Consider the following 51,189-nt stretch of genomic DNA (forward strand, 5'->3'; position numbering starts at 1 on the left):
ACAGGTCCAGCGCATCGCCGGAGTCCTGCCCGAGAATCAGCGAGACCTTGCGGCCGAATTGCGGCGTGCTCATGCGTCCGTCACCCAGTAGAGATGCGAGCCGATGCCCAGATCCTCGTATGTCGGCACATCGTCCGGATTGGCCGCGCCTTGGACCCAAAGCCGGCCGGCGAAGCCGAGGTACCGATACTGCGCCAGCAGATCCGTGCCGGTCACCAGCGGGATGCCGGACACCAGCGGCGTATTATTCGCATCGGCAATGTCCAGCACCCAGCCGGCGCCGCCGGCCTTCCGGTACTGGACCGTCAGGCGGTAATCCACGGCGCCCAGCGTGATCGTGAAGCGCTGCGGCACCGGCGACAGCGGGATCTCGAAGAAATTGGGCATCACATGCTCGTCGGTGGTACTGAGCCACCCGGCGCCGGCGTGGCAGGGGTCGCGGCCTTGACGCCGGTGTTCTGGGTCTCGGCCGTGGCCGCCGGGTCGGCCTGGTTCTCGCGCGGCGGTAGCGTAGTCGCCTGCGTCTGGACGATGCGGATTTCCTTCAGCGTGGCCGTCACGGACAGCGCCAGGCCCGTCTTCTGGTCCTTCACCACGCCCAGCGACTTGAACAGCATGCTGTCGTACTGGCGCAGCGACGTGACCACGTCGAACGGCTCGCGCAGTTCCTGCAGCGCCAGCAGCTGCGAGTAGACGGTGCTGATGTAGTCAGCTGTCGGCAGGCTTCCGCCCACGAAGATGGCCTGCAGCGTGCCGGCCAGCGCCTTCAGGTCAGCATTGCTCCACCCGCACTTGATCACTACCTCGGGCTGGCGCTTGAAGGCGTGGTCGTTGATCTCCGCGCCCTTCTCGACCGGATGCTCGGTGATCTGCAGCTCGTCCTGGTAGGCCTCTTCGAAGGTCACTGGGATGGTGATGCTGCCGAGCCGCTTTGGCACGAAGGTGATCATGTCGACAATCACGAGAACGCTCCTTGCATGTTGCGCACCATGTCGCCGTTCACCTGGCGCTGCTGGTCGGATACTGCGCGGCCCGCAGCGGCCGGGTCGGATACACCGTAGACGTTGATGTTCGTCTGCTGCTGCAGGTCGACAGCAGTAGCCCCGCGGCGCGCGGCCTCTGCGTCGGCCTGTGCCGGCCTCTCGTAGTACCGCGACACGATCTCGCCCGACTGCTGCGCATTCTGTGCCGCGCGCAACAGCTGGCCTGCGCGGCGCTCGGCGCCCTGCGTCAGCTCGTAGTTCACGAACTGCAGCTGCTCCATCAGCGACGAATCGCGGATGTCCTTGCCCGACCAGGCCTTGAAGTTCGCCTGCCTATCCGGATGCCACTGCGCTACGCCATAGGCCTTGCCGCTGTCACCCACTGCACTCGGGTTCAGACCACTTTCGTGCCGTAGGTTGGCAACAATGCCAGCCGCTTGCTCGTGGTTCCATCCCATGCGCTGGAAGAAGGCCACCGCATCGAATGCCGCCTGCTTGCCGGCCTGTGGCCGTGGTCCTCCGGCGCCGTCGGAGTTTCCGGCCGGGCGCTGGCCAGCAGCTGCGCGTCGGCGATCCAGTTCCGCCTGCTCGCCTTCGTTCAGATTGCCGCTGTACAGCGCCAGCCCGGCCGCGCCCGCGATGCGGCCGACCCACGGCAGGAAGCGGGACATCCAGCCGGCAGCCGCACCAGCACCGGCCGCAGCGCCACCCGCACCCGCCGCGCCGCCAGCAGCAGCGGCTGCGGCATTGGCCGCGCCGAGCGCGCGCACCGCCGCCACCATCTTCCAGATGCCGGCAATGATCTGGAACCCGCCCAGCACCTTAAAGACGCCGACCAGCAGCAGGAGCTGCGTTGACCAGCCGTCCGTGGCCTTGTCCAGCTCGATGAACTTGTCGGCGATCCACTGCAGCGGCGGCCCCATCGCGGCGGCGGCCGACAGCACCGCGCTGGCAATGGTCGCCACGCGGTCGGCGATGGCCGGCGAGTTCTCGTCGAACCAGCGCCGGAACTTCTCCAACTGCGGGCCGATCTTGCGCAGCAGCGCGCCTTCGAGGCGGATCGCGAAGTTCTCGAACGTGGTGCCCAGATCGCGCAGGGCGATCATGAACTCGTGGGCATCCTCTGTCGCCTTGTCCAGGCCATTTGTCCGGGACATCTCCCGGTACTGCTGCATGAACTTGGCGAAATCGCCGTCGCGCATCGCGAGCAGCAGGTTCTCGTCGATGCCGAGCGTCTGGCCGTACTGGCTCGCCAACCAGGTCGGCTTCTGCGCCAGTTCCTTCCCGAGGTCGGCCAGGATGTCGACCGTGTCGCGCAGCTCGCCGTTGGCGTTGCGCGTCTGCACGCCCAGCGTGGCCAGGTAGCCCTCGCCTGCCGGATTGTTCCGCAGGAACTTTGCCAGGCTCTCCACCGCGCCAAAGGCGGTCTCGGTCGAGATGCCCAGGTTGCGCGCGGCGAAGTCGAAGGCCTTCAGGCTGCTGGCCGCGGCGCCGGTCCGCTTGGAGACGAAGTACAGGTTCTCGAGCTTCGACGCCAGTGCGGACACGCCCACGCTGATGGCCAGCGCCGACGCCGAAATGGTGGTGACCAGCTGCCTGACGCCCTTGGTCGCCTGCTCGACGCCATCGTTGAACTTCTTCAGGCCCTTCTCGTCGACCTTGAAGCCGAGGGCGACGAGGAATTCACGGATGACGGTACTTTGGGCCATTCTGCTGTTCCAAGATGCGGCGTGCGGCCGCCTGGTTGTCGGCCCGGACGGCCAGCGCGTCGTTCATCAGAGCGATGTCTTCGAGCCCCAGCGTGCCGTCAATCAGCGACTCGTACTTGCACAGGCCTTCGAGAACCGGCGCCATCAGCCAGTCCTCTCCCCCTGGCAGATGCCTTAGCCAGCTTGCCCCGGCAGATCCGGATTGCTCGGCAGGCTGGTAAGCAACCCTCGAATAAAAGGGCCGAGGTTAGCCACGATGACCTGCACCACCAGCGGCAGCATAACGCCCAGGTCCATGTCCTGGAACATCAGGGTCTTCTGCTCGAGCGACACTACTCGCGCCCAGCCGCTGTCCTGCCGACGTTGCACCGCCGACAGGCAGTTGTCGAACACGTAGTCCGCATCGGCATCGTTCAGCGCGGCCAGCGCATCGGCGAACGGCTGCAACGCCTCGCCAAGGTCCGACAGGTCACCGCCCATCAGCAGCTTCGCCGTGGCCGCGCCAGATGCTTCCGGCGCATCGACGCCGCTGGCCTTGAGCTTCTCGGCCAGCTTCAGGAACGCCGGGATCATTGGCGGGATCACCGGTGCAATGCGGCGCGAGACGTGCAACTGCTGCTTGGCCGACAGGCGTCCGATCGAATAGGTATTGCCGCCCAACTCGATTTCACGGCTCATGGTCAGTACGTCCCCAGCATTTCTTCGATCCGGCCGGCGTCGAACACCCATTCGACAGTGCCGCCCTCGGTGGCGTAGGTCAGATCCGGCACCTTCTTGAAGGCACACTGGATGCCCGTTGCGATGTCGCCGGCCACCGACTGGCCCACCGTGATGACGTTCTTGCCCCACATGCGGCTGTCGATCTTCTGGGCGTTGTAGAGCGCCATCAGAGTGCGGTTGACCGGCGCAGTCTTCAGGTAGCGCAGCGTGATCTGGCCAGAGCCGTCGGCGCGCAGGCTGTGCATCACGGCGCCGTCGGACCCGACGGTCATGGTGTTCTTGTCGTTGGCCGCGGCAATGGTAATGCCTTCGTCGGCCGTGGCCTCGCCGTAGCCCAGCGAAAACGCGCCGCCGGGCCCGACGATGGAGGCCTGCACATCGATGAACGAGTACGTTCCGGACATGGTTTCCCCTATCAGCGGTTCACGTTGACCAGGATGTCAACGCTGTGGATGGCGCCGGCTTCCTTCGCCGCGACCTGGAAGGACACCGACTTGCGCGCTTCGCGGTCGGCCTGCGACTGCAGCGCGATGGGCGGCGCGTAGACGTAATAGCCCTTGGCCAGCGTGTCGCCCTGCTTCAGCGCGCCGAAGCCGCCAGAGTTCCAGACGCCGGGTGCCAGGTAGCCGTTATTGACCGCGGCGTCGCACGCAGCTTCGATCGTCGTAGCGATCAGCGCATTGCCGGCATCGGTCTGCGGGATCTTCGTCGGGCTCTGGTACAGCAGGTTGTAGACGTCGGTCTGGATGCGGTTCTGGAACCAGATCGAGTTGTAGACCGAGTCGATGAAGATGCCGCTCGGCGTCGAGCCATACTGAATGATCGCCGTGTCATTGTTGTAGGCCACGAACACGTTGCAGCGCTTGGCCTGCAAAGTGTCGGCCTGGCTGCTGGTCAGGGTCTCCGGCACGATGCCCGGTTCCTGCTTGTACATCAGCGTGATCGTGGTGTTGTTCGCGTTGAAATCGACCGTCAGCAGGCGGCCGAACATCGACGCGGCAGCGTATGGGCTGCTGCTCGAGTACTGCACGAACGAGTACTTCAGGCTCAGCGCCTTCAGCGTCGATGCCAGATCCGCGCTGCTGGTCGAATCCAGTGCCGTCGGCTCCTGCGTGGTCGCACCGTAAATGTGGCGCTGGTCCGCCTCGATCAGGTTGGCCACCGCCGTGTGCTGTACGTTCGTCAGCGACGTGTCGGCGAACATCAGGCCGAGGAACTTGTTGGCAAAGCGGTTCAGGAACAGCGACACGCACGCGTCCGGCGTCTCGGCAACGATGCCATCGACCGGGACCGACGCGAGGCCACTGGTCAGGCCAAGCATTGCAGAAATGTCGGTGCCCGAGCCAGTGGCGCTCGCATAGCTGATCTTCGAGCTGATGCCAGTGGTCGGCGAGGTGATCACGAACTGCGAGCCGTTCCAGGTGCAGACAGCACCGGCAAGCGCCGTGGTGATGATGCTCGCCACGTTGTTCAGGTTCGTGGCGGCGGCGAAGTTGAGCGCCGACAGCGTCTTTAGCGTCGCGTCGACGGTCACCTTGAACGAGCCTGCCGTGACGGCCTGCCAGACGGTGATGTCCTTCTGCGCGGCCGAAAGCGCCGCGCCGCGGATCAGGCCAGACGTGGCAGTCTTGGCCCAGCGGCCCAGGTACAGCTGCGACGGCTGGGGCGTCTGCTGGAAGTACAGCAGCGCGGCAAGATATTCCGGCGCGCTCGTGCCGAAGTCGGCGGACACGGCGTCGATCGTGCCGTACGACCGCATACGCTCGTTGGTGTCGATCACCGCGGACGCGCCCAGGATCAGCGCCGTGTTCAGGTTGGCGCCCTGGGCCGCCAGCGGCGACATGTTGATGGAGACGTCGATCAGCCGCGAAACCGGCAATCCGTTGGACATGTGGAACCTCACTAGGAAGTCAAGTCAAGAATATGCGAGCCCGTTCAAATGTCCCCCGCTAACGTGGGGTGAAGATCACGTTCACTCGTTCGATAAGGAGTGCTCGTACACCTTGAGGACTCAGAATGTCGACCAAGAAAATCGCTGCGGCGACTTCATTGGCAATGCTTTGCTCAGTAGCGCACGCGGGCACCTTCACAACCCGCGCGCATGGCGATGGAATTCAGGACGTTGGCGCATCGATCTCGGACATAGTGACTGAGAATTTCACTCGCGCTTTTGACTCGAAGACCTATGCAATCGTGGTCTCATACCAGCACCACCAGATCGGTGACGACAATTTCTGTGCTGCTCAAGTCGGTGTGAGCCGACGTCCCGCCGCGAAGCGCTCGGTCGCCATCCCAGACTGGCGTTTTCAAACCGCGCGTGTCGAAAGGAACACCGGCTCAATGAGCTATGGCCAGAAGGAAGCGTGCATGGTGGCGGCTGTTCGTTCGGCCGTAAGGGATCTGATGCAGGCGGATCCAGAAACAATCAGAGCCAAGAGTTCAGAATCCCTATAGCCCAACCAACGGTGTACTCGTCATGCGACCACCGGAACCGTCGTCGTAGCCTCTCCTAATCCCGTGGCAACCCGACCTGAGCGGACAGAAGGTTCAGGACCGGATAGGTCCGGGTGATCTTGCGGCGCAGCTGCACGGTCAGGTCGTACCGCCGCACCCACTGCTGGTTGACGAAGTCGGGCGCCGCGCGAATCTCGCTGACGCTGACGAACTTCATGTCGTTCAGCGCCAACTGCTCGTTGTTCTGCGGGATGGCGAGACCGTCCGCCAGCCGCTGCGCATAGCCCTTGCCGGCCGGCCCGTAGAACGAGCACAGCAGCTCGATGGCCTGGTGCCGTATGTACGTGTCGCTGCCGTCTCCGTTCGGGTCGTGCTGGATGGCAGGGCTCGCGTCGTTCTGCTGCACGTCGACGCCCAACGCGCACCAGTTCACGGACGGCTCGGGCTGCTTCGGCACAGTCGGCTGCCAGCGCGGCCGCACCATGCTGCCGGGCAAACCGCTGATGCCGGCCACGAGCGCCTGCAGCAGATCGTCGAGCGCGTCATCGTCTGGCGGTACCGGCGCGGTCGGCGCCAGGTAGCCGCCGGTGGCGCTGGTATTGGCCATGGCTTATCCCGAAAGCGGTTTCAGGTCACAGGTGGCGCATACGAAGCCGCGCCCGAAGTGGCTGTAGTCGTTGACGTTGGCCACGGTGTACGTCCGGCCTTGCCAGACGATCTCGTCAGCGTCCTGGCCGGCGCTACCGTCCGATAGCCGGAACGTCGTGTGGACGGTGATCGAGCCGATGATCCGGCTGCCGTCCGCGTTGCGGTGCAGGATGTCGCCCTTGTCGCTGGTCACCACCGCGGCGAACGGTGTGGCCGTGACGGTATTGGTCGCGCGGCCGTGGTCGTCGACCGTCTGCGTCATCCGGTTGCACACCAGGCCGGTGTCCATGAAATCCGGGTCCAGCAGGACGTCGGTGACATCGAGCAGAGCCATGGCTTATTTCCGTTTTCTGATGACGTACGTCACCGCGTTCCGAAGTTGACCGGTGTCCACCAATGGCTTGGCCAGATCCGTGCCCGGCTTCTCGCCAGCCGCGCGCCGCGCCAACTCTTCCTTGGCGCCTTTGCGGCCACGCCGCGCGCGCTCGCGCAGGGTCGCCTCGCTCAGCGCCGGGGTGATGCCACTGTTGATGCGTTTGCGGACAGACGACTGCGCGACAAGACCAGCAGAGGACAGCCGACGCTGCATGCCGTCGATATCGCCATCCAATGCAGCCTCAGTCGCCTTCTGCAGCTGCGGCAGCGTCTTTCCCTGTACAGCAGCGACACCCGGCACCAGAAACGGCCGAGCCGGCAGATTGTTGGCCGGTGAGCCAGTCTCCTGGATGTACCCGATTTCGGCGTTGCTGAGTGGTTCGCCGTCGTCCTTGCGGCCGGCGGTGCTGTCAGGGATGCCGACGAGCACCTGCTTGTCGACGAGGCCAGTGATCGACTGAAGAACCTGCTTCAGCCGGTCTACCTTGATGACGCCCATGGGATGCTCCCGATGGGCGGTGCGCGCTACAGCTGAATGCCGCCAGCGCCCATCATTCTGGCGAGCGTCAGATAACGCACACCATACGTGGTCAGGTTCCACATGCCTGCATCGTCGATGGTCGCGGCGCCCGTGTCGTAGCTGGCGCTGACCTTGTCGACAGCCTTGGAAGAAAGCGGGCCGGTGACCTGGCCCGGGATGCCGCCAACGTCTGCCGTCTGCTCGTCGCGCGCGGCCAGCACCAAGTGGTGCGCCGTGCAAAGCTCGATGCCCTGATCGGTCAGGACGCCCCACCGGCACGGATTGACGAGCGATTCCGACACCGTTAGCCAGAACTCGACCGTGGCGTCGGGATACTTCGTCGTGTCGGCGAACTCCGGAAAGTCCTCGCGGAACTGGTCAGGTGTCATGGGTGATTGGTTGATGCCCCTCGCGAGGCATCATACCCCTCATTTCGCCTTCGTCGCCTTGGCAGCGTCGGCTGCGGCCTTGTCCGCCGCCTGCTCGCGCTCCGCTACCGTCGCTTCGCGCTTGGCCAGGTCGGCGTCGCGTTGCTCGGCAGCCTGCTCGCGCTCGGCGACAGCCCTTTCGCGGCCGCCCAGATCGTCCTGCAGATCCTTCAGCTGCTTGGCCCTGCCTTCCAGGAACTCGGCTGCAGAGTCCAGCACGGCGCGCTTCTCAGCGAGGTCGTCTGGCTCGCCCTCGCCGGCAGCCGGCTCTTCGCCGGTATGCGCCTTCACATACCAGTGCTCGGCCACGTCGGCCGGCACCGTGTGGTTGCCCACCGGGAAGTCGTGCCGCTCGTCCTTGTGGTGCAGCGTGAACGCCTTCTTGACGTAGATCTTCGGCATGCTTGTCTCCCTCAGATCCCGTCGCGGTAGCCGATCAGCTCGGGATACACCACCTCGACCACGCCCAGGCGGCCAAAGTAGGTAGTGAGCTGGCGGATGTCGCGGTACTCGAGCGGCGTGCGCTGCAGCGGCACCATCGGGAAGCGGACTTTGTCCTGCTCCTTGGTGTACGCCATCATGCGGTCGGCGCTGGCAGTGCCGCGCTGGTACAGCCACTTCAGCGGCTGGATGTTCAGCGGTCGGCCGTTGATCGAGTTCGAGATGGTGTTCTGCTTCACGTACTCGAGCACGCTGATGTTGCCAGCATCGCTGACCTTGCGGCTGACCAGGATGCCGAACTTGACCGGCGGCAGGCGCAGCTCGGCCGGGCAGTAGGCGTACGCCGAGGCAGCCCAGACGCTCGTCAGCAGCTCGTTGATGTCGGCGACGATCTGGTCCGGCGTGGCCGTTGCCCAGTTGCCAGTGACCGCGTTCGAGACGTTGGTCACCGCGGTGTTGTTGACCAAGCCGGTGACGCCCAGCACGGTATCGCCGATGTAGACCTGCTCATCGACGTCCATGTTGTGCTTGAGCTGCATGCCGGCGAACTTCTGCTGATCCACCGGTCGGCCGAGCTTTTGGGCGGATTCCAGCTCGGGAATCGTCCAGCCGATCTGCATGCCCCACAGGGTCAGCGGGTTGGCCGTCTTGCCGATGTCCAGCGCGATGCCGGCGATCGCGGACGCATCCTTGCCGATCCACGACTTGCCGTTCGGCGATGCGCCGCCGGCAGCAGCGAAGCTGGAGTTGGTGAACGACGAGGTCTCGTCCGCGATCGAGACGTCCTCGCGCAGGTCGATGTCGCGCGACCAGGTGACAGAAGCCAGCGGGCCGTGCAGCGTCTGGTCCAGGCGCTCCAGCTCGCCGATCAGGAAGCTGCCGGTGCTGTCGATCGTACGGCTGTCGAACGTCAGCATGTTGTCGCGCGTGCGGGCGCGGATGATCGCCGGGGCGTTGACCATGGCGATAGCGGCCGCCGCAGCCATGCGCGGGAGGATGATTTTGCTCATTCTGGGTGACCCCTTAGATGTTGTAGGCGATCTCGACGTTGCCGTCGGCATCACCAGCGTTCATGAACGTCGCACCGGCCATCACCACGGTGTTGGTGCTGTCGGCCGCAGCTTCGATGCCGCCGATCGGCTTGCCGGCGGCAGCGGCAGCCACGCGCACGTACACGGGACCGCCCAGCGCCGGGGTACCGGCGTTGTTCTTGACGGTCATGTAGCCGCGGCGCATGACGTCCGCGACGCCCTTGGTCGGCGGCGTGGCCGTGCCGAGAGGTTCCGAGCCGGCGCCGCCGGTAGTCGGGTACGGGCGCACCAGCAGGCCGTAGATCACGGTTGCGGCATCGCCGCTGGCGACGGGCACGAACTTGCCCGACACGATCTTGCCGGGCACGCCATACGACGGGAACGGCAGCGACGAGTTGAAGATCTGCGACTCGACCGTCGCTTGCGACTGGCGCGAAATGTCCCCCGGAATGCCCGAGGCCATGCGATACAGGATTGCGTTGCCCATGTGCGGGACTCCTTAGTTGGCGGACCGGTCGGCCCAGTACTTGCGGTTGGCGGCGTTGATGTCGGCGACCGTGCGGGCCTTGCCGAAATCCTTGGTCGTCGCGACGCTGTCGTGCGCGCGGCCATTGTTCTGTGCCTTGATGATCTCGCTGGCGCCCATGAATGCGGCGTGCACCAGGCCGGCAGGCAGCTTCTCGAAGTCCGCCTTCTGGCTGCCCAGCAGCGGCGCGATTGCGGCTCGGCCGGCATCGGTCTTGAACGCGATGTCGAGCGCCTTGCGCTGGCACTTGCACAACGCAGCAGCGCGGTCGGCCGTGGCCATCTTGCTGTCGAACGTCGGCAGCTTGATGCCGGGGGCCAGGATCTCGGCGCGAGATGGGATGCTGGCGGCGCTGTCGCCGGTGTACAGGTCGACCTCGGCCTGATTCAGCTTTCCGGCCGTCTCGGGCTCGATGACCGTGTCATCGGTCTTCTTCTTGTCCGGGTCTTCCTCGTCCTCGTCGTCCGTTTCCTCGCGCTCAGCGTCGCGGGCCTCGATCTTGGCCAGGCGAGAGTCCAGCGCCTTGACGGTCTTCAGAATCTGGCCGAGGGCGTCGCCGGTCTTGGCTTCCTTTTCCTTGGCTTCGCGCGCCGCGCGCTCTTCCTCGGATTCCTCGTCGTTGGCCTTGGCCTCTTCCAGCGCTTCTTCCATGGCCGCCTCGTCGCCAGCCTTGAAGGCCGTCCAGAGGCGGTCCCACACGGTGCGCTTGCCCTTGGGCTTGCTGTCGAAAGTCTTCATGTCTTCGGGTTCCTTATCGCCGATCGCGCAGCGCGGGCCGCACCGGCCGCGCTCGACGAGGGCTACGTGGTTGACAACGATGTTCCGCTGTACCCCGCGGCCGGGTGATACCTGTTCGTAGTCGGCTTCATAGCCGAGGCTGACTTCCTCGATGCCATCCTTCTGGATCGCCTCGATGGCGGCTTGGTCGGTCACCATCAGGTCGGCGATCAGCAGGTCGTCCTCGATGCCGCTGCCGCGGCGCAGGTTGAGCATGGCGCCCTTGCCGAGCGCGGCAAAGTTGGCGGGTGTAACGAAGTCGTCCGGGTGGTCCAGCGTCACAGGCTTGCCTATGCAACTGGCCAGCGTCTCGGGCCTGAAGACCTCGTCTGGTGTCCGGCTGATGCGGATGAGGCCGTCAGGGCCTGGCTCGACTGGCACCTCGCCGGGGCCATACAGCATCTCGCCGGTCCGTGCGACGGGCACTTCCTCGCACAGGAGGAAGCCCTCGGGAGTCAGCGAGCGCTTCGGGCCCAGCTTCTGCACGGTGTAGAAGCGGAGTGCCATGGATCAATCCTCGGGAATGATGGGTTCTGCCCAACAGCGGCAGTTTGGGAACTGGCCGGCGTGGCCGGTCATCTTGTCGATGGTCGGCGGATCGCTCCACGCGACTACCTTCCCGTCCATTCGTCGATGTGATTCGCGGACATCGCTGTCTTCGCTGGTGTGCCAGATGTAATGCGTGCTCCCGACATGCATCGCGCGGGCCTCGGTCAGCGTCGACGCGGTGCGCGCCACCTCCGTCCTGGCGATGAGGTCAGCGCGGCTCTTTGCCACGTCGCCTGATGCCTGGATGGCCTTGGAGATCTCCGACGCCCGGGTGCTGTCTTCCAGCCCCTCGATCGTCAGCCGGTGCACGCGCTCGGCAGCTTCCAGCGGGATGGACTTGATCAGACCGACCTGCTCGGCCATCAGCGCCTGCATGGTGGCTCCGGTGGGCGCCGTGCGAATCTCCAGACGCAGCGCGCGGGACATATCCTGCGCCTGCGCCATCCAGGCTGCCTCGTCGCGCCGGTTGACGTCAGCCAGCATGCGCGCCGCTGTGGCCTCGGCCCATGGTGTCAGGGCTTCGGCGTAGCGGCGCAGCAGCTGTTCAATCGTCGGTACCGCGGAGGGATCGCCAGGCGGAAAGCCATTGACCAATGCTCCTACCTGCTGCGCGACCTGCCGGAGCTGCGTCCTGTACACCCTTTCCGGCCCGCTGAGCTTGACCGGGTTCTTCCGGCCCTTCTTCCGGTCGGTCGTTCGGGTCATCAGCATTGGGCAAGTCCATCTCAGGCGTCGGCGGCGGCTCGTTCTCGGCTTCCGTGATCTGCTCGTCGGTGATGCTGGTGAATACGCCTGTGCTATGGCTGGACGCCCGCAGTTCCTTCATGCCGGTGGCGGTATCCACCAGGCCGGCATCGAGCGCAGTGGTCACGGCCTCGGTCACCGTCTTGGCGTTGTTCGCCTTCTCGGTGTCGGACAGCTGCCAGAGCGACGTGAACTGGTAGGCGAAGCCTTCCGGCGGCGCCTTTCCGAGCACTGAGCGCACTAGCACATCGAACAGGCGTGTCAGCGGGCTGCGCAGCCGGCGCTCCTGCTGCTGCTTGATGTTGTCGTAGTAGGTCCGCAGGTCGGACTCGCCGGTGCTGTTCAGGCCGGCCGGCGACTGGCCGAACAGGCGCACCAGCGGAATCTGCAGGGCGCCGGACAACTGCTGACCGAACTGCATCAGCACGTTGTCCAGACCGGAGAACGTGTACTGGTGCGCCTCGAACGTGTCCTTCGCGTCGATCAGCGTCAGCCCTTCGTTCGACTGAAAGCGCCGGATCATCTCGACGTGCTTCAGCAGGCCCTCCATCGCCGGACCGCCAGCGGCGATCACCTCGCGCAGCTTGTCGATGCTGAGCGTGCGCAGATGCGCCTTGTAGACCAGCTGCGCGGCGCCGATAGTCGTGCTGTCGAACGCGACCAGCCGGTCAATCAGCCGCTCGATGACCGACTGGCCCCACAGGTTCTCGCTGATCTTCTGCCAGTACGGCAGCTCTACGCCATCGATGCGCAGCACGCGGCTGTAGTGGATGCGCTGGCGACGCAGGGCAATGCTGTCGTCCACCACGTCGTAGTAGCGCGGCACGCCCATGTCCGGGCCCAGCTCCGTGACCAGGTCGTTCAAGGTCGGCTGCACCATCCAGCGGTCCAGCACGAACAGGCCTTTGAACTGGTCCTTGTGGATGCTGTCCGGCCGCAGCGGCGTGGACGGGTTCTGACCGTCGATGAGCATCACCGCCAGCGCGCCGCCATACAGCCGCGACCATTTAATGGTGTCGTTGATACGGTCCCACAGCGCCATGGCCTCGAACGCCGCCGTTAGCTTGTCGCGGTCGCCCGGGTCCATGTCGGCGTCCACATCGACGCCAGCGCGCGTCATGTCGTCAGCGACCACGTCCACGGCCTGGCCGACGATCCAGCTCGAGCGGTACATGGCCTCCATCTGCACGCGGTTGCGCGAGATGAAGTCGAAGCCGTAGGTGAACTGGCTAGCCTGGTTGTTCGTGCCGAGCCCGACGCGGGCTTCGAAGTTCTGGAAGCTATCGCCGCTGATCCAGCGCTTGGCGCCGGCGGACGCGGCCACATTGGCCCGGTGCGCCAGTTTGTGCGCCTTGCGTTGGTTTCGGTTCATTGTGCGAGCTTTGCCCAGGTTTCAATGGAGTGCTCGCCCGGCGCGTAGCACATGATCAGCGCGTCGGCGATGTTCGGCGACGGCCTCGGACCGCCGGGCCTGTTCGGCTTGGCCAGATCCTTCTTGCTCTCGACCTTCACGCGCCCGTTGTCGTCGAACTGCCGGCGCGGCGTGGCCAACTCGTCGATCAGCTTGTCCAGATGCGGGCACGCGCTGTCGAGGCTGATCAGCTGGTCCTCGGTGAACTGCATGCCGCGCTTGACCGCGTTATAGGTGTTGCGGAACCGGTCCGCCACCATCCACCAGGCCTGCGCCTTGATGTTGGCGAACTGGTCCTTGTTCGTGATGTTCGGCTGCTGGTAGATCTCGTCCGGCTCCCAGACCGCCGCGCCAGCGTTGAACTTCTCGTAGAACACGGATGCGTTGTCGCTGTCCGCGCGCCGCGCCTCGTTCAACTCGGCGAACTTGGCCCCAGCGCTGGCACCGACGCCGATGGAGTCGTACCGGATGGATGCGCTACGCTCGCGCGCCACCGCGTAGGTCCGGCTGCAGCTCTGCAGCAACTCGTCCTCCCCCGCCTTCCACTCGTCGGCCCACGACACGACAGAGCCGTGCGCGAAGACGTTGGCGCATTTGTCCGCGCCGCCGTCGGCCACGTCGAACCCGAGGCGTCGCGTGCCGGCAGGGCCGAAGCCCAGAGCCTTGTGCGCATCGATCGCGGCCAGCAGCCACGAGCGCTTGATCACCGCGCCTTCGTCATCGTCCTTGGGCACGCCCAGGTAGATGTGGGCGAACTCTTCCTCGTCCTCTTCCTTGGCCGCGTTGATCACGGCCAGCATCGTGTCCGACAGGAACTGGTTCTCGTCGTAGTTGATCTTGCGAACGATGGTGTTCGGCGGCGGGTTCAGCACGAAGCGCCGGTAGACGAAGTCGGTCGCCAGACGCGGGTTGAAGATTATCCAGATCTGCGAGCCGGCCTTCCGGATCGTCGGCTCGAGGATCTTCCACTGTTCCTCGGTCAGGTTGTGCGCTTCCTCGATCCAGAGGATGTCGATACCTTCCAGCGACTTGATTTCGTCGATCGAACGCCAGAGCCCGTAGAACAGGAACTCGCTCTCGGTCTCGCGCCCGATGATCTTGTTGTCAAGGATGCGGAACTGGCTGGTGAGCCCGAACCGGCTGATCTGCGCCTTCAGAAGCGTATAGACCGATTCCTCGATCTTGTTCTGGAACTGCCGCACGCACAGCACGCGCAGCTTGTAGTTCGACGTCAGGAACGTGGCAAAGCCGGCAGCATCCCATGACTTCGTCGACGCCCGCCCGCCGTACAGCACGCGGTTGCGTGCGGGGGCCAGCCAGAATGGCCGCAGCGCCGGATTAAGCGTCGGCCGCGCTGCTGTCGTCTGACTCGCCATAGAAGTGGTTCAGGCCGGCAGGCGCCGGCTTCTTGCCGCGGCTGGCATCTTCCAGCGCTTCCTTGTTGGCGCGCAGCAGGTTCAGACCGATCTCGCTTGCGCCGTTGGCCATCTTGGTCAGCGCCTGGACGCCGAGCAACTGCTGCATGCTCTTCGTCAGAGGCTCCGCATCATCGACCTTCTCGACCTGCTGCGCGGCGATGCCCGCGAGCCGGTGCGCCGTCATCGCGCCGTAGCGCGCGGCGCCAGCCAGGTGTTCCGAGATGTCTTTGAGCGAATCAGCCAGCGACCGGGCGGCCATTTGTTCCGAAACATTGAGTTTCGAAAGAGCGCGTTCCGTCTCAACTATCTGATTCGCAACGGTTTTGATCGTTTCGTTACGCTTAGAAAACCGGACCGATATGGCGGTCTTACTGACGCCGAACTCGCGGGCCAGCGCTGACGTGGATTCGCCTGCCAGCAGGCGTTTGCCGACCTGCTCCCATTGGGCGTCGGTCAGCTTGGATGGACGTCCCATGGTGGTATGCCTGTGAAATGGAAATGCCGCCGCCCGTCGCCATGGAGTACCCGCTGCCTAACGGGGAGGAGACTGGCTTACGTTACGTCGGCGGCTGCCGGTGTTTTACCCCACCGCCGGCCGGGGATAAATCTCAGCCAATTGGTTGACACACATGGCCATACAGCCGATTGCGCGCACGTAATGTCCGAAACTACCCTCAAAAGAGAGTGCAAAGACAAGAACGGCGCATTTTGGAGGAATGCATGCGAAACAGACGCCTGATGACCGCAGTTGGAGCGTTATGCCTTACCGCAACCCTGGTTGGATGCGCACGTACCCATTACCCGTCCACGGCAGGGCTACCGGTTGAGAAGCCCCAAACGCCCGTTGCTCACCTGGAAATCGTGAAGAAGCCAGCAACATCATCTTCGGACTGCCCCGTCACTGTCATGATCGTCAACCGAATGGCAAACGCCGCGTGGGACGGCGTCAGCTTTCAGGTAGTGATGCGGGATGCCAGGAACGAAGTTGTCGGTGAACTGCGCGAGCTCCCAATGAAATATGTCGATCCCAAGCGTGGGATGGTGTTCTCTTCAGTAGTGCGAGGGACACAATGCGACAAAATCGCCCGTATGAGTCTCACCTACTTTGGTTACTACCCGACCGGACAAGGCCAGGTCAGGGTTTCAGAGGCCTTGGTCACGACGGGGCTAAAGTAGCCAGCGAGGTAACGGCACAGCACCAAAACAAAAAGCCCGCGCAGCACTAACTGGGCGGGCTTTCGGGTTACATCCGTTATCAGGGCAAGCGCCTCAGTGACTTTTGCACGATCTCAAGCAGCATCATTGCTACCCAACCCCGTACGTCTTCGCCCTGGCCAGTCTCTGGCGAGCAGACAATTGTGAAGTTGTTGACAGCAGTACCGACATTGCCGAGGTAATCAAAGTAGATAACCGCCAAAGGAACCTGCTCGAGCTTCCCATTCACCATGCGCCGAAACATGAGAGCGCCGCGGAGTACTTCGCTGCCGTTCGCGCTATAGAACACATGCTCAAGCGAACCAAGAAGACGCTCGTGGTGTACCACGGCAGTAACGGCGTGCCCCTTGTCATCCGATTTCTCGAAACGCACGCTTGGAAACTCGTTGCCGTTGATCAGAGCGGCGACGATGGAATCGCCAATCCTGTCGACTTCAGCGCCGCGTTTGGCATTCACGCCTGTCATCTGGCTGGGGAACATTCTTACCTCGGTTAGCTAAGGGGGCACTAGCTTGCCGGAAGTCTGCGGAATGAAAAAGCCCCCAAATGTGGGGGCTTCGGACGCTACTGCTGCGAGTCTGGGTGAAATCTACATCGCTTGTTTCAAAAACGCAAGATGTTTCTAACCGCTATCCCTTACGCAGCAACAGATTCCGCCGAGTCGCACGCTGTACGGTCCGGCACCAGGCCATGAGCCACGAAGGACGGTTCCAGCCGCTCCAACGCCAGCCTCTCCAGCGACCTAAAATTCGCCTCCATCCACTTCGCCGCCCGGAACACCCGCGTCTGATCGGCTTTGTGCTTGTCGGCCAGCGCCCGAAACGTCAGATCCTTGCGCAGCTGCTTCGGCAGGTAGTGCCGCGCCGTCAGGTCCAGCAGCAGCGTGCCGGCGGTGATCCCGCACGACCGGCGCGCGAACAACGCCAGGCGCTTGCAGCCGGCCAGCTTCTCCTTCCCGTGGCCGTAGCGCGCCAGCACCGCCGCGTATTCCGGGCTCGGCAGCCGCGTCTTGGCCGCGTCCGTGATCATCGCGTACTGCGCCCGGTATTCGTCCATGGTCAGACGGTCCGGGTCGAACTCCCCGGCTGGCCCGCGCAGTTCCGCCAGCCACTTCTCCTGCGCTGCCGTCGGCTCATCGATCGCTTCCAGCAGCTGTATCAGCATGTTCCGGAACGGCGCCTTCTGCCGCGGCGGGAGCGACAGCACCAGGTAGGACACGTGCAACGCGTGCGAGACGTCTGCGAACATCGGTTTTTCCATCACTTCTCCCCGTCATTGAAACTTTGGCAGCGCCGGCCGTGTGGGCGCCGCTTCCCGCCCGGCAGGAGCTTGGTGCAGACCGTGTGCGTGGTGCCCATCAGCCGCGCCGTGCGTTCGTGGACACAGCCCTTGCAGCTTCGGGCCTCGGTCTCCTCGTAGACCACCGCCGGGTCGCGGAACATGTAGGCCGGCAGGGTCACGTGTGCACCCCGTCGAACGTCACGCCGAACTCGTTCGCCGCATGCGCCTGCACTTTGGTCAGGAATTCGCTGAACTCCCCCGCTGTCATGTCGGAAGTCGACTTGCGCGTCAGGTGGATCCGCCCGTCCGGCAGCGTGCGCTCTATCTTCACGCCGTAGAGGTCGGCGAAGAACGTGTGCCACGTGTCCTTGTCGAACTGGCGCCCTTGCACCCAGGCCTGCTCGCTGACGTCGCGCAGCACCACGCCCCAGTAGTAGCGGTTGGACTCGTTGGTCCGCCTGCGCTCTTCGGCGGTCACGATGATGCGCAGCGGTGCGCCTTTATCCGCGCACGCCGCGGCATTGGCCTTGATGAACGAGACGATGAAGGGCCAGATGCCGGGGCTCTTCAACGTGAATTCCTTGTAAAGTGCGGCCACGGTCAGTCCTCCCTCGCCTCGTCCGGATCACCCCAGCCCGACATCACCTTCGCCTGGTAGCGCGAATGCCCTTCCTCGATGAGATCGCGGTACCGCTGGTACGTCTCGGCGATGCCCGGGTAGTAGCAGTCCTCGCACCAGCGCGAGCCGAATACCTGCACCTCGCAGCGGCACTTGTAGCAGCGTCCGTGGGTCATGCCAGCCTCGCCAGCCGCACGCCGCGATTCCAGCGGCAGTTGTCCGCGCGGTGGCCAAGCGCTCCGCAATAGCAGCAGTAGCCGTTCCAGGTCGTCTTCATTTCCAGATCCTCCAAAGCGGCCAGCCGAACGCCACAGCTAACCAGATCAAAAACATCGCGAGGCACAGGTCAGCGTCGGTCATGCCTTCGCTCCCATGCCGAACAGCGCGCACACCACGGCGTGCTGGCGCTTGACCTTCCCCGTCTTCAGTGCAGCGCGCGCGGCGTTGCGCGCCAGGTACACGCGATACGCGATCGGGTCGTTCTCGCGCAGCCGATTGCGGAAGCGCTTGGACGTCTCGGCCAGCGTCATCGGGCGCGGACGGCGGGCGCTCTTGCCGGGCATCGGCAGCCACAACGGCACGGGCGCGCCGTGCCCCGTCTGCCAGCGCGCGACATGCGCCTGCTTGGCCTTCTTCCGGTCGTAGAACAGGCAGTCGATCGTGTGCCGCGCGGCGCCGGTAGCCTCGGCCAGCTCGTGCACCGAGCGCGGCACGCCGTCGGCGCAGATGCGATGAATGGCGATCCACGTCGGCGAGCGCTCGGTGGTCAGCGGCTTTGAGCCCAACCCCATGGCCTTGGCCTTGTGGAACACGGTGTCGCCACTGCGGCCGAGGTGCGCGCCAATGACGCGGTACGACTGGCCGGTGGCCACAAGCTCGCGCAGCTTCTGTTCCTCTTCGGGTGTCCAGCGGGCGGCCATGTCATGCCTCCGCGAACAGGCCGGCCTGCACAATCTCGTGCTCGATCGCAGTCACCGTGACCACCAGGCGCCCTTCCCCGTCCGGCTCGGCCCGCTCGGCGGTAATGCGCCGCACCCACCGGTCGTCCTCGAACACGATGCCCTTGAGCGCGTCCATCAGCACCTTCTGAGCGTTGTCCAGGTCGATGCACTGGACCGTGTCATCCCAGAGCGCGCCGTCGCGGCGCATGCGCTTCTGCCAGTCCAGCGGGCGGTTCGGGAACAGCGTGTAGGCAACGGCTACGCGCCCCGCCAGCGGCGAATGGATGCCTGCAGCGCGCGCCAGCCAGCCCACCTCCTGCTTGTAGGCCTTGGCCTCCGGGCTCAGCGTGGTGACTGGCGCCTTGAATCCCTTCGGCATGTACGTGCGCCAGTAGCGGTTCGCGCTAACGGGATACGGTAGGGTCAGAACGATTTTCGTCATGTCGTACCTGATGCTGCGTATGGATTTCGTTTCAAATCAGAGCTCTGCGGCAATGCCGCGCTTGCGCACGGCCGGGCCGCCAGACAGCATCGGCAGCGGGCCCGTCCACTCGTCGAACTTCGTCACCGCGCCGCGGTACAGCAGCGGCACGTCGCCAAGCGCTCCGTTGCGCTGCTTGCGGATCAGCACCTCGGCGTAGCCCTTCAGGTCGGTGTTGTTCGGGTCGTACATCTCCGGTCGGTGCACGAACATCACGACGTCCGCGTCCTGCTCGATGTCGCCAGAGTCGCGCAGGTCGGAGAGGATCGGCTTCTTGTCCGGCCGGTCCTCGTTCTTGCGGCTGAGCTGCGCCAGCGCTATCACCGGGATGTTCAGTTCCTTGGCCAGCGCCTTCAGGCCACGCGAGTAGGCCCCGATCTGCTGCGTGCGCATCTTTTCCTCGCCGCCAGTCATCAGGCCGAGGTAGTCGACGATCAATACGTCCAGCCCGTGCTTGCGCTGGTGCGCCTTCGCCTTCATGCGCACCTCGAGCAGCGTCAGAGCCGGCGAGTCGTCCACGGCGAAGTTCAGGTCGGCGCAGGCCTGCACCGCGTACGTCAGGCGCGGCCAGTCGGATTCCTCCATGCGGTTCAGCAGCGACGACAGGCGAATGGTTCCGCGGCTGGCCGCCGCGCGCGCGACGATCTCCTGATCCGACATTTCCATCGACAGCAGCAGCACGCTGTAATCGGTCGATTGGTTGAGGCCGATCTCCGTGGTCAGCGCGGTCTTTCCCATAGACGGGCGGCCGGCCACGATCACCAGGTTGCCGCGGCGCAGTCCACCGTTGAGCGCGCGGTCGAGCGAATCGATACCGGTCGGGATGGCCGTCTCCACGGTGCCGTGGTACCGCTGGTCGACGCCCTCGACGAACTCGGTCATCAGCTCGGCCAGGAATTTCGGCTCGCGGCGCACGCCCACCTGCGCCAGGCCACCCAGCAGCGCCTGAGCACGATCCAGGATCTCGGCGCCCTTCATCGGGCTCGGCGTCTCGACCATCTCGAGCACCTTGCGTGCGGCGGCGGCTGTCTCGCGGAGCATGGCGCGGTCGCGCACGATCTCGGCATAGCGCGCAATGTTCGCGGCGCTGGGGGTACGGTGCGCGAGTTCGGTCAGATAGCCCAGGCCGCCGATGCGCTCGGCCCTGCCCTGCGATTGCAGCATCTCGAACACGGTCACGACGTCGGCCGGCCGGTTGGCGACGATCAACTGCACGATCTGCGAGAACACCAGCCGGTGGTCGTCGCGGTAGAAGTGCGCGGCGTCCAGGCCGTTTATGCGGTCCACTGCGTTGTTGTCGAGCAGCAGGCCACCCAGCACAGCCTGCTCGGCTTCGAGGCTGAACAGCGCGCGGGCCTGCGGGAAATCGTCGGGCGCGTTCATGCTGCGGCCTCCTCGTTGTGGTACCGACCCTCGCGGATCTTCGTGAAGTTCTCGGCCTTCACAATCCAGTCGAGGCTGGCAATGAACGGCTTCCGACCTTCAGGCGTGCGAGCGCGGCCGGTCAGGAACTCGGACTGGCCGATGTAGGTGAAAAGCTTCCGCCAGTAGCCAAGGTCCTGACGCTTCTTGTCCTCGTTCCAACGTGTGCGCAGGTTCACCTGCCGCGTGCCGCTCCATTCGCGGATGGCCGAGCACATGGGCAGCAGCTCGTGGTACAGCGCGATGATTTCCTGATGCGGGCAGGCAGGGCGAGAGGCTGGTTTGCCTCCGCCCTCGACCACGAAGAGGTCGGCAGCTGTGTCGCTGTCGACAACTACTTCGTTAGAAGTAGTAGATAACTCTTCTCTTCTCTTCTCTTCTCTGGTAGACGCTGATGTAGACGCACGTGTAGACGATGCAGTAGATGCCTCACTGCCTACAAGACCGTCTGCTTTTCTCTCCCGCCATCTTGCTTGTCGTTGATTCTTAAGGCTTCTTTCTTTTGCTGAATCGCCGTTGTGCTCGCCGAATTCAGGAATGCAAATTCCGCCTTCATCAACGCTCAGCCATCCAACGGAAGTAAGAGCTGCAGCGAGACCGTCTACACGCGTTGCACGGTCTACAAGCTGCGACGTTGCACCGTCTACACGACCGTCTACAGAATGACGGTCGATCCACGACCAGAAAGCAAACAGCGCACCGACGGCAAACATCTCATCCTTTCCCAGAGCCTCAGCAATCTTGAATACCTTGGGATGTGTGAAGAGGTCCGTCCGCATCTTGATCCAGTCTCCAGCCATTACTGCTACCTCACTGCTCCGCGCGGCTCACCTGGCTGGCCAGCAGCTCGGCGATCGCCTGTTTGGTTTCGGCGCACAGCTGCATGCGGACCTCGACCGTGTTGGCCAAAGTCATCCTATGCAGGAGTTCATTGACCCAGGCGCGCTGGGTGATTTGCTTCTGTTCCGCATTCATGCCGCTGCCCTCAAGCTGGCGAGCTGCTCCTCGAGTTCGCGAATACGCGCATCCTTCGACAGCTCGATCAGTTCGCAACCAGTCATCAGCGCGTCGTACTGGGCCGGCGCGCGGTTGCCGCAGATCGCCATCAGGTCAATGCGCTTCGTGTCCGGGAACCAGGCCTTGCCCTGCATGATTCGGCTGAAATGACCCTTGTCGATGCTCAGGGCCTCGCGGATGAAGTCATGGGAATGGCCGCTCAGCTGAATGCAGAGACGGATGGCATCGAGCCCATGGCGACACCGTTTGATCAGATCCATCGGCGCGTGCTGCATGGCCCTGGCTTCACCGAAGAAAGGCATTTCGCGTTGCATTTCGCTGACCCTTTGCGAATGGTTGAGGCAGGTTGATTTGCGTTGACGGTCCCTGCCCGTAAAAAATGGCATCACCCCTTTCGAGGTGATGCCTTCAAGCCGCTTTGGCGTAGAAGAAGGCCAGCAACTCTTCCCGTGAAAACGGAGCGCCAAAGTCGGCGCAGGCCCGCCAGAGAGCGTCCATGCTTGCTTTGCGCGGTACCTTGCGCGCGTAGACGAGGTGCGTCTCGATGTAGACGGTGGTCGTGTTCGCCGCCGATGCGAACGCCGCTCTGCGCTCCACCGGGAGTGATCGGTAGAAGGCTTTGAAGTCTCGGGCGCAGGTGTTTGTGTCCATGGCGCGATTCTATGACCGTTTTGGTCATAGCTCAAGGAGGATTTGTTACCACTTCGGTTTATTTACCTTTTGGGTTACTCCGGGTTCAATCACGCGCATGAAGTCAATCAAAGAAATCCGCCGCGAAAAGCTGGCGATGGCGATCGAGGAGAAGTGCGAGGGCAACCAGTCCCGCGCTGCGGAAGCGCTCGGCTACTCCTCCCCTTCGTTAGTGAACCGCTATGTCAGCGGCGCGAAGGACATTGGCGACCGCACCGCCCGCAAGATCGAAGAAACCTTCGGATATCCTGAGTTCTGGATGGATGAGGGCACCTCGCTAGTCCCTCCAAAGGCGGCCCTCTCGCTCGCACGAGGACTCGAACCGTGGCAGATAGAGGATGCCGCACGCCTGAGAGAGATGTTTGAGACGAAGACCAGGTACAGCCAGGAAGAATTCGGCCGGCGATTTGAGATCGGCAGCCAAGGAATGGTCTGGCAGTACCTGAACGGCCGCCGGGCCTTGAACATCAAGGCGGCCAGCGCTTTTGCCAACGGCCTGGGGGTTTCAGTGGATGCCTTCAGCCCGCGCCTCGCCGAGGAAATCCGCCTCGCCTCTTCACACGTCGCTGACTTCATCCCTGCTGTTCCAGCGGACGCGGAGTTGGACAAACGGCCGAGTGACCGCATTGCCTTGGTTATGGCCGAACAGCACCTCGACGTTCGGGACCTAGCACAGCTGCTTGGGGTCGAGCCGGCTGTAGTCCGCGCCTGGTTGGAGCCTGAAGCGCCAAAAATGGGGCTTCACCATGCCGTGAAGCTCCAGGAGGCCTACGGCTACAGCCCCAAATGGCTGCTCAATGGCGCTGGTGATCAAAAGCTAAGTGGTGCCGTTGAACCAGAGTTGGATGAACCCACTCTGCCCTTCGACACCTTCCCGATTCCGCAGGACGCATTTAGACGCATTCCCGTACAAGGCATGGCGCAGTTAGGAGACAACGGACACTTTGTGGACGTCGAATACCCCGTAGGCCACGGCGACGGCTATGTGTACTTCCCGACGCGAGATCCGGATGCTTACGCGCTTCGCTGCAATGGCGAATCCATGCGACCGCGCGTTAAGCACAATGAATTTGTGGTGGTTGAGCCAAACACGCAGATCCAGAACGGCGACGAAGTCCTAGTGAAATCGCAGGATGGCCGCGTCATGGTCAAAGAGCTGGCGTACGTTCGTGATGGCATCGTCCATCTCTCATCCGTGAACGAGAAGCACGGCATGCTCCGAATCCCCCACGAGCAGGTGGAACGCATGCACTTCGTCGCTGGCATCGTAAAGCGATCCGCTTGGCGGCCGGATTGATTCCCTGAGACACCGCGTCATAAGCCCGTAAGCCACGGGCTTATATTTTGCCTATGGCTGTTACCGGATAGGTAAAAACAATCAATCGGCGCTGTTACCTTTTTGGTTTGCTTTGCTGTTACCCGATTGGTAACATGCACTCCATCAACGCACTTGATGGAGTCCAGCAATGCCCAGCCCCGCCACCTACGCCCGGATTTTCCGCGGCCCGGCGCGCACAGACGAAACGCGCACCGTCGTGCATGTCGCCGGCCTGTTCTGGTCGATCACCGGCGAATTCACCACCCCGGCCATCGGCCGCACGCCCGCCTTCACCGCGACCGACGTCCGCCTGGTAAATGACGACGGCAGTGAGAGCGCCGACATGCTGGACATGCTCGCCCTGGCCTTCATCGTGCAGCTGCAGGAGCAAGCCGTGGAATCGCTCACGGAAGGCCGGAGGTACGCAGCGTGACTACCGCAGAACTCTCCTACGGCACGACCGCCGAGCGCGCGTTCCTCGACCAGATGGCCGCCGGCCCGGCCGCGCCGACCCTACTGCGCAACTACATCACCGCCGCCGATAAGCGCATCGCCTGGGGCTCGATCAACAAGACCGAGGTGCTGCTGTACGCCGAGATGCTGCTGGGCAATGCGCTGGCAAAGCAGGCGGCAGTTGATCGGCTTCTGCGGAGGGTGGCGTGATGGACAAGCAAGCCAGCCTGCGCGAAGTCCAAGCCCGCAACCGCGCGGTCCTCTACTACGTGCTCGGCATGTTCGCGGTGATCGCCGCCGCGCACGAGATCGTGGCCTACATCGGAGGCTGACGTGCACTACGACCCCGCATCCAACGCCCTACTGCGTGCCGCGCGTGCGCCGTCGCTGGCGCAACTCGTCGCGGCTGCCATCGGCTTCGGCCTGGCCGTCGGCTGCATCTGGTACCTGACCGTCGCCATTCGAGCCGGCGCCCTGTTCTGACCCTTCGCACCTGGAGACCACCATGGAACCCACCACGCCCGCAATCGACATGCAGGAAGTGCAGTCGTCGCAGATCCACAGCATCGGCCACGACGCCGAGAGCAACACCCTCGCGATCCGCTTCCGCGACTACAAGACCAACGGCCCGAGCTCGCTCTACCACTACCGCGACTTCAGCGCCGAGGACTTCGCTGCGTTCAGCAGGGCCGACTCGATCGGCAGCCATTTCAAGCAGCATATCAAGCCCTACGACAAGAAGTACCCGTACACGAAGGTCGAGGCCAAGCCGGCTGCCTGACCCTGCCCAATCACCTGGAGAACCACGTCATGTCCACTGCCGTTGCCGAGCGCCCGGCCCCGAACCAAAGTCTGGTCGCGAAGTTCGCCGGCCGCTACAACATCGATCCGAACAAGCTTCTGGCCACGTTGAAGGCAACAGCATTCCGCCAGAGGAACAACCGCGACATCACCGACGAGCAGATGGCCGCGCTGCTGATCGTGGCCGACCAGTACAAGCTCAATCCGTTCACGAAGGAGATCTTCGCCTACGAAGACAAAGGCGCGATCGTGCCGGTGGTCAGCGTCGACGGTTGGGCCCGGATCATCAATGAGCATCCGGCATTCAACGGCCTGGAGTTCCGGTATTCCGAGGAAATGGATACGCCAGCGGCCGGCAAGGCATGCCCCGTCTGGTGCGAGATCCTGATCTACCGCAAGGACCGCGACCGGCCAACCATCGTGCGGGAGTATCTCGACGAGACGTATCAAGGTCCGCGCGGCGAGAACAAGGTCAACGGCCCGTGGCAGAGCCACACGAAGCGCATGCTGCGCCACAAGGTGCTGATCCAGGGTGCGCGTATCGCATTCGGGTTCGCTGGCATCTACGACGAGGACGAAGCAGATCGCATCGTCGAGCGTGACATGGGCGCCGCCGACATGGCGCGCCCGGCTACCGGCCAGGTCGTCGCCATGCCGCAGGCAAAGCCCAAGGCGAAGCAGATTGAGCAGCAGGAAGCCACGACGCTGCAGCAGCCGGCGCGCGCGCAGCAGCAGGCCGAGCCGGTCGAGCGAGTCACTGCCGCCGAGCAGCCGGGCCGCCGCGCGCAGCAATCCCAGGCAGTCGAGGATGTCGAGGCGAACGACCTGGCTACCGATGGCGAGAAGCAGTGGGTGCGCAACAAGTTGAATGCCGCCGAGATCCCGGTGCAGGAAGCGCTCGACGCGCTTGGCTTGTCCACGCCCGACACGCTTGACGGCCTGACTCGCGACGCCTTCGTGGCGCTGCAGGACTACATCAGGGAGAACGGCTGATGTCTGAATTGCTCTTCGACGAGGCCACGCATACGTACACCGTGGGCGGTGTGGTCGTGCCGAGTGTGACGCAGATCCTCGCGCCGCTGAACGACCTGTCGTTCATCCCGGCCGAGACACTGGCGTACAAGCGCCAGCTCGGCACCGCTGTCCACAAGGCGACCGAACTGTACGACTCCGGCGACTTGGACGAGGACACCGTGGCCGACGTGGTGCGGCCCTACCTGGACGCCTGGATCCGCCTGCGCCGTGAGACGCCGCTGGAAATCCTAGGCATGGAGAAGCGCGTCTATCACCCCTCGCACCGCTACTGCGGCACGTACGACCGCCTAGTGAAGTTCGACGGCCGGCGCTGCATGTGGGACCTCAAGACGGGTGCAATGTACCCGAGCTACGGCCCGCAGACCGCCGCCTACAAGAACGCCGAGGAAAAGGAAAGCGGCAAGCGCATCGAGGGCCGTCACACGATCGAGCTGCGCGCCGATGGCACCTACCGCATACACGAGATGAAGGATCCCGACGACTGGGCAGTCTTTCTCTCTTGCCTGACCCTCCACAACTTCCGCAACAAGCACGCCGCCTGAGCACGGCACCGGAGAACGAGACCATGTCCGATACCACCAATACCCAAGGCTCCGTGGCCTATGACGCTAGCGACGCCGTCGTGCTTGGCACCAAAGCGCAACGCATGCTCACGGCGGCGCAAGGCTACGCGATCGACAGTCCGACGATGTACGAGCTGGCTGCCGAAGACCTCCGCGCGGTGAAGCTGCTCGCAAAGGATGTTGAGGAAAAGCGTACCGCCATCACCGGGCCGCTCAACCAGGCGGTCAAGGCAGTCAACGACCTGTTCCGCGCACCGAAGACCTACCTCGAACAGGCCGAATCGACCCTGAAGGGGGCGATGTTGACCTACGACCGCGAGCAGCAGCGCAAGGCCGACGAGGCGCGCCGTGAAGCTGAGCGCAAGGCTCGTGAGGAACGCGAGCGCATCGAGGCAGAGGCCCGCGCCGTGGAGAAGGCAGCCGCGGAGGAAGCCGAACGCATTGCCGCCGAAGCCAATGCTGCCGCCGCCTCAGGCAATGCCAAGAAAGCCGCAGAACTCGAGCAGCAGGCGATCGCCACCGCGGAGGCTGGCGCGAACGAAGCACGCTCCCTGGAGCTGTCCGCCGAGCTGGTCACCGCCGCGCCGGCGCCGGTTGCGACCTCTGCGCCGAAGGTGGCCGGCCTGTCCACGCGCCAGAACTGGAAGGCGCGCCTGACCGACAAGATGGCGCTGATCCGCTTCGTGGCCGAACACCCGGAGCACCAGCACCTGCTGGACGTCAACCAGTCCGCCCTGAATCAACTGGCTAAGGCGCAGAAGGATGCCATGCGTTTGCCCGGCGTCGAGGCCTATCCCGATGCCGTCATGTCGGCCCGCGCGGCCTGAGCCCAGTCAATCACCACGGAGCCACACCCATGCTCGAACTCGACACCGAACTGGTCAAGATCCTCCACATCAACACGCGCAATGAGAAGCACGGCGACGACCATGTCTTAGGCGTAGACCTGAAGCTGCAGGCGCGCCTGTCCAACGACGTGCTGTCGCTGTTCTCGCCGACGCTGAAGGCGAGCTTCTACCACAAGGACGAGTCGGTGCAGGGTGACCTGGTTACCGACGCCGGATACCTGCCGAACCTGAAGAACCCGGCCCTCGGTGTTGTGAAGTGGTCCGGCGACTGGGAGCACCACCGCCTGGTGATCCACAACGGCGTCAAGCCCGAGTTCGACATCGTGCTGGACGAATCGAAGGTCAACAAGCTGGCCTTCGACTTCCAGGAAGGTGGCACGGTTTTCGTCAACTTCCGCGTCCAGGCGCACCCGGACGAGACCACCACCGCGAAGCTGCTGTCGCTGCTTGGGCAGGAAGTGCACATGAGCCTGCACTTCGACGAGCCGGCCGCGCTACAGGAAGCGGCGTAACGCCATGGGCAAGCCGTTCCCCAGCTCCGCTGCCCTCGCGGCGCGCCGACTGAACGACGACATCGCCGACTTGGCGCGCGACTCCACGGCGCTGAAGCGCGAGAACGCGGAGCTACGCCGGCAGCTCGCGACCGCCGAAGAGGCGCTGGCCATCAGCCGCGAGGCGCACGCCGTCATGATGCTGCAGATCGCGCTGCTGGAGCGTCTGGCGCGCGAGATCAAGCGCGCCGCAGAGAAGCAACCACACTGGCCGCTCGCCCGCTGGGTGAAGTTCGGGCCGATGGCTGCGTTTCTGGCAACGATCAAGGATCCATCATGAAAACCGGTCTATCGGCTAAGAGCCGTTTCCGCACTCGCCACGATGCCAGCTGCAGCGCTCTCGAACGCCTTCGCCCTATTGACCCAACCCACCGCTTCCGCAATGAAATCAGAGTCGAGCGCGTGGCTGGACCGGCCGAGGTGGCTTTCCACTTTTCTCGCCATCTCTTTCAGCTGAGTTCGGATAGACAGCGTCAGGGGGCCAGCGTCGAACTCCTGGTCTTGCTCCTCGATCCTGCGAGAGGCATCCGAAAGGACTGTCAGCGACGACAGGTCAAAGGAAAAGCCATGGGGGCCTCCAACTGCGCCAAAGGTCTGTACATCGTGATGAAGATGCATTGCGGCCAAGACGACCTCACTGACTACCGCCTGGAGACGTCGAGCCATGAACAGCCGATGAACAAGATCAGCCCGCCTTCGCTCCACGATCTGGTTCTGTTGCTGCCTCCACGGCACATAGATTGCGATTCCAATGCCAACAATGGATCCAATCGCCTGCACCCAAGAGGCCCACGCCGAAGCATCGAGACAAAAGATCGATTGCGCTGTGGCAATCGCCATCGCGATGCCAACGATGGCCACATAACCAATCAGCCAAAAACTCACGCGATGCTCCCGTTCCTATTTTTGGGAGGCATCCTAGCATGAGCGCGTCAGCAGTCATCATCCATCATCGCCACAGCGGCGCAACATCGCGCCATCGCGCGGTAGACCAGGTCGGCCTCCGCTTCGGGCATGTGCTCGCACAGGTCGTAGCAGTCGTCGATCGCTACGGCCAGCGCATCGATACGGTCCTTGATCGTGCAGGCCTTCGCCAGGTTGCGAAGCGTGCAGTGGAGCGCCGCGATCTCGGCGCGCAGTTCGTGTGTCGTGTCCATGGAAGCCAGTCTATCGACGGCGGCTATGCCTTCCATGCGACGAGTCGGAATCCAGTACTGCATTTGAATGCGGAAACGTCCGCAAGGATCGCAGCATGAAAGCAATCGACCTGTTTGCCGGGGCCGGCGGCTTCTCCACAGGTGCGCAAATGGCGGGAATCAAAGTGGTATGGGCCGGCAACCACTGGCCCGTAGCCGTGGAGACACACGCTGCAAATCATCCGGATACGCAGCACGTCTGCCAGGATCTGCATCAAGCCGACTGGACGAAAGTCCCCGCGCACGACATTCTGCTGGCGTCGCCCTGCTGCCAGGGCCACAGTAAGGCGCGCGGCAAATCAGCCAACAATCCGCAGCACGACGCCAGCCGCTCGACAGCCTGGGCAGTTGTGTCCGCGCTGGAGTATCACCGGCCGGCCTTCGGCATTGTCGAGAACGTTCCGGAGTTCGTGCAGTGGTCTCTGTATCCAGCATGGCGACTTGCGCTGCAGGCGCTGGGCTATCAGGTGGCACCGCACATCATCGATGCAGCCGATCACGGCGTGCCGCAGCATCGCGAGCGGCTGTATCTGGTGCTAAGCAAGAGTGAGCGCCCGATGATGCTTCAGCTGCCCCAACGCAAGCACGTGCCCGCAGCGGATATCATCGACTTCGGCGTGGGGAACTGGTCATCTGTCGAGAAGCCCGGCCGCGCTGCGGCAACACTCCAACGCATCGCCAATGGGCGGCGCGCGCATGGTGATCGCTTCCTGACCGCCTATTACGGCAACGAGGCCGGCGGCCGGTCGCTGGGTCGACCGCTCGGCACGATCACAACGCGCGACCGCTACGCCGTGATCGACGGCGATCGCATGCGCATGCTGCGCGCCGAGGAATGCCGAGCCGCTATGGGCTTCCCAGTGGATTACCGGCTGCCGCCTCAGCACCGCACGGCCGTTCATCTTCTGGGCAACGCTGTCTGCCCGCCGGTGGCGCGCGACATCATCTCGGCAATCCGGGAGGCAGCGTGATCCTCGACCACTGCTACCAAGGTGACTGCCGCGCCGTCGTGCGCGATCTGATCGCCTCGGGCGTGCGCGTGCAGTGCATCGTCACGAGTCCGCCGTATTGGGGTCTGCGCGACTATGGCGTCGACGGCCAGCTAGGTCTGGAACCTTCGCTGCAGGAATTCCTGGCCCACATGGTCGGGGTGTTCGATCTATGCCGCCAGTTGCTCGCCGACGACGGCACGCTATGGCTGAACATGGGGGATGCCTATGCCGGATCGTGGGGCGCACAGGGCAGGCCTCAAGGTATGGGCGATATGACCGGCCGCAGTGTGGCCAGCGCCAGGCAGATCGGCGCGAGCCCGCGCTTCGGCAGCGGCACTGGGACGCGCGGCCGTGAATTGGGCCTGAAGTCCAAGGATCTGATGGGCCAGCCGTGGCGACTTGCCTTCGCGCTGCAGGACGCCGGCTGGTGGCTTCGCCAGGACATCATCTGGCACAAGCCCAACCCGATGCCCGAGAGCGTGCGCGATCGCTGCACGAAAGCGCACGAGTACCTGTTCCTGCTCACCAAGAGCGAGAAGTACTTCTACGATTTCGACGCTATGCAAGAGCCCGTCACCGGTGGCGCTCACGCGCGCGGATCTGGTGTGAACCCAAAGGCCGCACCGAGCGGGTGGGACACGTCGCCTGGCGGCCACCGCGAACTGAAGGGACGCTACCCTGGTACCGGTGTCGGCTTTGGACGCGGCTATGACGCAATCGTGAAGCCTCGTGTGAAGCAGAACGCGTCATACAGCGCCGCCGTGACGGATGTGGTCGGAACGCGAAACCGCCGCAGCGTCTGGACCATTCCGACGCAGTCGTACGACGGCGCGCACTTCGCGACCTTCCCGGAGGCGCTAGTCGAGCCTTGCATCCTGGCGGGATCTCGCCCCGGCGACATCGTCTTCGATCCGTTCATGGGTTCCGGCACGACGGCCAGCGTCGCACAGCGCTTGGGCCGTCGATGGCTCGGCGCTGAACTGAATCCGGAATACATCGCGCTGCAGGCCGACCGGACGCGGCAGCCTGGGCTCGTGCTGGAGCCCCAAGCATGAGCGCGCTATTGATGTGTTCGGCCAAATCCGGCATGCAGCCGGATCTCAGCCTCGACAGCACTGATTGCCTCATCTTCGGTCGGGAAGTGGCTGTATGTAATGCGCACCTTCATACCGCCAAATCTGTCGGCCAGCAGCTCATGCGCATCCTCATCAGTCGCTCCGATACGCCAAACGTACTGAGCGCGCCACCATCCATCGCTGTCCTGGAATGTGGTGACCATGTAGACGAACTTGCCATCAAGAACGTGCCAAGGAACGCTGCTCACGTTCACTCCTATAAAGAACGGAAACCCATTTTGCCATGACGAAAGAACGCCCCATCCTCTTCTCCGGCGCCATGGTGCTCGCCATCCTCGACGGCCGGAAGACGCAGACGCGGCGCGTGCTGAACCAGGCTACCGGTCCGAGCCTGAGTGTCGGCATAGAGGACGAACCTGGCGTGGCTGAACTGTCATGGCTGTATGGCGACGGCCCCGGCCACGAGGTGCACGAGTGCATCCAGCGCGTAGCCTGCCCCTACGGTAGGCCGGGTGACCGCCTGTGGGTGCGTGAGACGTGGGCACGGCCGGCCGCGCTGGATCCGGGTCCGACCGTCTACCGCGCGGACTATCCCGCGTGCGTGCCGGCCGCCTTTGAGAACGTCCCGCCGGCGGATGCCATCACCTGGAAGCCGAGCATCCACATGCCACGCGCGCTATCGCGCATCCTGCTGGAGGTAACCGGCGTGCGGGTAGAGCGGCTGAACGACTGTAGCCAGGCTGACGCAATCGCCGAAGGCGCGCCGCCGAGTCATCCGTCGATCGACGTGGTATCCCGTCAGTTCGGATACGAGGACTTCTCTCGGTCGTGGTACGCGCAGCTATGGGAGCAAATCAATGGCGCAGGCGCGTGGGAGGCGAACCCGTGGGTCTGGGTGATCGAGTTCAGACGCATTTATCCCGAATTATCCAAAGGCGATAATTACCTACCACATCGCTAAAGCAGAAATACGCATCACATTGGTAATGCAGCAGAACGTAGAACGGATCATCATGACAACCCGGCAGCACTGGGAGAGCAACATGGGCGCATTCCTGACCGCCGATGAACTGGCCGACATCATCGGCTGTGCGAGCAACAGCTACGCCTGCATGCGGCGGCATCTGGCCCGCAATGGCGTGCCGTTCATTCCCAACCTGCGCGGCTTCCCCCAGGTGGATCGGGCCTACTTTGAGGCTCGCATGCGCGGACTCGCGCCGGTCGTGGCGCAGGACACGGTCGAAGAAGCCGAACCCGACTTCTCGGCGATCTGATCATGATCGGACGACGCAAGCGCCCAGACGGGCTGCCCTACCGCCTGTATCCACGGGTCGGCGCACGCACGACCAGCTTCGGCTACAAGCTGGCCGACGGCCGCTGGGCGTTCCGCCTCTCGGCACCGACGCGCGATGCGGAAGCTGTGAAGGCCATCAAGGACGAGGCCATCCGCCGCGCTAACGAGCTGAACGGCAACGTGGTGCGCGCTGGGACCACGGAAGAATTGTTCGAGCGCTATTTCGACTGGCAGGATGCCCTGCCCCGCGACAGCGAGCTACGGAAGGCGCAAGGCACGCTCGACGAGAACAAGCGAGAGGCAAAAAAGGTCAACAGCGTTTTCGGAAAGGTGCGCCCTGCCGCCATCAAGCCGGTCCACATCTACCGGTATCTGGCCGATCGGGCAAAGAAGGGAGCGCCAGCCAAAGCGAACAAGGAAATCGCCCTCCTGTCCGCCGTGCTCGAATACGGCCGGCGCCAAGGTGATCTGGAAGAGAATCCGTGCCGCGGCATCAAATACAACCCGACCAAACCAAACGACCGGGTGGTCAGCGATGCCGAGATCGCGATCATGCGCGAGGTGGCGCGCCAGCGCGGCGGCAGCTACCACATCATGGCGCTGTGCGCGTGGGTGGCCTACTTGACCGTCAGCCGGCCGGAAGAGATGCGCGGGCTGCTGCGCCAGCGCATCCTGCCGGACGGCCTGCAGGTACCGGTCGGTAAGCGCAAGGCAGGTCAGGCCCAGCGGTGGAAGCTGGTGCACTGGTCGCCGGAGCTGCGCGCCGCAGTCGACGAAGCGATCAGCCTGCAGCGCACCGCGGGGATGTACGTGTTCGGGAACACCGCCGGCCAGCGCTACAGCCGCAGCGGCTGGAACACGATCTGGGGGCGCCTGATGACCTACTGCGAGGCCGAGGCGGCAAAGAAGGAAGTGGCGTTCAAGCGATTCGCCCTGGCCGATATGCGCCCGAGTGCAGTCACCGAGCGGATGGACGAAGGGGATGCGAAGATTATTGACGCCACGGGCCACACGGACGGAAAGATGGTGGCCAAGGTCTACGACAGGCGGCGCGTGCGCAAGGTGAAAGCGACCCGGTGAAGCCTCGAAAAACGTTGGAAGATGCTGAAACTGTGCGTGTAGTTATGCGGGTTTCCGGCTGGTACCAGATTCCAACGAACAACGGCAAGTTATTGATTCTTAAGCAAGTTGCTCAAAGGATTGTGATTCCTGTCGTCGTGGGTTCGAGTCCCATCAGCCACCCCAAGAATATCTTTGCACAACAGCCGCTTTCTCAAGCGGCTGTTGTGTTTTCAGGGTATCCAACGGCTACGCCAGCCGGAAAGCGATATCCGATTTCCCCGCATATATGCTACGCACAGCCCCTACCTACGCAGGGTTCAACAGTTGTCGTCGCACACAGATACTCTCCTCCGAGGGAAATTGACCCCCCTCGACCTTCCCGTCAGGCGGCCGACTAAAGCGCCGCCTGTCTTTTTTGGCATCTGCCGGATCATTCGTACGGAACCCCTTGGCATCGCCACAGCCAAAGTTGCTGTGTCGCTTTCAGGAGTTCGGCAGTGAACAAGGTATTTGGCATGGCAGCAGCAGCCCTGTTGGCAATGGCGCTGGCAGGTTGCGCCGGTAGTGGCGCAACAGATGGCGGGTCGGGGTCGAGCATTACCACCTACGGCACGATTGACGTCGGCGTCAGCCATACGAGCAAATAGCTCACACGGCGTGGAACTTTATCGTCACAGTACTATCAAAGCGTCATTGCTCGACATGAAAGACGCCCCAAAAAAAAGAGCCCGCAGCGCGGACTCTTAACTTTTGCGATCTCAAATGCCCTGAAGGCCGTTCCAATGTAACTGGCAATCGGGACTAGCGCCATTCGGGTAAACCGAAGTCGCCGTCGCACAACCCCAAAAAAAAGCAGCCCGCAAAGCGGGCTGAATAATCAGTTGAAGAAAGCCCTGTATTCGAGGGCAGGCACAGTGTAAGAAAGGGCCTGCCTTCGGCTAATTAGGGGAATCCCTTTCCTGGTGCGGGTCTCCGGGCGACGAATCGACGCAAGTGCCGCTCCCGCTACCCGCCCTGCCCTGATGCATAAATCCACCATTCGGAATTAGAGTATTTATTCGATGACTTTTCTGGCGCCGCCCCTCCGAATCGCCTATGCGGCTGCGCGATGCTCGGGTTCGAGCGGGGCGTTAGCATGCAGATGGGACCGCGCTTCTTCGAACAGCGCATCCACATTGGCATGCGTGCGGGCCGCCGACATCCGCTTGGCGTCTGACAGCACGCGCCGCCAGCCGCGGCCACCCGCCACACCGCGGTAGAGGCCCAGCATGTGGCGCGTGACGGCGCCCATGTAACCGCCGCGCTCCACCAGTTCGCCGATATAGCGCTGCATGGCTAGCTCCACGTCCAGCCGCGATCGCACCGGCGCCTCCGCGTCGCCGTAGAACCGGCCATCCATCTCCGCCAGCACATAGGGCTGGTGATAAGCCTCCCGGCCGATCATCACGCCGTCGACATTCTCGAGGTGGCTCGCCATTTCGTCATAGCTGACGATGCCGCCGTTGATCAGGATCTCCAGTTGCGGGAAATCCTGCTTCAACTGATAGGCAACTTCATAGCGGAGCGGCGGGATCTCGCGATTTTCCTTCGGGCTCAACCCCTTCAGGATGGCATTGCGTGCATGGACGATAAACGTTTCGCAGCCTGCCTGCGCCACGGTTCCGACAAAATCCCGAACGAAACCGTAATGCTCGACCTTATCGATGCCGATGCGATGCTTGACCGTAACGGGAATCGACACGGCATCGCGCATGGCTTTCACGCAGTCGGCCACGAGTTGCGGTTCGGCCATCAGGCAAGCGCCGAATGCACCACGCTGTACGCGCTCGGACGGGCATCCGCAATTCAGATTGACTTCCGCATAGCCCCACTGCTGGCCAAGGCGAGCGGCTACGGCGAGATCTGCTGGCTCGCTGCCGCCAAGTTGCAGCGCCACCGGGTGCTCGGCGGCGTTGAAATCCAGGTGCCGTGGCACATCTCCATGCAGCAGCGCGCCAGTGGTCACCATCTCCGTGTACAGCCAGGTATGGCGGCTGAGCTGGCGATGGAAGGTGCGGCAATGGCGATCGGTCCAGTCCATCATCGGCGCCACAGATACCCTGCGCGGGCTTGTAGCAGCGGTTTTTCCTTGTATATCAGTCATTTGATTGCGAACCGGCTGGACCGATTCTTACTGCAAATTCCTAGAAATTACCCTCGCTTCTGCTACGATTGCTACGAAATTGCTACAAGCCAGGGGAGAAAGATTGGCGTCTGTCATCAAGGTCGGCAACAAGTGGCGCGCCCAAGTCCGACGCAAAGGCCACCCGCCGGTAACGCGCACATTCGAAAAGAAGTCGCACGCGGAGCGGTGGGCACAAGACGTGGAAAGTCAGTTGCGGGGCGGTGGGTTCGCCGACGACAGAAAGCTGGCCGAGTTTACCATTCGGCGGCTGATCGAGGATTACGAGGAGGAAGTGGGCAAGCTGCGGCCCATCGGCCGCAGTAAGTCCGGGGCACTGGCGATGCTGAAACGCCACATTGGCGACACTTCCCTCGCCAGGCTGAGTGAAGCGTCCGTTGTGGACTATGCCAAGCGTCGAAAGGCCATGGGAGCCGGCGGTGTCACAGTCGCCATGGAGTTCACCTACCTGGACGGGGTGCTCGAAATGGCGCGCTCCCTGTGGAAACTCCCCCTTCCCCCGAGCCCCATTGCCGCGGCACGCAAGAACATGCGATACCTCGGCCTAATCGGGAAATCCAAGAAGCGCGATCGGCGCCCCACCGAAGCCGAAATCAACGCTATCTGCGCCTGGTTCGAGAAGAAGCCGCGCCAGCGCGTGCCGATGCCGGACATCATCCGATTCGCTATCGCTTCTGCGATGCGGGCCGGAGAGATCACCCGACTTCGGTGGGATGACATCCACGAAGACGACAAGACAATCCTGATCCGGGACCGCAAAGACCCGGAGGAGAAGATCGGCAACGACCAGACGGTGCCGCTGCTCGGAGATGCCTGGGCGATCGTCCAGCGGCAGCCGCGCAAGGGCGAGCTGATCTTCCCCTACAACGAGAGGACGTTCTCCACCCTCTTCCCGCGCGCTTGCAATGATTTAGGGATCGAGGATTTACGATTCCACGATCTCCGCCATGAGGGGGTATCTCGCCTCTTCGAGGCCGGCTACTCCATTGAGCAGGTAGCGCTAGTCAGCGGCCATCGCGACTGGAAGCAGCTCCAGCGATACACCCAGATCAAGGCCAAGAATCTGCACCGGGAATCCGAGCCGGCCAAGAGCGAGCGGAAGCGCCACCAGCGGCCCGGCGCAGAAATCTTTGGCTTCGCGCTCCGGCGAAGCCGAACTGGAGCGTAATAAGGACAAGTTGCGCACGGCAAAAGCACTCAAACGCATGAGTTACAGTCGCATAGAATTCGCAGGGATCACTTTGCGTGGGCCCGACTTTCTAGGCCCTTAAACTTTACTGTATATCCATACAGTAAACTCAAGCATTCGAGTTCGGCTCGGCGCCTCATGTACTGTATATGCATACAGTTCACCGACACGAGACCGCCATGCTCCCGGAACCCGCCAACTGCCCTCTCTGCTCGGCCGCGGCCGAACGCACGAGAGCCGCTCCACGCGGCTTTCGCTACACCTGCCCCGCCTGCGGCACTTTCCACATCAGCAACACCGCGCTTGGCTGCCGCAACGACATCCCCGCGTCGGCGCGCGAGGACGTCCGTCGGCTGCGCTCTTTCGGGTACACGGCAAGAATTGACATTGATAAGCAGCACGCGGTGCGCGTAACACCAGCCTGAGGCGCCCCATGCTTGGAGACTTCGTAAGCCCGCGCCACCCTCCGCTCACCCGCGACGAGCTTCGGGATGTGTGGACACGGAACCGCTCGGCCGACGTGCGGGACCTGCTTTGGGAGATTGCCAGGCTGCGCAATGTCGTGCTTCACTCGCATCACCATGCCGAACGCTTCCAGCACAAGCTCTCGGGAAACATGGAGTACGAGAGCTGGATTCAAAGCCTGATGAACGAGCCGTGCATCATTGAGGCATTTGAGGCGGACTACGGCAGCTTGATACCAGGGAGCCGCGGCCAGCGCGGCGAAGTGCGGCCACCAGAGCACGAAGAACGGCTGGCGGAAATGCGCCGCGCCAGCAACGCCAGAATCGCCGAACGTCAAGCTCGATCGAGGAGATAGGCCATGTGCGTCAACTACGCCCCCCTCCAGCGCAAGGTGTTGCGCGACATCTTCCTAGTCGAGCCGCCGGAGGAAGAGTGGAAGCCGGACACCTGGCGCGACTATGCCGCCCCGATCGTGCTGCACGATGGCGACGGCGGGCGGGACTGCGTGATGGGGTCGTTCGGCCTGGTGCCCAAGCTCGAGATCAAGCGGCGCAATGAAGAAACCGAGCGACGCACGGGCCAGCCACCAAAGCTGAAGGACTACGACACCATGAACGCCCGTTCCGAGAGCGTGGCGGAACGTGTCGCCTTCAAAGGCCCGTGGCGCCAGACCCAGTACTGCCTCATCCCTGCGGCATCGTTTGATGAGCCCAACTACGAAGCCGGCCCGAAGTGCGTCTGGTACCGGATCCGGCCCGCCGACGAGCCGGCCTTTGGCATTGCCGGACTGTGGCAGCGCTGGTACGACGGCAGTTACACCTTCACCATGCTGACCGTGAACGCCGAGGGCCATGCGGTCATGGGTCGCATGCACAAACCGAACGACGAAAAGCGATCCCTGGTTCTTGTGCCGCCCGAGCAATGGGACGACTGGCTGCAGTGCGGCAACCCAGAAGTAGCCCGCACATTCATGAAGCTCTACCCGGCCGAAAAGATGGCTGCAGCGCCGAGGCCGGCGAAGCTGGCTGCGGTGGAGTGACGTAGGAGCGCCTGCGGGCGCGTTTGAGAGACCGGATATTGCTGTCGGACGGCGCCCTATACCAGTTCACGCGAAGCTGGAGCAGGCTGGCTGCATGTACAAGAAGGAGACAACCATGCCTGGGCAAGACATCCATGTGGTTCCGGCTGACGACCGCTGGGCCGTCGAGACCGAGGGTGGCCACGGTCGCGAGACATTTGATACACAGGCCGACGCCATTGCCGCCGGCACGCGGCAGGCCAAGGAAAAGAAGGTCGAGCTGTTGATTCACGGTCGGGACGGGAAGATCCGCGAACGCAATTCGTTCGGCAACGACCCGCGCGACATCCCGGGCTAATGCCATGGCCAGCCGGCTGCCCTCGGCGCCTACGCTAGCTGATCTGCGGCCGATGCTGCTGTGCGAACGCAAGACCATCCCATATGAATCAGGCTGGCATTTTGAGATCAAATACGACGGCTACCGACTGCTCGCATCCACCGGCGGTGCGCCGCAATTGAAGTCACGGAACGGGGCCAATGCGACCACCTGGTTCCCGGAACTTGTCGCGGTAATGGCCGACTTGCCGGCCGGCCATATCATCGATGGCGAGGTTTGCGTGCTGGACGACATCGGCCGCAGTGACTTCGAACGGTTGCTAGCTCGAGCACGCCAGCGCGGTCGGCGCTCCGGAGACGATGCGGTCGCCTACTGCGTTTTCGACCTACTGGTTCGCGATGGGCGGGACGTGCGGGCGCTGCCGCTAGAACGGCGCAAGGCCGCGCTTCGGGACCTGCTCGCCAGTGACCCACCCGGGTTCTTGTATGTTCAGGATGTCCAGGACGGTGGCTGGCTCTATGAGGCTGTGCTCACCCTAAAGCTAGAAGGCGTCGTCGGGAAGCGGGTCGGAAGCCCGTATCGTTCTGGAGTCCGCTCGACAGATTGGATCAAGGTCAAGCGGCCAGGCGCTGTGCCGCCGAAGAGGTCTAAGCGCTAATTCCTCTCTACTCCCACCAAGGCCTGGAGCTATCAGCCGCGCCACACGGATAAAAAAAATTTCCAACACATGTGCGCTTGCGAACGTCTTGCCAAAATCCCTTGCCGTACCGAGGTTTCTAAGAATGTGGCGCTGCCGCACTTGTCATCCGGGTGTCGCAACCACGCTTGTCAAGACTGGTCATTCCCATTTCTTCCACTACACTTGCTCCAGATCTTAGCGCGCCCCACTAGATATAGTGGCTACTGGAGAGTCGTGTGAAAAGAAGATAAGTCAGTCCCCGACCGAGTGCCACCTCGGGGGCTGAATAAAGCAAAGGCCCAAACAGCGCTCTACTTTTCCACGAGCGATCGCTGATTGGGCCTCCAGGCACAGAGCCTCGAAAGTGAGCAAGATCTCCCAGCTTGCGCGGGTTCACTACGCCCATCTTTCGGGAGAAGTGGCTCCCAAACGTATTTGGCTACGGGGACCTCCAACTTCTCGAGGCTCGATTCTATGCAGCAGCTCGCGCCCACGCCAATAAAACTTTCTGATTTGACACTTGGCGATAGGCGTGCATACGAACTGAGCCGCCCTGCGCGGCAGGAGAACGCAATGCAATACATCGCGCGATTGACCATTCACAACGGAACGTATCAGGACTACGAGAACCTCCACTCCTACATGAAGCAACGAGGATTCCGTAGGTACATCACCGCAGCGACCGGCGTCCACTACTGGCTGCCGGACGCTACCTACATTATTGATTCCATGGCCGACATCGATTCCGTCTACAAGGCGGCTCATGCCGCCGCAAAAGCTGCTTCGCGGGGAACCGAGCCGCAGGTTTTGGTCGCCGAGTATGGGAAAGCAACGTTCAGCGGCTTAACGGTTGCCAAGTAATTTGCCCACGAAAGCCGCGACCGGAAATTCGGTTGCGGCTCTCACCTGGCTGGGCGATTAGCTAGACCACGCCCCGACACCAGTCCAGCTAGGTATCATGGGCAGCCACGGTTGATGCAGCAGTACCTTTCCCTTATCCAGTAAGGGTTTCAAACAGAACCTACGCCAAAACCTACGCTGTCGGATCAAGCGCACAGAGAGCGAGACATTGCCCATTAAACCCGAATTTGTTTCGGTGCTCTCCCCCCTCAGCGAAGAGCATCAGCCTCTCGTCAAATATCCCCGCCGGACTACCGAGTTCGAGATACAAGCATGGCTCTTTGTGAAACTCCTAGAAGTCGGTTTTGATGTACGCGGAGAAGCCGCCATCAATTTGCCCGCAGGGGAGCGCTGCTTTTTTGATCTCCTAGTCTTCGAAGAGGAACAACTGAAATGCATCATCGAGATAAAGACGATGCGCGCAAAAGGCAAATCCGGCGAGCATGAGAAACGTCAGCGTCAACACTATAGGCGGTTCGGCGTTCCGGTTTTCTATGTCTACGGGATGATAGGTGCCTTGGAAGTTCGCGATGAATTGCTTAGGACTCGGGCAAGAGACTTAACGCTTAAGAGCCACGGCAAGGTTCTTTACACCCCTGTGTACCCGGACGACGGGGAACTAGTGGAAGCATGGCGACAGCGGGACAAGGATCACTAGCCCCTCATATGAGAAACAGACAGAGCAAACCGACATGCTGAAACGACGATTGGTCCGAACGCTCGTGGACTGGCTGGGCGAATGGAACAACGAGGTTCACGAGGCCATCGAGGCGAAGGTATTTGCTGAACACCGACGCGTGTATCCAGACGGCGACGACAACGTTGCCAAGACGATCGAGGTAATGCGGACGTTCTACTACAACCGCATGGCGACCACGGCGAACGTGATGATTGGTGCGGTCGCAGTCCTGGTCGCGCTCGTGTCGCTGGTCGTCTCGGTCATCGCGCTGGTGAAGTAGAGAAAGCGCCCCAAGGGGTTATCAACGCAAAGGAATGCAATGACGGCAAACGAAACAAGTGCGGAGCACCTGGAGTGGTGGATTGGGATCCAGAAATCGATGGTGGAAGAGACGCGCAAGCACCTGGACACCCTCGTCCAGCAGAAACAACGGGAAGCGCGCAATAGCGCCGACCCTGCTACGCGAACGTGGTTAGACGACGCGATTGCCGATGCGCATGACTCGATCGCCAATTTGCAGAAGTCCATTACCTTTGCGGAGTCCGGGCTAGCGTTGGCACGCGAGGGCCGGCTGCACGACCCCCGTCGCTAACTGGAAAGGAGCCGCCCGACATCGGGCGGTTTTTTCGCGTCACTTGCCTTGGCCGATAACTGCTGATCGGCATGGCGGCCGTCTAGAACAGGCCGGCCGGCTCGGCACTCCGATCCCAGCTGTAGATGATCACCTCGCGACTGGCCACGCCCTTGCCGCCGCCGACGGTGTAGTCGATCGAGAGGGATTCCATCTCGAAGCCCGCAAACACGCGCCGGATCTCCGGGTGATCGTTGAGGCTGACGATGGCCTTGCCCTTGAGCGTGCGCATCAGTGCCGCCATGCGCTCGTATTCGGCCAGCGGGAAGTCGACGCCATAGCCCTCGGTTTGCCAGTAGGGCGGGTCCAGGTAGAACAGCGTGTGGGGCCGGTCATAGCGCGCCAGGCACGCGGCCCAGTCGAGGTGTTCCACGAAGGCGCCGGCCAGGCGCAGGTGCGCGGCCGACAGGTTCTCCTCAAGGCGCAGCAGGTTCAGCCCCGGCGGTGCGGTGGTGGCCACCCCGAAGGTCTGCCCTTCCACCTTGCCGCCAAAGCAGTTCTGCTGCAGGTAGTAGAAGCGCGCCGCGCGCTGGATATCAGTGAGCGTTGCCGGCGCCGTGGCCTTGAGCCAGTCGAACACCTGGCGACTGGTGAGTGCCCATTTGAACTGGCGCACGAACTCCTCGAGGTGGTGCTGCACGACGCGGTACAGATTGACCAGCTCGCCGTTGATGTCGTTGATCACCTCGACCTTGGCGGGCGGGCGCATGAAGAAGAGCGCCGCGCCGCCGGCGAAGACTTCGACGTAGCACTCATGCGCGGGAAAGCGCGAGAACAGGGTGTCCGCGAGGCGTCGCTTGCCGCCGATCCACGGGATGATGGGTGTTGCCATTGTGGTGAGCCTTTCACTTTTTGGTATGATTCGCCCGCCTCCTAGGAAGGTGGCAGGGCCTTGGCTGGGCTCACTGCTGCAATCAGTGGGTTCGGTGACCGCCGCCGGTGCGTGGAGGCACTGGCAGCGGTCGCCCTGTCTTTACTCGCTCGCCGCGTTCAATTGCTCGCGGACGGCGTGGTAGAGCGCGATACAGGTGTTGGCATCGCGGATGCCGGCGTTCCCGTCGGCGGCGATGGCATAGAGAGCTGCTCCAGCCTCTGCAGTAAGTTCGGCGCGCGCGGCGCCAGCTCCGCCGGCAGCGGTGGCATCCGTGGGCACAGCACCGGGTCCGGGCGCACTGGCACGGACGGGGAGGGACAGCCGGTGAGCACCAGTACGCAAGGCAGCCAGCTCAGCCACCACCACCTGTTTTTCAGCATCGGATTCCTTTCTGGCCTGCGCCAGGATGTTGTCGCGGGCCAGGCCCGCATTACGTTCGGATTCGCGGTAGCGCTCAGTGGCCAGCCGCGCCTCGCGCTCGGCCGCGGCGATCGCCTGGGCGTGCTCGGCGCGCAGCTCCGCCAACTGCGCCTGGTAGCGACTGCCCTGCCAGGCGCTGGCCGCGAGACCGCCGAGCACGGCCCCCAGCACCGCGACCAGGACGTAGCTGGCCAGCTCGGCCAGTAGCGCTTTAAGACTTGCCATGGCGCCCGCCTCCCTGCCGGTCAGCCCAACGTCGCAGATACACCTCCAGGCCTTGCGAGCCGATGATGCCGAGCACCGCGGCAATGCCGCACAGCCCCAGCGGCGGCAGCGCCGGAAACTGGATCAGCGCCACGCCCGCCACCATCGACGTGACGCCACCCAGCAGCGCGCGGCCGAGCACCACGCGCGGCGTGATCGGGTCATGGCTCACCAGCAGCTTGCCGATCGCCGCCACCACCCCGAGGCCGATCAAGGTCCCCCAGGTCCCGTATTCCTGTTCCACCATCGATCCCCCCCTCAGACGTTGAGATACTGTTTGGCGATACCCCAGCGACGCCGCCGGTCGACCAAGCCATTAAGACCACCATTGATGCGCCGCGTGAGCTGCTCGATGTCACCCAGATCCGCGAGCTGGTTGCAGCCGTTGGCGTACCAGAACCACGCAGCCGCGCGCGCGGCGAGCGTGTCGTCGGTGGCCAGCAGATCCGGCTGCGCGATTAGATCGACGCCGAGCGCATGGCCGCAGGCCTCGTAATTCGCGCGAAACGTGACCTGTTTGAGCGAACGTCCTCTGTACCGCCACCCATCACCACTGGCCGCCTCGCCGTTGCCGTAGCGACTGGCATAGACGATCGCGGCGATACGCGCCTGGCGTTCCAGTGGCACCATGCGCTCGCCAGGCTGGCGACCGAGCTGCGCAGCGATCGCCGGCGTGATGCGCTTGCCGAATTGCGGCACCAGCGCCTCCACCGAGTAATCGAAGGACTCCACCAACGTGGTAAAGCCCTTCGATTCGTGGCCCACCTGACCAATCCAGGCGGCGACTCGGTGCGGCGCAAGGATGCCGAACTCGAACAGCGCCGCTGACACCGGCGGATACCAGCGATCCGCCAGCTCGACACTGATGTCGGCGGCTTTCTGAAAAGTTTGCTTGTCCATGACCCCGGAAATGAAAACGCCCGCATGTAGCGGGCATGAAAAAGGCCACCGCGAAGGGTGGCCGGTGTCGACAGGGTGGCGCGCTAGGCCGTCAGCAGGCGGTAGGCCTCCTCCTGTGTGATGGACAGGTCGTAGTTGCTGGCCAGCACCGCAGCGAAATGCAGCGTTGGCAGCGGCCCGGTCACCGCTAGCTGCGCGCGATACGCCTCCAGCTCGAAGCGCAGGCGCCAACGCGGACTCAGCCAGGTCAGCAATCCATAGAGGCCGCCGGTACGCCAGAACTGCCGCACGTGCGTGAGCTCGTGCGCGAGTAGCGCCTCACTGGTACCGGGCCGCACCAGCACCACCGGGCCGACCGTGTAGCCATCGAAGCGCGCCGGGATGAGCCGCGACGCCGTGAGGATCACCGCGAGCGGATGCGTGCTGAGCCTCATGCCCACACCCGATATGGTGTCTCCGGCGACGGCTCCAAAATCCATGCGCCGACGTGCGTGAGCTCGTCCTCGGTCAGCGGCCGCACCAGGCGAAGGTTGGTATGCCAGCCCGGCACCGGCGTGGGCGGCGTGAGCTCGTTGCCCTCGGCATCCCACTCGCCGCCAATGGAGATCTCGCCGGGCGAAGTGATGCTGACGCCGTCAGCCGGCACGCGAATCATCTGTCCGTCTTCGTCCTGCACCTCAACTGTGAGGCCCGCCGCCAGTAACGCGGCACGCACGGCATCGCGATTGGGGCCGCGCAGATAGTAGTCGTGAAACATCATCACCTCCTGGTCAGGTCGTCAGAGTCTGGAGCTTGGAGTTGATGGCCCGTTGCGGGATATAGTTGACCGACGTCAGCCAGCCGCTCCACGACCCGGACGAGCCGCCGTATGAGCCGATCGACATGCGATCAATGCCGCTTGGCAGCGTCATCTGCCCGAGCGTATTGACTACGGCCCCATTCAAGCAAAGGGCGTTGTCTCCGCTCTTATAGGCAAAGGCCAATTTGAATTTGCTGCCGCTCGGGATGACCGGCCCCACCACTGGATAACCTGCCCCTCCGGTGGTAATCGATGCGCCCGCCTGATTCCCCGCCGAGCTCCGGTACATCGACATGTTCTCGTTGGAATTCGCGCTGGAATACAGGACCATCAGGCGCGGCGAAGACCCCCCCTGTTGCACGGCATTGGCGTTGTAGCACTCGCCACCAATCACGACCGTACCTTCGCTCGGATTGAACCCGATCTTGCTCAAGTCGGTGATGATCGCGCTGTCGACCGCGCGGGTAACCTGCGCGCCGGTAGTCAAGATGGTCGACGTTGCAAAGGTGCCAAGCTCAAACTGCGGGGCACCGATGCGGAGGGTGAAATCGACCGTTGCGCCATTCGCATAGCTGGCCACCAGGCCATAGCGCAGGTAGGCCGTCTCAGGCCTGTTCGCCGTGATTGCATCTGATCGCCACGCTGCCGACAGCTTTCCGCCAGAAGGCGGGACAAAGTTGGGGCCATTCACAGTGCTCAGATACGCTTGCGCGGCATCGTGCTGGTACAAGCCATGCTTGATGCTGATGCCGCTTAGCGAGCCCGCCACCAGCACGCAGAAGGTGCTCTGTGACCATACCTGACCGTTAGCGCCGGCCACGGTCGGCGTGGGATCCACGAAGAACGCACCAACGGTATCGCCAGTCGTGCCGCTCATCCGCACTTCAAAGTACGGAATGCCATCCTCTACGCCGACAGCGGTAATCTGCCGCGTCAAGCCGGCAAATCCGCCGACATTCCAATTTGTCGGCATCGTGCCTGGCGCCCCCGCCACGGCGCCTACCATCGAGTTATTGCGGATCACGTTCACCCGCTGCTCCTCGATCAGCAAGCCCCTTGCCGCACGCGTAATCGGATCATAGTCCAGGCGTGGCACGTTGGCCGCCGCCTGCGTCAGCACACCGCCTGCGCTGAAGCTCCAGGCCGCCGAGGCACGCGTGAGGGTGACCAGGTCACTAAAGTTTTTGCTTACCAGCATGGTTATGCCTTCCCCTTGAAAACGCCCACTACGCCGTAAGGCCATGCGGGGTCATCCACCCAGCCACGGTAGAAACCGCCAGCCAACTCCAGCGACAGCGTGAGATCGTTGACCGCGGTGAAATCCAGGCTCAGCGTGCCGCTGGCCAGATCGTCTGGGTCGTAGCGCGGCGCACGCACCCCGACCACTGTGAGCCCGATGCCCAGCTGCATCAGAGCACCACGAAGTCACTGGCGGTCGTGCCGGCCGCCTTGATGCGAAAGCAGCGAATCGGCAGGATCGTTCCCGAGCCGACGTTCTTGAACAGCACCACGGTGCCGTCTTCGCGCGTGACATTGACATCGCCGCCGGTGCCCACATAGATGGCACGCGACACCTGCGGCAGATCGTTGTTATCGTCCTTGGTCGCCGCTACGAAATCTCGCGATGGCGAGCCAAGCTGCTGCTGGTGAAACTTGAACTTGTCTTCTGCAGGCATGTAGGCCTCCAAATGAAAAAGCCACCCGAAGGTGGCACGATGAATTTTGATTGCGGGTTAGAGCTTGATCAGGTCGAGCTCGAAGCTTCCGGCGCCGGTGAATAGCGTGGCCGCGGCAGAGCCCACTGCGAGCTCCGGTGTAAACCAGTTCCCTGTGCTCGCCGAGTAGGTCAGCGTCACCTCACGGATAAATCCGAAATCCTCGTCGAGCAGCCTGGCTTTGACGTCATTGCGGAAGCCAGGATCCGAGGCAAAGACCAGTCCTGTCTGTACCGTCGCCCCCCCGTATGTGGTCGTCATGAGCTGGCGGATCTGCACATTGCCGAAGTACACATCGGTCGATGGGAACAGTGCGCCCACAAGGGACGACGCACTGTATCCGATGCTATTGCCGCTCACTGCGGCATCCACACCGGCCCAGTAGGGTCGCGTCTTGCCCAGCAGCTGCGACAGCGACACGCCGGTCGCCAGTCGCGAGAGACCCGCCAGGCGCTTGACATGGTCGTAGTTCAATTGCCCCGAGCCGACAATCCGCAGCTCCGCGGAGATGTTCTGGATCGAGATCGGCGGCGCGGCAGGTGTGGTCATGCGCGCGCCCCTTCCAATTGGCGCACACGCTGCGACAGCGCCTTCACCGCCTCGATCAGAACCGGTCCCAGCGTGCCATAGTCGACCGCCAGCAAGCCATCGGCCCCTTCAATGACCGCCTCCGGCAGCACCTCGCGCACCTCCTGCGCAATCACGCCCACGTGCGCGCGGCCGTCGCACATATCACTCCGGGTGTACCGCACGCCGCGCAACGATTCCACCAAGCCGAGGGCGCCCTCGATCGTGACGATGTCCTGCTTGACGCGGGCATCCGAGGTCCACGTCACGTTTGCCGTGGCCTTGAGGTTGCCCGTCACCAGCAGATCCCCCAGAAACTGGAACTTGTCGGCGGTGTTGTCCGCCGCTCCACCGAACAGGTGGCGGCCCGAGCCGTTGACCACGTGCTCGGCCACAGAGGTACTGTAGTCCCGTGCTGCCGCGGTGTTGCGCACCAACGAATAGAGGCCGCCCTGGACCTGCGTCATGAACACGCCGGCGGCGCCGCTCTGATCGCTCTCCACGTAGCGCGTGCTGGGCGCTGTGTCCGTGAGCGTGGTGCTCTTGGCGGCAAGAGTATCCCCGGCGATCGCCCCGGTGGCGGTCACCGATGTCGACGTCAGCGCCGCGACGGTCAATGACGGCAGCGTCTGCACCCAAGCCACCCCCGTGGCGCCCGCATTGACCGCGAGGATCTTGTTAGCGTTGCCGGTCAGAGATGGAATGCCCGCCGCAGCTTGGGCGGCCGCCGCGTACGTCTGCGCCTGGCTGGCCGAGGTGGCAGCGGCGTCGCGGTAGCCCAGCACCGTGGCAGCCGTGGTCTTGATCCACTGCGCCAGCTTCATGAGCTGCTGCAGCGCGATCATGAAGCGGGTGCGGTGGCCACCGTTCGCGAGTCCCGTCGTCGCGCTGTCGGTGTCGTCGATCGTGATGTTGTCGCCGCCGACATCTGGGGTAAAAGTTACGCTGGTCATAGCTCCTCGATCTCAAAAGCGTTGCTGTGGTTGCCGACAAAGGCGCGGGCGATGGGGTTGAGCTGGCGCTGGTGCCCGAGGTAGGACTGGCGCAGCAGGTTGATGGGATCGTCCTTGTCCCACACCAGCAGGATCTCGCCATCGATGCCGGCGCGCCGCTGCAGCTCAAACACCTGCCCGAGCGCCTCGTCGCGCGACAGATAGCCCAGCTCGAAGCGGGTCACGCGCCGCCCGTCCTTGCGGTCGAAGTACGGCGTACCGGACAGCGCGCGCTGCGTGGTGGTATCCGTCTCCCAGCCGATCGACGCGCCCCAGTTGGCGTTATTGAGCGGCTGCCAGGCGCGGCTGACGAACAGCCGCCCGAACTCCACGTAGCCATCCGGGTTGGACTCGTCGTCGATCTCGATCTTGATGTAGCGGCCGGCCGTCGGCTTGGGCAGGATCACCAGGAGCATCGACGGATATTGCTTGCGCTCCTCCTCGGTGATCGAGCCCGTCCAGAAGTTGTCGTCCTCCCATTCCAGCGATGCCGGCGGAAACAGCGTCGGCCAGGCCAGCGGCCAGTCTGGATCCCACGCCAGATAGCTCGGCGCGAGGAAATCCATTTGCAGCGAGGCACTGCCGTCCGGTGGGTAGATCACGGCGTTGTCGTAGACCGGACTCGCGAAGCTGGGCGCATTGGCCACACGCAGGCGCCACTTGGCAGACGTCGACAGGTTGTGCCGTACCACCGCGATCACCGACACCAGCCGGCTCTGGCCGAGATCCAGCACGAACTGGGTATCCGCCTTGAGTGCGGTGGCACTGCGCGCCACGCGCGACAGGCGCCGGTCCTTCAGATTGTTGAGCGCCACCTGCCAATTGCCGCCGGACAGGGTGCCGCTGTCGGCGACATTGGGGTGCGCCAGAAGTACGTTTGCCATTTAGCCCCACAAGGTCAGTTTGGCCGTGCCGCGATCGGCGCCGGCATCGAGGCCGATCACGCACAGCAAGCGCCCGCTCAAGCCGTAGCGAGTGGTCTCGATCGTCACCACGCTGCCGAGATCGAGCGCGCCCAGCTCGGTGCGCGGGATCTCGATATCGACCAGCATGCGGCGCACGCTGTACAGATCGGCGCGCCGGCTCGCCTCTGCCGACGCATCGGCCTCGGCCACCAGCGCCGCATCGAACGACAATTCATCCGACGAAGGCCAGGCCGTTTGCACCGCCGTGCGCTCGCTCGCGGACTGGCGCTGGTCCTGCGCAAGGAAGGCACGCCGCGCCGCGCTGACCGAGCCGGCCGGCTGGTCCTGCACCGTGTAGTTGCGCGCGTAGCGGACCACCGCGCGCCAGTTCGGCACGCCCGCCGAGCGTACCGACAGCGCCATGTCTGAGTCCGCGTAGAGCGTCGTCGGCGTACCACTAGGCGCGGTGAGGCGCCCCATGCGCAGGCGGTTCAGACGATCGAAGCCGTACCAGGCGCCGATCGCGTTGGCCAGGGCATCCATTACCGACTGGCCGCTCGCCTCGCCGTCGACCCACACCCCCACCGGCGCCGCGTTGGCCGCATTCAGCGCCGTCACGTCGGCCGCGACGATATCGCCCGAGGGGATGCCCGCATCGAGCGCCACCGCTTGCAGCAACGCGCCCGTGCGCGTCTCGCCCGTGGCCGCATCCGCCGTCACCTGCCCCGCCGGCGTCGAACCGAGCCGGAACAGGCCACCCCAGCGCCGCACAGTGCTGGCCGCCGGCGCGTTGGCCAGCAGATCCGCCGAGCTGGTGTAGTCGGCCCCGAGCGCCAGCGCGACGCCGTTGTCGTAGACCGCGCTGACCGTGCAGGCCTGGTCGGACACCTGATAGATCAGCTTGCTGGTGTTGACGCACTTGGCCAGCACGTTGAGCACGCTGCCGTACACGCGCGGCTTGTAGCCGTCTTTGAGATCGTCCTTGGTGCCCTCCAGGCCATCGGGCAACACGTTGTTGCCGGCGTACTTCGGCCGTGGCAGCACCTTGCCCAGCACCGCCAGGCGATCGCGCACCACCAGGCTCAGCTCGCCGCCCTCGCAGTGCACATCGTCCAGCACGCCCGACATCACCACCGGCCAGGTCGATACCGCCGCCGCACGGTCGCCCACACGCACCACGAAGGCGCGGCCATCAAAGGCATAGTCGGTCAGGAGAATGTCGAGACCGCCGTCGGCGTTGTCCAGCAGGATCTCGCCGGGCGTGCTCCGCGACGCGCCGTAGGTGGTGGCCTGGTCAAACAGCGTGCGTGACAACCGCGGCACCTCATCGAGACGCGGCTCGAAATACGCATTGGCCGGCGTATCGCTCGGCCTGGTGGTAAATCCGTCATCCGCAAAGCGGAGCGTTTCTACCAGGCCGGTCGATAGCCGGTACGCGCTGACTTCAATCGCAATGGTCATTGCTTATCTACGAGTTGTTTCTGCAGGCGGACCTGCTTGGTTTGCACAACCATCGCCTCGTCGTGGCGCGACTGGGCGCTCTGCTCCATGGCCTGCGCGAGCCGCCCCTGCAGGTCCTGCAGCGAGGCGACTTGCGCACGCAGCGCCTTGACCTCCTCGGCCAGCGCCGCGTTGCCCCCGCGCCCGTACTGCGACCAGTTCGGCATCGGCGCGCTGTAGCGGGCGTTCTCTGCCCGCGTCAGCACGCGCTCGCCCTGGTGCAGCTCGGCCCGGTATCCGTCGAACGGCACGTAATCCAGGCCGCCGGCGTGCGAGCCGTTGGGACGGAAGCCCTGCACCGAGGCGAAGTCGGCCGCGTACTGGCCACCGCTGGCGAAGTAGCCGCGCGAGGCCTCCAGGAAGGCCTGCGCGATCTGCGTCCACTGCGATTGCGCGGCGCTGTCTCCCGACATGGCCGCGGCCGAGGTTTCGTCATAGCGGCGCTTGGCCTCGGCATACTTCTGCTCCGGCGTCAGCGTCGACAGGTCACCGCCCATGAGCGACTGCTGGAAGTCCGACACCTGCTGCGCGAAGGCCGACATCGCCTGCTTGGCCTGGTCGAGCCCGTCGACCAGCTTGGCGAA

At 63.4% G+C, this 51,189-nt stretch carries 78 protein-coding genes (2 of these 78 running past the window's edge); 28 read left to right on the forward strand and 50 right to left on the reverse strand.

The window, feature by feature from the left end; translation table 11 throughout:
* The 8 genes in view from K2O51_RS22945 to K2O51_RS22980 are tightly spaced (at most 29 nt apart) and all read right to left on the reverse strand, a layout consistent with a single transcriptional unit that may run on beyond the window.
* Positions 1-73, reverse strand: partial view of a phage protein gene (locus K2O51_RS22945; RefSeq protein WP_220630772.1) — the start only. It extends 896 nt beyond the left edge of the window; the window shows 73 of its 969 coding nt (coding positions 1-73); it begins with the start codon at positions 71-73; the stop codon falls past the left edge of the window.
* The gene (locus K2O51_RS22950; RefSeq protein ID WP_220630773.1) at positions 70-387 is read right to left on the reverse strand and encodes a phage baseplate plug family protein; all 318 of its coding nucleotides are present in this window, start codon (positions 385-387) and stop codon (positions 70-72) included. Before K2O51_RS22950 ends, K2O51_RS22945 begins: the two co-directional genes overlap by 4 nt.
* Positions 387-962, reverse strand: coding sequence for a phage baseplate protein (locus K2O51_RS22955; RefSeq protein ID WP_245001869.1), 576 nt, complete (start codon positions 960-962; stop codon positions 387-389). Before K2O51_RS22955 ends, K2O51_RS22950 begins: the two co-directional genes overlap by 1 nt.
* Positions 959-2,692 carry a phage tail tip lysozyme gene (locus K2O51_RS22960; protein WP_220630774.1) on the reverse strand — a complete coding sequence of 578 codons (1,734 nt, stop codon included), beginning with the start codon at positions 2,690-2,692 and terminating at the stop codon, positions 959-961. The genes K2O51_RS22955 and K2O51_RS22960 overlap by 4 nt, the downstream gene beginning before the upstream one ends.
* Positions 2,667-2,837, reverse strand: a complete 171-nt coding sequence (locus tag K2O51_RS22965) for a DUF6889 family protein (RefSeq protein WP_220630775.1) — start codon at positions 2,835-2,837, stop codon at positions 2,667-2,669. Before K2O51_RS22965 ends, K2O51_RS22960 begins: the two co-directional genes overlap by 26 nt.
* Before the next feature lie 29 nt (positions 2,838-2,866).
* Positions 2,867-3,370, reverse strand: a complete 504-nt coding sequence (locus tag K2O51_RS22970; RefSeq protein ID WP_220630776.1) for a phage tail assembly chaperone — start codon at positions 3,368-3,370, stop codon at positions 2,867-2,869.
* A gap of 2 nt (positions 3,371-3,372) precedes the next feature.
* Positions 3,373-3,816, reverse strand: a complete 444-nt coding sequence (locus tag K2O51_RS22975; protein ID WP_220630777.1) for a tail tube family protein — start codon at positions 3,814-3,816, stop codon at positions 3,373-3,375.
* Between the two features lie 11 nt (positions 3,817-3,827).
* The gene (locus K2O51_RS22980; protein ID WP_220630778.1) at positions 3,828-5,303 is read right to left on the reverse strand and encodes a DUF3383 domain-containing protein; all 1,476 of its coding nucleotides are present in this window, start codon (positions 5,301-5,303) and stop codon (positions 3,828-3,830) included.
* 125 nt (positions 5,304-5,428) lie between these two features.
* On the opposite strand from K2O51_RS22980, the gene K2O51_RS22985 reads away from it, so the two are divergent.
* Positions 5,429-5,866, forward strand: coding sequence for a hypothetical protein (locus tag K2O51_RS22985; protein WP_220630779.1), 438 nt, complete (start codon positions 5,429-5,431; stop codon positions 5,864-5,866).
* Between the two features lie 55 nt (positions 5,867-5,921).
* Here K2O51_RS22985 and K2O51_RS22990 read toward each other — a convergent pair whose 3' ends face one another.
* The 12 genes from K2O51_RS22990 to K2O51_RS23045 are packed head-to-tail and all read right to left on the reverse strand — an operon-like array spanning position 5,922 to position 15,209.
* Positions 5,922-6,473, reverse strand: a complete 552-nt coding sequence (locus K2O51_RS22990; protein WP_220630780.1) for a phage neck terminator protein — start codon at positions 6,471-6,473, stop codon at positions 5,922-5,924.
* A 3-nt stretch (positions 6,474-6,476) separates the two neighbouring features.
* On the reverse strand, positions 6,477-6,848 hold the full coding sequence (locus K2O51_RS22995; RefSeq protein WP_220630781.1) for a hypothetical protein: 372 nt from the start codon (positions 6,846-6,848) through the stop codon (positions 6,477-6,479).
* A 3-nt stretch (positions 6,849-6,851) separates the two neighbouring features.
* Positions 6,852-7,388 carry a hypothetical protein gene (locus tag K2O51_RS23000; RefSeq protein ID WP_220630782.1) on the reverse strand — a complete coding sequence of 179 codons (537 nt, stop codon included), beginning with the start codon at positions 7,386-7,388 and terminating at the stop codon, positions 6,852-6,854.
* A 26-nt stretch (positions 7,389-7,414) separates the two neighbouring features.
* Complete coding sequence (locus tag K2O51_RS23005; protein ID WP_220630783.1) at positions 7,415-7,798, reverse strand: DUF4054 domain-containing protein; 384 nt, start codon at positions 7,796-7,798, stop codon at positions 7,415-7,417.
* Positions 7,799-7,837: 39 nt separating this feature from the next.
* Positions 7,838-8,239: an STY1053 family phage-associated protein gene (locus K2O51_RS23010; RefSeq protein WP_220630784.1), complete on the reverse strand. Its 402-nt coding sequence runs from the start codon at positions 8,237-8,239 to the stop codon at positions 7,838-7,840.
* Positions 8,240-8,250: 11 nt separating this feature from the next.
* Positions 8,251-9,288: a DUF2184 domain-containing protein gene (locus K2O51_RS23015; RefSeq protein WP_220630785.1), complete on the reverse strand. Its 1,038-nt coding sequence runs from the start codon at positions 9,286-9,288 to the stop codon at positions 8,251-8,253.
* A 13-nt stretch (positions 9,289-9,301) separates the two neighbouring features.
* Positions 9,302-9,796, reverse strand: a complete 495-nt coding sequence (locus tag K2O51_RS23020; protein WP_220630786.1) for a structural cement protein Gp24 — start codon at positions 9,794-9,796, stop codon at positions 9,302-9,304.
* Between the two features lie 12 nt (positions 9,797-9,808).
* Entirely contained in the window at positions 9,809-11,119 is a 1,311-nt protein-coding gene (locus K2O51_RS23025) for a DUF2213 domain-containing protein (protein WP_220630787.1), read from the reverse strand.
* 3 nt (positions 11,120-11,122) lie between these two features.
* Positions 11,123-11,755: a phage head morphogenesis protein gene (locus K2O51_RS23030; RefSeq protein WP_245001870.1), complete on the reverse strand. Its 633-nt coding sequence runs from the start codon at positions 11,753-11,755 to the stop codon at positions 11,123-11,125.
* Positions 11,706-13,277: a DUF1073 domain-containing protein gene (locus K2O51_RS23035; protein ID WP_245001871.1), complete on the reverse strand. Its 1,572-nt coding sequence runs from the start codon at positions 13,275-13,277 to the stop codon at positions 11,706-11,708. Before K2O51_RS23035 ends, K2O51_RS23030 begins: the two co-directional genes overlap by 50 nt.
* Positions 13,274-14,692 (reverse strand): PBSX family phage terminase large subunit, encoded by a 1,419-nt coding sequence (locus K2O51_RS23040; RefSeq protein WP_220630788.1) that lies wholly within the window; start codon positions 14,690-14,692, stop codon positions 13,274-13,276. Before K2O51_RS23040 ends, K2O51_RS23035 begins: the two co-directional genes overlap by 4 nt.
* On the reverse strand, positions 14,655-15,209 hold the full coding sequence (locus K2O51_RS23045; RefSeq protein ID WP_220630789.1) for a helix-turn-helix domain-containing protein: 555 nt from the start codon (positions 15,207-15,209) through the stop codon (positions 14,655-14,657). Before K2O51_RS23045 ends, K2O51_RS23040 begins: the two co-directional genes overlap by 38 nt.
* A 386-nt stretch (positions 15,210-15,595) precedes the next feature.
* Here K2O51_RS23045 and K2O51_RS23050 point away from each other — a divergent pair, with 386 nt between their 5' ends.
* On the forward strand, positions 15,596-15,910 hold the full coding sequence (locus K2O51_RS23050; protein ID WP_220630790.1) for a hypothetical protein: 315 nt from the start codon (positions 15,596-15,598) through the stop codon (positions 15,908-15,910).
* A gap of 79 nt (positions 15,911-15,989) precedes the next feature.
* Here K2O51_RS23050 and K2O51_RS23055 read toward each other — a convergent pair whose 3' ends face one another.
* From K2O51_RS23055 to K2O51_RS23110, 12 genes are all read right to left on the reverse strand, one after another.
* Positions 15,990-16,430: a hypothetical protein gene (locus K2O51_RS23055; RefSeq protein WP_220630791.1), complete on the reverse strand. Its 441-nt coding sequence runs from the start codon at positions 16,428-16,430 to the stop codon at positions 15,990-15,992.
* 155 nt (positions 16,431-16,585) lie between these two features.
* Complete coding sequence (locus K2O51_RS23060; protein WP_220630792.1) at positions 16,586-17,209, reverse strand: hypothetical protein; 624 nt, start codon at positions 17,207-17,209, stop codon at positions 16,586-16,588.
* Positions 17,209-17,409, reverse strand: a complete 201-nt coding sequence (locus K2O51_RS23065; RefSeq protein ID WP_220630793.1) for a hypothetical protein — start codon at positions 17,407-17,409, stop codon at positions 17,209-17,211. The genes K2O51_RS23060 and K2O51_RS23065 overlap by 1 nt, the downstream gene beginning before the upstream one ends.
* Positions 17,406-17,828, reverse strand: a complete 423-nt coding sequence (locus tag K2O51_RS23070; protein ID WP_220630794.1) for a recombination protein NinB — start codon at positions 17,826-17,828, stop codon at positions 17,406-17,408. Before K2O51_RS23070 ends, K2O51_RS23065 begins: the two co-directional genes overlap by 4 nt.
* Before the next feature lie 2 nt (positions 17,829-17,830).
* A complete protein-coding gene (locus K2O51_RS23075) occupies positions 17,831-18,025 on the reverse strand; it encodes a hypothetical protein (protein ID WP_220630795.1) in 195 nt (64 codons plus the stop codon).
* A gap of 180 nt (positions 18,026-18,205) precedes the next feature.
* Positions 18,206-18,769 carry an SANT/Myb-like DNA-binding domain-containing protein gene (locus K2O51_RS23080; RefSeq protein ID WP_220630796.1) on the reverse strand — a complete coding sequence of 188 codons (564 nt, stop codon included), beginning with the start codon at positions 18,767-18,769 and terminating at the stop codon, positions 18,206-18,208.
* A 1-nt stretch (position 18,770) separates the two neighbouring features.
* Entirely contained in the window at positions 18,771-19,232 is a 462-nt protein-coding gene (locus K2O51_RS23085; RefSeq protein ID WP_220630797.1) for a RusA family crossover junction endodeoxyribonuclease, read from the reverse strand.
* A 36-nt stretch (positions 19,233-19,268) separates the two neighbouring features.
* Positions 19,269-20,654, reverse strand: coding sequence for a replicative DNA helicase (gene dnaB, locus K2O51_RS23090; RefSeq protein WP_220630798.1), 1,386 nt, complete (start codon positions 20,652-20,654; stop codon positions 19,269-19,271).
* The gene (locus K2O51_RS23095; RefSeq protein WP_220630799.1) at positions 20,651-21,472 is read right to left on the reverse strand and encodes a hypothetical protein; all 822 of its coding nucleotides are present in this window, start codon (positions 21,470-21,472) and stop codon (positions 20,651-20,653) included. Before K2O51_RS23095 ends, dnaB begins: the two co-directional genes overlap by 4 nt.
* A gap of 31 nt (positions 21,473-21,503) precedes the next feature.
* The gene (locus tag K2O51_RS23100) at positions 21,504-21,668 is read right to left on the reverse strand and encodes a hypothetical protein (protein ID WP_220630800.1); all 165 of its coding nucleotides are present in this window, start codon (positions 21,666-21,668) and stop codon (positions 21,504-21,506) included.
* Complete coding sequence (locus K2O51_RS23105) at positions 21,665-21,985, reverse strand: hypothetical protein (RefSeq protein ID WP_220630801.1); 321 nt, start codon at positions 21,983-21,985, stop codon at positions 21,665-21,667. The genes K2O51_RS23100 and K2O51_RS23105 overlap by 4 nt, the downstream gene beginning before the upstream one ends.
* A gap of 133 nt (positions 21,986-22,118) precedes the next feature.
* The gene (locus K2O51_RS23110) at positions 22,119-22,361 is read right to left on the reverse strand and encodes a hypothetical protein (protein ID WP_220630802.1); all 243 of its coding nucleotides are present in this window, start codon (positions 22,359-22,361) and stop codon (positions 22,119-22,121) included.
* Here K2O51_RS23110 and K2O51_RS23115 point away from each other — a divergent pair.
* The 11 genes from K2O51_RS23115 to K2O51_RS23160 all read left to right on the forward strand — a co-directional run bounded on the left by K2O51_RS23115 (position 22,360) and on the right by K2O51_RS23160 (position 28,249).
* Entirely contained in the window at positions 22,360-23,697 is a 1,338-nt protein-coding gene (locus tag K2O51_RS23115; RefSeq protein ID WP_220630803.1) for a S24 family peptidase, read from the forward strand. The genes K2O51_RS23110 and K2O51_RS23115 overlap by 2 nt on opposite strands.
* A 169-nt stretch (positions 23,698-23,866) precedes the next feature.
* Entirely contained in the window at positions 23,867-24,151 is a 285-nt protein-coding gene (locus tag K2O51_RS23120) for a hypothetical protein (protein ID WP_220630804.1), read from the forward strand.
* Positions 24,148-24,381, forward strand: a complete 234-nt coding sequence (locus K2O51_RS23125) for a hypothetical protein (RefSeq protein WP_220630805.1) — start codon at positions 24,148-24,150, stop codon at positions 24,379-24,381. The genes K2O51_RS23120 and K2O51_RS23125 overlap by 4 nt, the downstream gene beginning before the upstream one ends.
* Positions 24,378-24,503, forward strand: coding sequence for a hypothetical protein (locus tag K2O51_RS35580; protein ID WP_280640415.1), 126 nt, complete (start codon positions 24,378-24,380; stop codon positions 24,501-24,503). The genes K2O51_RS23125 and K2O51_RS35580 overlap by 4 nt, the downstream gene beginning before the upstream one ends.
* 1 nt (position 24,504) lies before the next feature.
* The gene (locus K2O51_RS23130) at positions 24,505-24,654 is read left to right on the forward strand and encodes a hypothetical protein (RefSeq protein ID WP_220630806.1); all 150 of its coding nucleotides are present in this window, start codon (positions 24,505-24,507) and stop codon (positions 24,652-24,654) included.
* A gap of 22 nt (positions 24,655-24,676) precedes the next feature.
* A complete protein-coding gene (locus K2O51_RS23135; protein WP_220630807.1) occupies positions 24,677-24,952 on the forward strand; it encodes a KTSC domain-containing protein in 276 nt (91 codons plus the stop codon).
* 29 nt (positions 24,953-24,981) lie between these two features.
* The gene (gene bet, locus K2O51_RS23140) at positions 24,982-25,965 is read left to right on the forward strand and encodes a phage recombination protein Bet (RefSeq protein ID WP_220630808.1); all 984 of its coding nucleotides are present in this window, start codon (positions 24,982-24,984) and stop codon (positions 25,963-25,965) included.
* Positions 25,965-26,549: a PD-(D/E)XK nuclease family protein gene (locus tag K2O51_RS23145; RefSeq protein ID WP_220630809.1), complete on the forward strand. Its 585-nt coding sequence runs from the start codon at positions 25,965-25,967 to the stop codon at positions 26,547-26,549. The genes bet and K2O51_RS23145 overlap by 1 nt, the downstream gene beginning before the upstream one ends.
* Positions 26,550-26,572: 23 nt before the next feature.
* A complete protein-coding gene (locus tag K2O51_RS23150) occupies positions 26,573-27,397 on the forward strand; it encodes a hypothetical protein (RefSeq protein ID WP_220630810.1) in 825 nt (274 codons plus the stop codon).
* 29 nt (positions 27,398-27,426) lie between these two features.
* Positions 27,427-27,930 carry a hypothetical protein gene (locus K2O51_RS23155; protein ID WP_220630811.1) on the forward strand — a complete coding sequence of 168 codons (504 nt, stop codon included), beginning with the start codon at positions 27,427-27,429 and terminating at the stop codon, positions 27,928-27,930.
* Positions 27,931-27,934: 4 nt separating this feature from the next.
* Positions 27,935-28,249, forward strand: a complete 315-nt coding sequence (locus tag K2O51_RS23160; RefSeq protein WP_220630812.1) for a hypothetical protein — start codon at positions 27,935-27,937, stop codon at positions 28,247-28,249.
* Between the two features lie 8 nt (positions 28,250-28,257).
* Here the strand turns inward: K2O51_RS23160 and K2O51_RS23165 are convergent, their stop codons facing one another.
* Both K2O51_RS23165 and K2O51_RS23170 read right to left on the reverse strand, forming a co-directional pair.
* Positions 28,258-28,854 carry a hypothetical protein gene (locus K2O51_RS23165; RefSeq protein ID WP_220630813.1) on the reverse strand — a complete coding sequence of 199 codons (597 nt, stop codon included), beginning with the start codon at positions 28,852-28,854 and terminating at the stop codon, positions 28,258-28,260.
* Positions 28,855-28,901: 47 nt separating this feature from the next.
* Positions 28,902-29,126 (reverse strand): hypothetical protein, encoded by a 225-nt coding sequence (locus K2O51_RS23170; protein ID WP_220630814.1) that lies wholly within the window; start codon positions 29,124-29,126, stop codon positions 28,902-28,904.
* Positions 29,127-29,221: 95 nt separating this feature from the next.
* On the opposite strand from K2O51_RS23170, the gene K2O51_RS23175 reads away from it, so the two are divergent.
* Positions 29,222-30,136, forward strand: coding sequence for a DNA cytosine methyltransferase (locus tag K2O51_RS23175; protein WP_220630815.1), 915 nt, complete (start codon positions 29,222-29,224; stop codon positions 30,134-30,136).
* Positions 30,133-31,212, forward strand: coding sequence for a DNA-methyltransferase (locus K2O51_RS23180; RefSeq protein WP_220630816.1), 1,080 nt, complete (start codon positions 30,133-30,135; stop codon positions 31,210-31,212). The genes K2O51_RS23175 and K2O51_RS23180 overlap by 4 nt, the downstream gene beginning before the upstream one ends.
* 5 nt (positions 31,213-31,217) lie before the next feature.
* Here K2O51_RS23180 and K2O51_RS23185 read toward each other — a convergent pair whose 3' ends face one another.
* Positions 31,218-31,481, reverse strand: a complete 264-nt coding sequence (locus K2O51_RS23185; RefSeq protein WP_220630817.1) for a hypothetical protein — start codon at positions 31,479-31,481, stop codon at positions 31,218-31,220.
* A 35-nt stretch (positions 31,482-31,516) separates the two neighbouring features.
* Between K2O51_RS23185 and K2O51_RS23190 the strand changes: the two genes are divergently transcribed.
* The 4 genes from K2O51_RS23190 to K2O51_RS23205 all read left to right on the forward strand — a co-directional run bounded on the left by K2O51_RS23190 (position 31,517) and on the right by K2O51_RS23205 (position 34,236).
* The gene (locus tag K2O51_RS23190; RefSeq protein ID WP_220630818.1) at positions 31,517-32,194 is read left to right on the forward strand and encodes a hypothetical protein; all 678 of its coding nucleotides are present in this window, start codon (positions 31,517-31,519) and stop codon (positions 32,192-32,194) included.
* Positions 32,195-32,219: 25 nt separating this feature from the next.
* Complete coding sequence (locus K2O51_RS23195) at positions 32,220-32,507, forward strand: DUF4224 domain-containing protein (protein WP_220630819.1); 288 nt, start codon at positions 32,220-32,222, stop codon at positions 32,505-32,507.
* A 146-nt stretch (positions 32,508-32,653) separates the two neighbouring features.
* Entirely contained in the window at positions 32,654-33,607 is a 954-nt protein-coding gene (locus K2O51_RS23200; RefSeq protein ID WP_220630820.1) for a site-specific integrase, read from the forward strand.
* 479 nt (positions 33,608-34,086) lie between these two features.
* Positions 34,087-34,236 (forward strand): hypothetical protein, encoded by a 150-nt coding sequence (locus K2O51_RS23205; protein ID WP_166486968.1) that lies wholly within the window; start codon positions 34,087-34,089, stop codon positions 34,234-34,236.
* A 446-nt stretch (positions 34,237-34,682) separates the two neighbouring features.
* Here K2O51_RS23205 and dusA read toward each other — a convergent pair whose 3' ends face one another.
* Complete coding sequence (gene dusA / locus K2O51_RS23210; protein ID WP_220630821.1) at positions 34,683-35,732, reverse strand: tRNA dihydrouridine(20/20a) synthase DusA; 1,050 nt, start codon at positions 35,730-35,732, stop codon at positions 34,683-34,685.
* A 103-nt stretch (positions 35,733-35,835) separates the two neighbouring features.
* Between dusA and K2O51_RS23215 the strand changes: the two genes are divergently transcribed.
* The 9 genes from K2O51_RS23215 to K2O51_RS23255 all read left to right on the forward strand — a co-directional run bounded on the left by K2O51_RS23215 (position 35,836) and on the right by K2O51_RS23255 (position 41,630).
* Complete coding sequence (locus K2O51_RS23215; RefSeq protein ID WP_220630822.1) at positions 35,836-36,939, forward strand: site-specific integrase; 1,104 nt, start codon at positions 35,836-35,838, stop codon at positions 36,937-36,939.
* Positions 36,940-37,393: 454 nt separating this feature from the next.
* Positions 37,394-37,780, forward strand: a complete 387-nt coding sequence (locus K2O51_RS23220) for a hypothetical protein (RefSeq protein WP_220630823.1) — start codon at positions 37,394-37,396, stop codon at positions 37,778-37,780.
* Between the two features lie 3 nt (positions 37,781-37,783).
* Complete coding sequence (locus K2O51_RS23225) at positions 37,784-38,464, forward strand: SOS response-associated peptidase (RefSeq protein WP_220630824.1); 681 nt, start codon at positions 37,784-37,786, stop codon at positions 38,462-38,464.
* Between the two features lie 115 nt (positions 38,465-38,579).
* Entirely contained in the window at positions 38,580-38,801 is a 222-nt protein-coding gene (locus tag K2O51_RS23230; protein ID WP_220630825.1) for a DUF2188 domain-containing protein, read from the forward strand.
* 4 nt (positions 38,802-38,805) lie between these two features.
* Positions 38,806-39,438: an ATP-dependent DNA ligase gene (locus tag K2O51_RS23235; protein ID WP_245001873.1), complete on the forward strand. Its 633-nt coding sequence runs from the start codon at positions 38,806-38,808 to the stop codon at positions 39,436-39,438.
* Between the two features lie 594 nt (positions 39,439-40,032).
* Positions 40,033-40,320 (forward strand): hypothetical protein, encoded by a 288-nt coding sequence (locus K2O51_RS23240; protein WP_220630826.1) that lies wholly within the window; start codon positions 40,033-40,035, stop codon positions 40,318-40,320.
* Between the two features lie 208 nt (positions 40,321-40,528).
* Complete coding sequence (locus K2O51_RS23245; RefSeq protein WP_220630827.1) at positions 40,529-41,017, forward strand: hypothetical protein; 489 nt, start codon at positions 40,529-40,531, stop codon at positions 41,015-41,017.
* A 34-nt stretch (positions 41,018-41,051) separates the two neighbouring features.
* Entirely contained in the window at positions 41,052-41,318 is a 267-nt protein-coding gene (locus K2O51_RS23250; RefSeq protein ID WP_220630828.1) for a hypothetical protein, read from the forward strand.
* 39 nt (positions 41,319-41,357) lie between these two features.
* Entirely contained in the window at positions 41,358-41,630 is a 273-nt protein-coding gene (locus K2O51_RS23255) for a hypothetical protein (RefSeq protein ID WP_220630829.1), read from the forward strand.
* Positions 41,631-41,712: 82 nt separating this feature from the next.
* Here the strand turns inward: K2O51_RS23255 and K2O51_RS23260 are convergent, their stop codons facing one another.
* The 14 genes from K2O51_RS23260 to K2O51_RS23325 all read right to left on the reverse strand — a co-directional run.
* Positions 41,713-42,501, reverse strand: coding sequence for a DNA adenine methylase (locus K2O51_RS23260; RefSeq protein WP_220630830.1), 789 nt, complete (start codon positions 42,499-42,501; stop codon positions 41,713-41,715).
* A 141-nt stretch (positions 42,502-42,642) separates the two neighbouring features.
* Positions 42,643-43,188, reverse strand: a complete 546-nt coding sequence (locus K2O51_RS23265; RefSeq protein ID WP_220630831.1) for a lysozyme — start codon at positions 43,186-43,188, stop codon at positions 42,643-42,645.
* The gene (locus K2O51_RS23270) at positions 43,175-43,474 is read right to left on the reverse strand and encodes a phage holin family protein (protein WP_220630832.1); all 300 of its coding nucleotides are present in this window, start codon (positions 43,472-43,474) and stop codon (positions 43,175-43,177) included. The genes K2O51_RS23265 and K2O51_RS23270 overlap by 14 nt, the downstream gene beginning before the upstream one ends.
* Before the next feature lie 11 nt (positions 43,475-43,485).
* A complete protein-coding gene (locus K2O51_RS23275; protein ID WP_220630833.1) occupies positions 43,486-44,127 on the reverse strand; it encodes a glycoside hydrolase family 19 protein in 642 nt (213 codons plus the stop codon).
* A gap of 83 nt (positions 44,128-44,210) precedes the next feature.
* A complete protein-coding gene (locus tag K2O51_RS23280) occupies positions 44,211-44,561 on the reverse strand; it encodes a DUF4157 domain-containing protein (protein ID WP_220630834.1) in 351 nt (116 codons plus the stop codon).
* Positions 44,558-44,887 (reverse strand): hypothetical protein, encoded by a 330-nt coding sequence (locus tag K2O51_RS23285; RefSeq protein ID WP_220630835.1) that lies wholly within the window; start codon positions 44,885-44,887, stop codon positions 44,558-44,560. The genes K2O51_RS23280 and K2O51_RS23285 overlap by 4 nt, the downstream gene beginning before the upstream one ends.
* A gap of 10 nt (positions 44,888-44,897) precedes the next feature.
* Positions 44,898-46,124, reverse strand: a complete 1,227-nt coding sequence (locus K2O51_RS23290) for a phage head spike fiber domain-containing protein (protein ID WP_220630836.1) — start codon at positions 46,122-46,124, stop codon at positions 44,898-44,900.
* Between the two features lie 2 nt (positions 46,125-46,126).
* Positions 46,127-46,336: a hypothetical protein gene (locus K2O51_RS23295; RefSeq protein ID WP_220630837.1), complete on the reverse strand. Its 210-nt coding sequence runs from the start codon at positions 46,334-46,336 to the stop codon at positions 46,127-46,129.
* The gene (locus K2O51_RS23300) at positions 46,336-46,602 is read right to left on the reverse strand and encodes a spike base protein, RCAP_Rcc01079 family (RefSeq protein ID WP_220630838.1); all 267 of its coding nucleotides are present in this window, start codon (positions 46,600-46,602) and stop codon (positions 46,336-46,338) included. Before K2O51_RS23300 ends, K2O51_RS23295 begins: the two co-directional genes overlap by 1 nt.
* A 57-nt stretch (positions 46,603-46,659) precedes the next feature.
* A complete protein-coding gene (locus K2O51_RS23305) occupies positions 46,660-47,190 on the reverse strand; it encodes a hypothetical protein (RefSeq protein WP_220630839.1) in 531 nt (176 codons plus the stop codon).
* Positions 47,187-48,161, reverse strand: a complete 975-nt coding sequence (locus tag K2O51_RS23310) for a tail fiber domain-containing protein (RefSeq protein WP_220630840.1) — start codon at positions 48,159-48,161, stop codon at positions 47,187-47,189. The genes K2O51_RS23305 and K2O51_RS23310 overlap by 4 nt, the downstream gene beginning before the upstream one ends.
* Positions 48,158-49,084, reverse strand: coding sequence for a hypothetical protein (locus K2O51_RS23315; protein ID WP_220630841.1), 927 nt, complete (start codon positions 49,082-49,084; stop codon positions 48,158-48,160). The genes K2O51_RS23310 and K2O51_RS23315 overlap by 4 nt, the downstream gene beginning before the upstream one ends.
* Entirely contained in the window at positions 49,085-50,566 is a 1,482-nt protein-coding gene (locus K2O51_RS23320) for a hypothetical protein (RefSeq protein ID WP_220630842.1), read from the reverse strand.
* A protein-coding gene (locus tag K2O51_RS23325; protein WP_220630843.1) for a phage tail length tape measure family protein crosses the window boundary here: on the reverse strand, positions 50,563-51,189 show its 3' portion. The gene runs 3,774 nt beyond the window's last position; 627 of the gene's 4,401 nt are visible here — the last part of the coding sequence; its start codon lies beyond the right edge, outside the window; its stop codon occupies positions 50,563-50,565. Before K2O51_RS23325 ends, K2O51_RS23320 begins: the two co-directional genes overlap by 4 nt.

Source organism: Cupriavidus pinatubonensis (genome assembly GCF_019602855.1).
Lineage (GTDB): Bacteria > Pseudomonadota > Gammaproteobacteria > Burkholderiales > Burkholderiaceae > Cupriavidus > Cupriavidus pinatubonensis.

Coding starts and splice junctions, on each gene's coding strand:
- K2O51_RS23265 (WP_220630831.1), bottom strand. CDS start 43,188: ATGGCAAGTCTTAAAGCGCTACTGGCCGAGCTGGCCAGCTACGTCCTG.
- K2O51_RS23135 (WP_220630807.1), top strand. CDS start 24,677: ATGGAACCCACCACGCCCGCAATCGACATGCAGGAAGTGCAGTCGTCG.
- K2O51_RS23025 (WP_220630787.1), bottom strand. CDS start 11,119: ATGGCACTCCGCTTCTACACCGTGCAGAAGCTGGGCCCGAAGCGCTCG.
- K2O51_RS23300 (WP_220630838.1), bottom strand. CDS start 46,602: ATGCCTGCAGAAGACAAGTTCAAGTTTCACCAGCAGCAGCTTGGCTCG.
- K2O51_RS23280 (WP_220630834.1), bottom strand. CDS start 44,561: ATGAGGCTCAGCACGCATCCGCTCGCGGTGATCCTCACGGCGTCGCGG.
- K2O51_RS23040 (WP_220630788.1), bottom strand. CDS start 14,692: ATGGCGAGTCAGACGACAGCAGCGCGGCCGACGCTTAATCCGGCGCTG.
- K2O51_RS22985 (WP_220630779.1), top strand. CDS start 5,429: ATGTCGACCAAGAAAATCGCTGCGGCGACTTCATTGGCAATGCTTTGC.
- K2O51_RS23085 (WP_220630797.1), bottom strand. CDS start 19,232: ATGACGAAAATCGTTCTGACCCTACCGTATCCCGTTAGCGCGAACCGC.
- K2O51_RS23120 (WP_220630804.1), top strand. CDS start 23,867: ATGCCCAGCCCCGCCACCTACGCCCGGATTTTCCGCGGCCCGGCGCGC.
- K2O51_RS22990 (WP_220630780.1), bottom strand. CDS start 6,473: ATGGCCAATACCAGCGCCACCGGCGGCTACCTGGCGCCGACCGCGCCG.
- K2O51_RS23220 (WP_220630823.1), top strand. CDS start 37,394: ATGCTTGGAGACTTCGTAAGCCCGCGCCACCCTCCGCTCACCCGCGAC.
- K2O51_RS23235 (WP_245001873.1), top strand. CDS start 38,806: ATGGCCAGCCGGCTGCCCTCGGCGCCTACGCTAGCTGATCTGCGGCCG.
- K2O51_RS23035 (WP_245001871.1), bottom strand. CDS start 13,277: ATGAACCGAAACCAACGCAAGGCGCACAAACTGGCGCACCGGGCCAAT.
- K2O51_RS23290 (WP_220630836.1), bottom strand. CDS start 46,124: ATGCTGGTAAGCAAAAACTTTAGTGACCTGGTCACCCTCACGCGTGCC.
- K2O51_RS23240 (WP_220630826.1), top strand. CDS start 40,033: ATGCAATACATCGCGCGATTGACCATTCACAACGGAACGTATCAGGAC.
- K2O51_RS23190 (WP_220630818.1), top strand. CDS start 31,517: ATGACGAAAGAACGCCCCATCCTCTTCTCCGGCGCCATGGTGCTCGCC.
- K2O51_RS23105 (WP_220630801.1), bottom strand. CDS start 21,985: ATGCAGCACGCGCCGATGGATCTGATCAAACGGTGTCGCCATGGGCTC.
- K2O51_RS23080 (WP_220630796.1), bottom strand. CDS start 18,769: ATGGCCGCCCGCTGGACACCCGAAGAGGAACAGAAGCTGCGCGAGCTT.
- K2O51_RS23195 (WP_220630819.1), top strand. CDS start 32,220: ATGCAGCAGAACGTAGAACGGATCATCATGACAACCCGGCAGCACTGG.
- K2O51_RS23145 (WP_220630809.1), top strand. CDS start 25,965: ATGTCTGAATTGCTCTTCGACGAGGCCACGCATACGTACACCGTGGGC.
- K2O51_RS22995 (WP_220630781.1), bottom strand. CDS start 6,848: ATGGCTCTGCTCGATGTCACCGACGTCCTGCTGGACCCGGATTTCATG.
- K2O51_RS23175 (WP_220630815.1), top strand. CDS start 29,222: ATGAAAGCAATCGACCTGTTTGCCGGGGCCGGCGGCTTCTCCACAGGT.
- K2O51_RS22950 (WP_220630773.1), bottom strand. CDS start 387: ATGCCCAATTTCTTCGAGATCCCGCTGTCGCCGGTGCCGCAGCGCTTC.
- K2O51_RS23305 (WP_220630839.1), bottom strand. CDS start 47,190: ATGACCACACCTGCCGCGCCGCCGATCTCGATCCAGAACATCTCCGCG.
- K2O51_RS23295 (WP_220630837.1), bottom strand. CDS start 46,336: ATGCAGCTGGGCATCGGGCTCACAGTGGTCGGGGTGCGTGCGCCGCGC.
- K2O51_RS23230 (WP_220630825.1), top strand. CDS start 38,580: ATGCCTGGGCAAGACATCCATGTGGTTCCGGCTGACGACCGCTGGGCC.
- K2O51_RS23320 (WP_220630842.1), bottom strand. CDS start 50,566: ATGACCATTGCGATTGAAGTCAGCGCGTACCGGCTATCGACCGGCCTG.
- K2O51_RS23160 (WP_220630812.1), top strand. CDS start 27,935: ATGGGCAAGCCGTTCCCCAGCTCCGCTGCCCTCGCGGCGCGCCGACTG.
- K2O51_RS23255 (WP_220630829.1), top strand. CDS start 41,358: ATGACGGCAAACGAAACAAGTGCGGAGCACCTGGAGTGGTGGATTGGG.
- K2O51_RS23075 (WP_220630795.1), bottom strand. CDS start 18,025: ATGACCCACGGACGCTGCTACAAGTGCCGCTGCGAGGTGCAGGTATTC.
- K2O51_RS23115 (WP_220630803.1), top strand. CDS start 22,360: ATGGCGCGATTCTATGACCGTTTTGGTCATAGCTCAAGGAGGATTTGT.
- K2O51_RS23170 (WP_220630814.1), bottom strand. CDS start 29,126: ATGGACACGACACACGAACTGCGCGCCGAGATCGCGGCGCTCCACTGC.
- bet (WP_220630808.1), top strand. CDS start 24,982: ATGTCCACTGCCGTTGCCGAGCGCCCGGCCCCGAACCAAAGTCTGGTC.
- K2O51_RS23060 (WP_220630792.1), bottom strand. CDS start 17,209: ATGGAAAAACCGATGTTCGCAGACGTCTCGCACGCGTTGCACGTGTCC.
- K2O51_RS23285 (WP_220630835.1), bottom strand. CDS start 44,887: ATGATGTTTCACGACTACTATCTGCGCGGCCCCAATCGCGATGCCGTG.
- K2O51_RS23010 (WP_220630784.1), bottom strand. CDS start 8,239: ATGCCGAAGATCTACGTCAAGAAGGCGTTCACGCTGCACCACAAGGAC.
- K2O51_RS23250 (WP_220630828.1), top strand. CDS start 41,052: ATGCTGAAACGACGATTGGTCCGAACGCTCGTGGACTGGCTGGGCGAA.
- K2O51_RS23045 (WP_220630789.1), bottom strand. CDS start 15,209: ATGGGACGTCCATCCAAGCTGACCGACGCCCAATGGGAGCAGGTCGGC.
- K2O51_RS22960 (WP_220630774.1), bottom strand. CDS start 2,692: ATGGCCCAAAGTACCGTCATCCGTGAATTCCTCGTCGCCCTCGGCTTC.
- K2O51_RS23155 (WP_220630811.1), top strand. CDS start 27,427: ATGCTCGAACTCGACACCGAACTGGTCAAGATCCTCCACATCAACACG.
- K2O51_RS23055 (WP_220630791.1), bottom strand. CDS start 16,430: ATGTTCCCCAGCCAGATGACAGGCGTGAATGCCAAACGCGGCGCTGAA.
- dusA (WP_220630821.1), bottom strand. CDS start 35,732: ATGACTGATATACAAGGAAAAACCGCTGCTACAAGCCCGCGCAGGGTA.
- K2O51_RS23315 (WP_220630841.1), bottom strand. CDS start 49,084: ATGGCAAACGTACTTCTGGCGCACCCCAATGTCGCCGACAGCGGCACC.
- K2O51_RS23005 (WP_220630783.1), bottom strand. CDS start 7,798: ATGACACCTGACCAGTTCCGCGAGGACTTTCCGGAGTTCGCCGACACG.
- K2O51_RS22965 (WP_220630775.1), bottom strand. CDS start 2,837: ATGGCGCCGGTTCTCGAAGGCCTGTGCAAGTACGAGTCGCTGATTGAC.
- K2O51_RS22975 (WP_220630777.1), bottom strand. CDS start 3,816: ATGTCCGGAACGTACTCGTTCATCGATGTGCAGGCCTCCATCGTCGGG.
- K2O51_RS23260 (WP_220630830.1), bottom strand. CDS start 42,501: ATGGCAACACCCATCATCCCGTGGATCGGCGGCAAGCGACGCCTCGCG.
- K2O51_RS23110 (WP_220630802.1), bottom strand. CDS start 22,361: ATGGACACAAACACCTGCGCCCGAGACTTCAAAGCCTTCTACCGATCA.
- K2O51_RS23275 (WP_220630833.1), bottom strand. CDS start 44,127: ATGGACAAGCAAACTTTTCAGAAAGCCGCCGACATCAGTGTCGAGCTG.
- K2O51_RS23270 (WP_220630832.1), bottom strand. CDS start 43,474: ATGGTGGAACAGGAATACGGGACCTGGGGGACCTTGATCGGCCTCGGG.
- K2O51_RS23015 (WP_220630785.1), bottom strand. CDS start 9,288: ATGAGCAAAATCATCCTCCCGCGCATGGCTGCGGCGGCCGCTATCGCC.
- K2O51_RS23150 (WP_220630810.1), top strand. CDS start 26,573: ATGTCCGATACCACCAATACCCAAGGCTCCGTGGCCTATGACGCTAGC.
- K2O51_RS23020 (WP_220630786.1), bottom strand. CDS start 9,796: ATGGGCAACGCAATCCTGTATCGCATGGCCTCGGGCATTCCGGGGGAC.
- K2O51_RS22980 (WP_220630778.1), bottom strand. CDS start 5,303: ATGTCCAACGGATTGCCGGTTTCGCGGCTGATCGACGTCTCCATCAAC.
- K2O51_RS23100 (WP_220630800.1), bottom strand. CDS start 21,668: ATGAATGCGGAACAGAAGCAAATCACCCAGCGCGCCTGGGTCAATGAA.
- K2O51_RS23310 (WP_220630840.1), bottom strand. CDS start 48,161: ATGACCAGCGTAACTTTTACCCCAGATGTCGGCGGCGACAACATCACG.
- K2O51_RS23095 (WP_220630799.1), bottom strand. CDS start 21,472: ATGCGGACGGACCTCTTCACACATCCCAAGGTATTCAAGATTGCTGAG.
- K2O51_RS22970 (WP_220630776.1), bottom strand. CDS start 3,370: ATGAGCCGTGAAATCGAGTTGGGCGGCAATACCTATTCGATCGGACGC.
- dnaB (WP_220630798.1), bottom strand. CDS start 20,654: ATGAACGCGCCCGACGATTTCCCGCAGGCCCGCGCGCTGTTCAGCCTC.
- K2O51_RS23000 (WP_220630782.1), bottom strand. CDS start 7,388: ATGGGCGTCATCAAGGTAGACCGGCTGAAGCAGGTTCTTCAGTCGATC.
- K2O51_RS23225 (WP_220630824.1), top strand. CDS start 37,784: ATGTGCGTCAACTACGCCCCCCTCCAGCGCAAGGTGTTGCGCGACATC.